This window comes from Peribacillus deserti (assembly GCF_002863585.1).
Lineage (GTDB): Bacteria > Bacillota > Bacilli > Bacillales > DSM-1321 > Paraperibacillus > Paraperibacillus deserti_A.
The window spans coordinates 1-57,671 of the sequence record NZ_PGUY01000029.1 but is presented as its reverse complement, the minus strand read 5'-3'; the positions used below and the strand labels follow the sequence as shown (position 1 = coordinate 57,671).

The window sequence follows — 57,671 nt, the reverse complement described above, 5'->3', positions numbered from 1 at the left end:
CCGGATGTATTACTGGCCAAGATGACACTCGAATCGCAAAGCGCATCTAGTTTCTTGTACCACTCCTGCTTAAGGGAAAGTGTTTCGGGTATTGCTTCAATGATAAAGGTAGCCCCAGCAATACAATCCTCGAGCGATTGTGTAAAACGAACCCTTTCCCGCAATGGTGCGATTTCTCCGACTTCTATCACTTGATAGCGGGCAAGAACCTGTATTTTCTCTTCCAGATCTTTCTTTGCTCTAACCAGGTCTGCCTGGCTATATCCCCACATATTTATGGTGAATCCTGCAAGCGCAGCTGATAGAGCAATAGAATGGCCCATTGTCCCACAGCCGATTACCGCGACTTGTTCTTCCATCTCGCTTTCAACCTCTTTTCTATTAGCTCTGTTAAACATGGCTGTTGATTGCAGCTAGCAGGCACTCGCTTTCCGCGGGGCGTTCCGGGAGCCTCCTCGGCATTTATGCCTGTGGGGTCTCCCTCGCCCCGCTTTTCCCGCAGGAGTCTCGCATATCCGTTCCAATCAACATCGTGCAAAAATTAACCTTAGCCTTTAACATAGCCTTTCTATTAAATGGCAGTCCAGCCGCCATCCACTTTTATTGTTTCACCAGTAATAAAATTCCCCATGTTAGAAGCAAGGAACAGTACCGCCCCCGTAACATCTGAAGGTTGTGCAAGCTCCCCCAGTGGAATCCTTCCTATTACATTCTCGTAAAATGTACGGTCCTCAAACATTGGTTTTGTCATCTCTGTTTCTATGAACGTCGGAGCTACTGCATTCACGTTGATATGATGTTCAGCCCATTCGACTGCGAGCGCTTTTGTCAGCTGTACTGCCCCGCCTTTGCTAGAACAGTAGGCAGCCCTGTCATAGAAACCGACAAAAGCCATTTGGGAAACGATGTTGATGATTTTCCCGCTGCCTTGAGGGATTAGATATCTGCCAGCCTGCTGGGAGCAAAAAAACAGGCCTTTTAGATTGGTATCCACAACCTGGTCCCAATCTTCTTCCGTAACTTCCACTGCGGGCTTAGCAATATTAATGCCTGCATTATTGACCAGGACATCCAATCCTCCCATATGCCTGGCTGCTTCATCGACCATTTTCCGCACACTTTCAACATCCTGCATATCAGAAGTGATGAATGTACAATCCTCCTGGTATTTCCGTAATTGAATGGCTGCTTCTTCAAGCGCGGACTGCTTCCGGCCTGTAATCACCACTTTAGATCCCAAACGTGCGAACGAAAGGGCGATATCCAGTCCAAGACCTTTGCTGCCGCCAGTGACTAGAATCCTTTTGCCTTTAAGGTCTGAAAAATAATCCATGTATCCATCCCCCTCAACAGAGAAAGGACACCATTACAGTGCCCTTCTCCTCATTTAAATTAAGCCTGTTATGGAGTAAACACCGATGATAAAGAATACAGCAAGGGTTTTTATAATAGTTATCGCAAAAATGTCGCGGTAAGACTGCTTATGTGTCAGGCCGCAGACTGCCAGCAGGGTAATAACGGCTCCATTATGCGGCAGGGAATCCATGCCTCCGGAAGCCATGGCTATGATGCGGTGCATGACTTCCATAGGAATGCCGGAGTTCATAGCAGCTTCGACATATTTATCACCCATGGCACTGAGAGCAATCCCCATGCCGCCTGAAGCAGAACCCGTGATACCGGCAAGGACGTTGGTAGTAACGGCCCCATTCACAAGCGGTGAGGTAAAGGTGTGGGAGATTCCGTCACGTACGATGCCAAAGCCGGGAAGGGACGAAATAATGCCCCCAAATCCATATTCTGAACCTGTATTCATAGCTGCAAGCAGCGCTCCGCCGATTCCAGCATTAAGGCTGGTTTTGAAATCCACAGCCACGCCCTTATAGTTATAAGCTATGGTTGCCAGGATACCAATGATCAGCGCAAGTTCAACGGACCATACACCAAGTACTGTAGACAGTTCCACTTTTCCAAATGCATCAAGGCCGATTTTAGTAAAATCAAATCCATTTGGGTACCATTTAGGAATCGAAACCGTGAAAAATTTATTCATTACACCCACAAGGATGAGCGGAACAAAAGCAATAATCTGACGGATCGGGCTATCTACTACTGAATTTAAGGATGGAGCAGGAGGGACTACTGCCTGTTCTGCTGCTGCCGCCACCTCATCGCCAAATCCAAAATATCCTTCCCCTGCTGCTGCAGCCTTGCGGCGGCGGGATTCAAGATAGAATAATCCAAGTCCAAATACAAAGATGGCACCAATGATCCCAAGGATAGGAGCAGCATAGATGTCAGTCTTGAAATAGGAAGTTGGAATAACGTTTTGGATCTGCGGTGACCCCGGCAGGGCATCCATTGTAAAAGAAAGCGCTCCCAAAGCAATCGTGCCTGGAATGAGACGCTTAGGAATATTTGCTTCCTGAAACAGCTTTGCTGCGAACGGATAGGCAGCAAAAGCAACGACGAACAAACTGACTCCGCTATAAGTTAAAATAGATGTCATAATGACGATGGCAAGGACGGCGCGTTTTGCACCTACTGCCCGAACGATGGTTTTTGCTATTGAGGCTGCCAATCCCGACGTCTCAACTACCTTGCCGAAGATAGCACCCAGTAAGAAAACCGGGAAATAAAGCTTAATGAATCCAACCATTTTTTCCATGAATATATTCGAAAAGAACGGCAGAACATGAGCTGGCTCTGTAAGCAATACTGCAAACAGGGCACAGATGGGAGCAAACAAAATAACTGAAAACCCCCTGTAAGCAACGAACATTAAAAGACCCAGTGAAAGTAAAATGATAACCAAATCCATATAGTTTCTCCTTATTTTACGCGTATTTACCTTCATTTTTACTGCAGGTCAGCCGTTAGGCGTGTTTTCAATAAAGCTCTGCTAAATTTGCCTGTTGATGTCCCCTGCAGGCACTTGCTTTCGCGGCCGGTCCGGGAACCTCCCCGGTGATTTTTCTCTCCATTGGGTTCCCCTCGACTCGCTGTGCCCGGGAGTCTTGTGACTCCCTATTCCTACATATCGTACATAATTAACAATGATCAGTAGTAAAGCCTTTATTCTAATGAATAACTCTTTTACGCCGCAATGCCTATTTCTAGTCAATCTTGAAACCACGATTACCTCACATCTAAACTTTTCCACAGAAGATATTTATCGCATGACGGGTGCTCAAAAATATTACGTCCTATTTTCAGTCATGACAGGCAAATTTTGAAGATGCAAAATCGGTCCTTTCTTTACTGAGGTACAGATTCTTTTTTATAACGGCGGACACGCAGCAGAGCCTGTTCGCGATGTCCGGCAAAGTTTTCAAGGTGGCAAAGACGCTCAGCATATTCACCGATCATGGCACTTGCTTCCTCTGTTCTGATTTCCTGGTAGGTACAGGTCTTAAGGAATTTGCCGACCCAAAGACCGCCAGTGTAGCGGGCTGCCCCTTTGGTAGGAAGTGTGTGGTTCGTACCGATTACTTTATCGCCATACGCTACATTGGTTTCAGGCCCTAAGAAAAGCGCCCCATAATTGGTCATGCTCTCAAGGAAGTAGCGTGGATTCTCGGTCAGGATTTCGACATGCTCATACGCCAGCTTGTCCGCTTCCACAACCGCTTCCTCCAGGCTGTCAACCAGAATAATCTGGCCATATTCCTGCCATGCAGCCCGTGCTACATCCGCTGTTTCAAGTGTTTGGAGCTGGCGGTCAATTTCCACTTCCGTTTCATCGGCAAGAGCTTTCGATGTCGTAATCAAGGCCGCTGGCGAAGTAGGACCGTGCTCTGCCTGTCCTAACAGGTCAGTTGCCACAATTTCGGCGTCCGAGGTTTCATCGGCAATAACGAGAACTTCTGTCGGCCCTGCAAGGAGATCGATGCCCACACGGCCGAACAGCTGTCGCTTTGCTTCAGCAACGAAAGCATTCCCAGGTCCGACCAGCATATCCACCGCTTCAATCGTTTCCGTCCCAATGGCCATGGCAGCCATAGCCTGAACACCGCCAAGCAGATAAATTTCATCTGCCCCAGCAAGTGCCATCGCTGCCACTGTAGCTGCAGGAACTTCGCCGTTAATCGGTGGCGTGCATGCGATTACCCGCTTGACGCCTGCCACCTTGGCAGTAAGTACGCTCATATGGGCGGATGCGACCATGGGATATCTTCCACCAGGGATATAGCAGCCCACACTGTTTACCGGTATATTTCGGTGCCCCAGAAATACGCCCGGCAGTGTTTCAACTTCAATATCGCGCAGGGCCGACTTCTGAGCTTCGGCAAAACCGCGGATTTGCTTTTGTGCAAATTTAATATCATTGATTGTTTCTTCAGGTACAGAGCTGATAATTTCTTTTATCTGCTCCCGTGAGAGCTTAAAGCTGTCCGGAGACCACTTATCAAATTTCTCTGAGTAGCTTCTTACTGCAGAGTCGCCATTGTTTTCTATATCTGTAATAATACTTTTTACCGTTTCAGAAACCTGTGCTGCCTGGACAGCCAGCTCTTCTTTGGTTTTTCCTGTCTTAAGAAATTTCGCCATGTGTCTCTCCCCTTTATAAAAATTTTTGCAAGCCGCGGACCGGATACCACCGCCCGAAGGTCCAGTTAATTGAAATTCTAGGTTTGAGCTGGCCGTTCTCTTGTAAGGACCTGTCCTTATTTTTGCCCGCATCCACGCTGCTATTGCTGCGTATCCTATTGTTTTTTCCTCGCAGTATGAAGCTGGTCATAGTCCAATGCTGTCACTGATGATTCCCAGTTTTCAATATTGCCAGATTAATATCTTGCAGTAAGCATTTTTTTACGTGTATAGAATTCAACTCCATCGCGTCCATTTGCATGAAGATCGCCATAAAACGATTTTTTATAGCCTGAGAATGGGAAGAATGCCATCGGTGCAGGAACCCCCATATTCACTCCCAGCATACCTGCATCAATGTCTTCACGGAATTGGCGGACAGCTTTTGCACTGTCTGTAAACAGGCAGGCACCGTTTGCAAATTCTGATTCATTCGCAATGTTAATAGCTTCAGTAAGAGTTTCCACACGCACAATTGAAAGTACAGGAGCAAAGATTTCATCCTGCCAGATTTTCATTCCCGGAGTTACTTTATCAAAAATGGTTGGGCCTACGAAGTAGCCTTCTCCAGATACAGCATCATCCTTGCGGCCGTCACGTACTAGGATTGCTCCTTCGGATTCACCAATCTCAATGTATTTTACTGTACGTTCCTTATGGGCATCACGAATGACTGGACCCAGGAAGTTGCCCTTTTCAAGTCCGCTGCCGATTTTCATGTCTTCACAGGCCTTGACTAAGCGGCTTACCAATTCGTCCGCGACATCACCTACTGCTACCACTACCGCACAAGCCATGCAGCGCTCGCCTGCAGATCCAAAGGCTGCCCCGATAATATTGGTCACTGTTAAGTCGAGGTCCGCATCCGGGAGCACGATGGAGTGGTTTTTGGCACCCGCTAGGGCCTGTACACGTTTTCCGTTTGCAGCGGCGGTTTTGTACACATACTCAGCAACCGGCTGGGAACCTACAAATGATACCGCTTTAATATCCTTGTGATCCAGAATCCCATTGACCACATCATGCGCGCCGTGAACGACATTCAAAACGCCATCTGGAAGGCCGGCTTCCTTAAATAGTTCAGCCAGGCGGTTTGCCAATAGCGGTGTGCGTTCCGACGATTTTAAAATGAATGTATTTCCGCAGGCGATGGCAAGCGGGAACATCCAGCATGGGACCATCATCGGGAAGTTAAATGGGGTGATTCCGCCCACAACTCCGATTGGATAACGGTACATTCCGGATTCAATTCCTGTTGCGATATCAGGAAGCTGGGTTCCCATCATCAGAGTTGGCGCACCTGCAGCAAACTCCACACACTCGATGCCCCTCTGTACTTCTCCGTATGCCTCTTCGTAATTTTTCCCGTTTTCAGTAGTAATCAGGGTTGCGAGCTCGTCCCAGTGATCAATTAAAAGCTGCTGATAGCGGAAAAGAATCCTTGCCCTTTTTGGAACTGCAACGTTTTTCCATGACTGGAATGCTTCCTTTGCTGCTTCAACCGCTTGATCAAGGTCCTCGCGGCTTGAAAGCGGAACATAGGCAAGCACTTTCCCTGTCGCGGGATTCGGTACAGCTTCGGTTTTATCTGATACTGAGGATACCCATTGCCCTCCAATAAAGTTCTTTAATGTTGTCGTTCCTACTGATACTGTCATGAATAGTTCCCCCTTTTGTAAAATTAGTTCGCAACCGTTTCTAAAACGGTAAAATCATAGGTAAAGCAATGATGATACAGCTCAATGATTTCTTCTAACTCTGGCACTCGTGGATTATTGCCCGGACTTCCGCTGGCAAGGGCATCCTTAGCCATCTTGGAAGCGACCTCTTCAAACTTCCCGCTGTCAAGGCCATAGGTTTTCATATTCGGTATATTAAGATCGGAGCAAAGCTTTTTAATTTCATTGACTGTAACGTCGGCAAGCTCATTATTTGTCAGCGCTTTCAAATCTGGCCGGATGATTTTACCGATATCTGCAAGGCGGTCTACTGCACTCTCTTTGGTAAATTCAAGTACAGCCGGCAGCAGCATGGCATTTGAGATACCATGCGGAACATGGAACAAGGCTCCAATCGGCCGGGACATCCCGTGGACCAGTGCAACTGATGCATTAGAGAAAGCCAGGCCAGCCTGCATTGAGGCTAATGCCATCTTTTCTCTCGCTTCCTTGTCTTGACCGTTTATGTAAGCCGCGCGAAGATTATGGACAATCAGCTCTATTGCTGATAGGGCCAGGTTATCTGTCATGGGCTGGGATAATCTCGAGATATAAGCTTCCACGGCATGGCATAAAGCGTCAACACCGGTTGCAGCTGTTACCTGCGGCGGTGAAGAATAAGTAAGAATAGGATCCACAATCGCCATTTCCGGAAGAAAGGCTGGATTCTTAATCATCATTTTAATATTCTCTTTCGTATTGGTTATGACGGTAACGTTCGTTACCTCAGAACCGGTTCCTGCTGTTGTGGGAATGGCAATTAACGGAATAGGCTTCTTTTCTACCCCTCTTTTTCCACCCATAAATTCACCGATGTAGCCGCCGTTTGTAGCGACAACGGCTACTGCTTTTGCTGCATCTATACAGCTGCCTCCGCCGATGGCAACGATTACATCACATGAATTTTCCATACATATCTGTAATGCCTCTTCAACATGCACGTCGGTTGGCTCGGAATTCACTTCCAAATACTCCACATGGAAAATTCCAGCTTGATCGAGCAGTTCCCGGCATTTTTTCACATTCCCGATTTTCTCCATAATCCGGTCGCTCACAATCAGCGCCTTACTACCAAGGATGGATACCTGTTCACCGAGCTTCGATAGTGATTCATTTCCGTAAAAAACTGCCCCCGGCATACGAAATTCTGCAAACCCTTTCAAAACTTTCGCCTCCTTTATCTGTACATTTTATATACATGCAAGAAGCGTGCCAAAGTGAAAAAAGCGATTTATAGCAGTTTTTTGAAGCCTTATCCGTCCGATATGCCATACACATGTCCGGAAGATGTCCGTTTATTCGTACACTAGTGTATGTTGTGCTTCTTTAATTTTTCATAAAGTGTCGACCTCTGAATCCCGAGTTTTCTCGCGGCAGCAGCTTTATTTCCGTTTGTTTCAATTAGAACTCTTACGATCAACTCTTTTTCTTGTTCAAGTGCAGAGGTTTTCATCCTTGTTAATGGAGCCGCTTCAACCTTCTCCTCCAGTACCTCTGCCGAAAGTGGATTCTCCACCCTCTTACTCATGATGCGGGCCGGCAATTCATCCAGAGTGATCATATTTGAATCAGAGAGACTTACCAGCATTTCAACTGTATTGACCAGCTCTCTTACATTTCCGGGCCAAGAATAAGAAATCAGGGCATTCATTGCTTCTTCTGAAAACCATTTTTCCTCTAGACCAAAACGCTCGCAAAATTGGTGCAGCTGATAATCCAGCAGGTGCGAAATATCTTCTTTCCTTTCTCTAAGCGGGGGGATTTCCAGTCGAATGATATTTAACCGGTAATACAGGTCCTCCCTGAAATCTCCTTCCCTAACCATTTCTTCAAGCCGGCGGTTGGTCGCAGCAACAATTCGCACATCCACCTGATGCTTAGCCAGCCCACCAACCCTCTCCACCTCGCGTTCCTGAAGTACGCGCAGGATTTTCGATTGCATCAGGGCCGGCATATCACCGATTTCGTCCAAAAAGAGAGTTCCTTTATGGGCAAGCTCAAACTTCCCTGGCTTGCCGCCCTTCTTCGCACCAGTAAATGCCCCCTCCTCATAACCGAATAATTCAGCCTCTAGCAAATGTTCAGGAATCGCAGCACAATTTACACTTATAAATGGCCCTTCGGCATAGGGGCTGAATGTGTGAATGGCATTAGCAAACATTTCTTTTCCTGTTCCGCTTTCCCCCGTAATCAATACAGTAGAGGGTGTACCTGCCGCCTTTCGGGCGATGCGTTTAACGTGCTGCAGTTCTTCGCTGTTCCCGATAATTTTCGTAAATCCGCCTTCTTGCTGCGATGCTGTATCTTGCGGCAGCCTATTTTGTGTAACCTGTCTGGTAAGCTCCTGCATCCTTCCGAGAATATTGTAGAGTTCGGTTACCCCTTGAAAAATCAGCATACCGATCGCCCCTACGACTTCTCCATCCCGCCTGATGGGAATGCGGTGAACCACCATATCCTGACCCTGAATCCGCTGTATGTACCCTTTTTCAGCCACACCGGTCTGTATAACATGATGAAGGCGGGTATTCTCGATAATAGAAGTAACGTGCTGTCCGATGGCCTCTTCTCTTTTTTTCCCAAGAAAACGGGCATACGCTTCATTAAACTCACAAATGATCCCTTTCGTATCAATCACGGCAATACCCTCATATGCCGTTTCGAGGATGGTATGAAGAATGGAAGTCGAATGGATCGTTTCCTGAAGCTCATCAATATGCGACGAATAGGAATGAAGAATATCGGTCCTTGTTAGAATTCCTGACAGCTTCCCATCCTCATTAATGACTGGAAGGCGGCCTACCGGAATTCGGGAAGCCGTTTCAATCGTCTCATTTTCTCCGATTGTCACTACCGACCCCTTCATAACCTCATAGACCGGTACATCAGGTGATATTCCCTCCACAAAACATCTCATCAGCCTGGATTTGGTAATCAGCCCAACCACTTTTCTTTCTTCATTTATTACAGGCAGCCCGTCTATCCGGTGCTGCTCAAGTATTTGGATTACTTCTCGCAAGGATTGATCAGGCAGTACCTTCTGCGGATTTGGTGTCATCCACTTCGATATTGGATCGGAACTTTTCATTTCTTTAAGTACTTTTGATGTTTGTTCGTAGTCTATCAACATTCATTCTTCGCCCCAATACTTAAAAAATAGAAGTTGATATTATTGTACACTAAAAAATTTTACAATTCCCTCTATTCAAAAAGAATGATAGAGTTCGGTCAGGCTGGTGGGTCACTGGCTGCGAAAAATTAGAGCCCTCCTACTCAAACAAGCTTGTCAGGAGAGCTCTTGATTCAATCAAATATCTTTTTGTCCCTGCTTAGATTTCACTTAGGTTAAAGCGGCTGCCACATTTCTTTATTATTTTGATGACTTTCCACGAAAAATTAAAAAAGAACGGATTTTCTTAGCAAATTACCATCATTTTAATAGATCTGCGTAAAAAACACCTTCATGACAATTACAATGAAGGTGTTTCAAATAAATATTCTGTTTAACCTAATCTTCCTGTAAAAAAACATACTCTCAATTACGAAGGATTCCACATAACTTCATACTGCTTCTATTATGTGATCCATTTCATCATTACCTGTCCATGTTACGAATGGCTTCTTCATTGGACCTATAATCTCTCTGCACCATGAATGATTGTGGCAGGAGAAGCCCTAGAAACTAGTAAACCGCATTCTCTCAATCTATAAAGATTTTCCCTGGATTTAATATTCCTTTAGGGTCTAGTACATCTTTGATTCCCTTCATAATGTCTAAGGCTTCACCATGCTCTTTTCGCTGATACCCTCTCTTACCAACACCTACACCATGTTCACCAGTACAAGAGCCTCCACGGTTTAAGGCATAATCTACTAAATGCGCATTAAGATTTTTAGCTTTTTCCATTTCTTTTGGATCATTTAGATCAATCATCAAAATAACATGGTAGTTCCCATCTCCAACATGGCCAACGATGGCTCCATCCATACCGGATTCATCAATGGCAGCGCGCGCATCCTGAATGGCCCCCACCAATTCGGAAATCGGTACACATACATCCGTTACCATCATTTTCTTTCCAGGTGATTTATGAACAAATGCATAGGCCAGATTATGGCGGACCTCCCACAGCTGTGAGCGTGCCTTGGAATCTGTTTCGAATAAAAACTCCTTACAACCGTTCTCCATTGCCAGCTTTTGTGCAAAATCCACATCGTACTTAAGCCCGGCATCACTTCCGTGAAATTCAATAAAAAGGGTAGGCTCCTCGGGATAGTCCGTGTTGTTATATAGATTCACTTGTTTAATGGATCGTGCATCTACCAGTTCCATTCGGGCAATCGGAATACCGGCAGATAATGTGCTAACCACTGCAGTAACTGCGTCTTCCACGGTCGGAAATACAGCACGTGCCGCTGTAATGACTTCCGGTATACCATACACACGTAAAATAAGCTCTGTAAATATACCCAGCGTACCTTCAGAACCCACAAATAAACCAGAAATATGATAACCGGAAGAAGACTTAGCAGTCATGCTTCCTGTATGAATAATGCGGCCATCCGCCAGAACAACTTCCAGATCACGTACTTGATCACGCATAATTCCATATCTGACAGAAGTGGTACCGCTTGCATTCGTCGCAGCCATACCTCCAAGGGTTGCGTCCGCCCCTGGGTCAACTGTAAAGAAAAGACCATGCTTTTTTAATACTTTATTTAACTGACTCCGGGTGACTCCCGGCTGTACCCGTACCAGAAAATCAGCAGGGCGTACCTCAAGCACAGAGTTCATCAGCTGAAAATCCAGCGAAATTCCGCCATGATAAGGAATGGCGTGTCCTTCTAAACTTGTTCCCAGGCCGAATGGAGTAACAGGGATTTGGTTTTCATTGGCAAATTTCATAATTTCACTAACTTCTTCCGTACTTTTCGGAAATACTACAACGTCCGGAAAATGGGGAGTATGGTACGATTCATCCTTACTATGCAGTTCCAATACGGTAGGATTGGCAGTGACCTGGTCCTCCGGAATGATAGTTTTCAATTGGCTTACTAAGTCATTTTGTATGATCTTCATCACGATTCCTCCCTTGCTGTAAAACACTTTTTTCTATAGATATACTAAAATCAGGTCTGCTTTGGTAAATCTCTACTTCCCTGCCTATTCTATTATCCATTCGATTCGAATTTTGTTGAATGAATGGTCCTCTCTGATCTAGTGGTTGTATGTTCTTTTTTAATGCTGAATACCAAGAGACTGGATATGATCAGCAATGCCGCTAAAAAAAATAGTCCTGCCTGCATTTTTCCAGTAGCATCTACCAGATAGCCCAGCGTATAAGGTCCAAGAAATCCTCCAAGGTTACCAACAGAATTTATGAACGCTATTCCGACAGCAGCTGCAGATTCAGTCAGAAAAAGTGCCGGCAATGACCAAAATGGACCTAAAAAGCTATAGATTCCGACTGTTCCTATTGTCAAAAAAATAAGGGAGGTTACGGGATCAGACGCCATTCCGCTCCCTATTAACCCGACTGCTCCAACAAGCGGCGGCAGCGCAATATGCAATTTCCTCTCACCCGTCTTGTCAGAGTGGCGCCCCCATAATACCACTGCAACCGCACCCGCAATATACGGAATCATTGTAATGAGCCCAACTTGAGTATTAGTAGTTCCAGCCTGAGAAAAGTCTTTTATTATCGTTGGCAGCCAAAATCCAATAGAGTATAATCCGGTTACCGTGGTAAGGTAAATGAGGGCCAGACGCAGTACTCTTGGATTTTTAAGGACTTCTTTTATTGAATGTTTTTCCGCTTTCGGTTTGGCTTTACGTTCCCTTTGCAGCTCCGCATTTAGCCAATCCTTTTCTTCCTGTGAGAGCCACTTCGCATGTTCAGGGCGATCAGTCAGGTAAAAATAGGTAATGATTCCAAAGATAACAGCAGGTATCCCTTCCAAAACGAACAACCAGCGCCAGCCTTCCATTCCAGCCCATGAGATATGATCCATAATCCAGGTTGAAACAGGGGCTCCAATGATATTGGATGCCGCCAAGCCTGTTATGAGAAGAGAAAAGGCCTTTGCCTGATCCTTTGACCGGAACCAATACGTTATGTATAAAATGATACCTGGAAAAAATCCAGCTTCAGCTACTCCCAGCAAAAATCTCAGGATATACATATGTGTTTCATTTTGGGCCCAGGCTGTTGCTACCACCACAACACCCCAGGTTATCATGATTCTTGCAATCCACTTACTTGCACCAACACGATGTAATAAAATATTGCTTGGAACTTCAAACAAAAAATAACCAAAGAAAAAGATACCGGAAATGAGCCCCATTGTAGAAGCTGTCAGGCCAAGGTCTTCATTCATATCAAGTGCTGCATATCCAATATTCACGCGATCCAAAAAAGAAATGATATAGAGGATAAAAATAAAAGGGATAATTCTTAATGAGACTTTTCGTACGACTCTCTTTTCCAATGATCCTGCAATATGGCCCACACTTTATCTCCCCTTTTTCGTTACCGCTTTCACTATTTAATTAGATTGTGCATCAAAGCCAGGATGCAGACCATCAGCTACTTAATCGATCTCACTTTCATCCCAATCACTTCTTTATCTCTTAATTCATTTATCTGAGTTTCATCAAAACCTAATTCTTGAAGTACTTCTATCGTATTGGCTCCCCTGCTGCCGCCAGCGTTTTTATATTCTGGCCTAAATACGGAAGACTTAAAGGGTGAAGCAATTTGTTTTTGGTATGTTCCATCCTTCTTCGGCACATCCACAATCATATTCCTTGCCTTTAATTGTGGATGATCGCTTGCTTCACTAAAGGTCAATACTGGTTCTACGCAAGCTTCCACATCTTTAAAAACAACCAGCCATTCGTCAAATGTTTTTTTCATAAACGCCTGTTTTACTTCTTGCTTAAAACCCCTGCTGATTTCGGGTATTGTACTTCCTGACTGTTGAAATACATGCGGAATTTCCAAAGCTTTACATAATGCTTTTCTGAACGGGGGTTCAAGACTTCCTACCGAAAAATAACGCCCATCCTTTGTTTCATAATAATCATAGAAAGTACCGCCATTGAGTTCAGTTCTTTCTGGCTTGGGCTCAATGCCAGCAGCCAAAAATCCCGGACCGAACATGGCATTTAAAGCAAAAGCTGCATCCGTCATGCTTAGATCGATGTACTGCCCTACACCAGATTGTTCACGATGGATAACAGCAGCTAAGATAGCAATAACACTATGGAGAGATCCGCCTGCCATATCAGCAATCTGTATTCCAGCAGGTACAGGTGGATGATTTTCACGAGCAGAGTACCCAGCCACTCCGGCTATAGACAGGTAGTTATTATCATGGCCTGCACGTGAGTGATAGGGACCTGTCTGCCCGTAGCCAGTCAGGGAACAATAAATGATTTTAGGATTTGCCTGTTTAAGTGATTCATAGCCAAGCCCAAGCCGCTCCATAACCCCTGGCCGAAATTGCTCCAGCACGATATCATATTCCTGCACAAGCTTCCTAACAACATCTGCCGACTCTGGCTTTTTTAAATCCAGGCTAATGGATTTCTTAGAACGGTTCAGATGTTGATGTACTGCTGAATCCTCTCCGTCGAATGGAGCCAGCTCCCTGATAAAATCCGGCAGGCTGGGTGATTCAACCCGCAGGATGTCAGCACCTAAATCAGCAAGCATCATTGTTGCGTATGGACCTGGTAATAACTTTGAAAAATCAAGAATTCTTAATGAACTCAGCAATTGGATCCTCTCCCGTTTCTAATCAAGAATATCAGGCAATAATAATGCTGGCTGCCTGCTTTCACCAAGAACCAGCAGGCAGGGGGAAAAAATGGATGTTTTCATCCTATTTTTATTTATTTCATCATTTAATTGACCTTCTTCTGTCCCTTCCAGTGCATCTCCCGCAGACGATATTTCTGAAGTTTACCAGTCGCAGTTTTGGGCAGTGATTCAACGAACTCGACGGCTTTGGGTGCTTTAAAGTGTGCCATTTTTGATCTGCAAAACGCGATAATCTCCTCTTCGGCCGCCTTTGCACCCGGCTGGAGCACAATGATGGCCTTAGGTACCTCTCCCCATTTTTCATCAGGAATGGCGATCACCGCAGTTTCAAGTACATCCGGATGTTTATATAAAACACCTTCCACTTCTGTAGAAGAAATATTTTCTCCCCCGGAAATAATCAAATCTTTAGCCCTGTCCTGTATTTCAATATACCCGTCAGGATGCACCACTGCCAGATCCCCCGTGTGAAACCATCCGTCTTTAATGGCAGCCGCCGTTGTGTCCGGATCCTTGTAGTACCCTTCCATGACAACATTACCGCGGGTTACAATCTCCCCTAATTCCTGCCCATTCCAAATGACTTCCTCCCCATCCGGGTGTATCACCTTTGTTTCCCCGTTAAAAGCGAGTTCGATTCCCTGCCTTGCCTTGATCGCAGCTTGTTCATCACCTGATTTCGAATCAAATTCCTTTTTCCATTCGCAATACAGAATGAAAGGTGAGGTTTCAGTAAGGCCGTACACATGCATCATGTTTAAGCCAAGGATTTCCTGGGCTTTATGTATCAGGGCAGCTGCTGGAGGTGCACCAGCTGTTGCCATCCGCGGATGTGTTTCCACTTGAATTTCCTTAGCTTTTGGCTCGTTAACGAGCATATTAACTACAGTTGGGGCTCCGCATAAGAGTGAAATTTTCTTATTTTGAAATAGTTCGAGAATAAGAGGAGGATCAACCTTTCGCAAGCACACATGCGTCCCTCCGACCGCCGTAAGCGCCCAGACACCGCCCCACCCGTTCGCGTGAAACATTGGCAGTGTATGCAGATATACATCTTCATGGTTAACATTCAAATGAAACATGAAATTGGCCGCATTCAGATAATTGCCCCGATGTGTCAGCATGACACCTTTCGGCTTTGATGTGGTTCCGCTGGTGTAATTCAATGTGAGGAGCTGGTTTTCATCTATTTCCACGACTGGCAGCGCGGCTTTCCCTGATGCATGCTCTATAAAGGACTCGTAGTCAACGCCTTTTAACGATGTTTCATGTCCCGTCACTGAAACAATAACAATCTGGTCCAGGGACAGATTGGCCTCAATCTCTTCAATCGGCCCTGTAAATTCTTCATCAACAATTAACATTTTCGAATCACTATGCTTAATAATGTACTCCAGGTCCTGTGCTGATAATCTGTAATTCATCGGTACCATGACAGCGCCAAGCTGACAAATGCCATAAAAACACTCCAGCATGTAATGAGTGTTGGGCAGCATGACCGCAACGTGATCGCCCTTCTGGATACCAGCATTATGAAGGGCAGCAGAGAGCCGATCCGTCCGATTTCCGAATTCCTTATAGGTAAATTCCTTCTCTCCGTCAATAACAGCTATTTTTTGCGGGTAGTATTTTACCGACCTGCGTTTCCAATCCAGTGGGGTTAATGGAGAAAACATGTTTGATACAGCTCCTTTTATGTAAAATTTAATGAATACCTCGATTTATAACCTGTGTAACGGACAGCAAAGCCTTGTTAAGAGAGGCTGGCCCCCCTCTAAAGACAACCCTGATAATTACATAATAATATAGTCCTCCTCACTATCAAAATAAAAAGTCGAAATTATTTTAATATTTTGATAAATGGGATCTAAAAAAACCTCATCAAGATACATCCTGATGAGGTTTGATTCATATATGTTCCAGCTGTGGAGTTTTTTCAAAGATTACAAATGAGATCAGCTAAATCCCAACACTGGATGAGGCACATATGGTTCTTCGAGTGCAGATATTTCCTCATCCGTTAATGAAATGGACAATGCAGACACAGCATCTTCCAGTTGATACATTTTGGTGGCTCCAATAATAGGGGCCGTCACCGGATCTTTTTGATGAACCCAGGCAAGTGCGATCTGCGCACGAGGTACTCCCCGATTCTCTGCTATTTCGGCTACTTTTTCCACGACTAAACGGTCTGCTTCGGCGGTAGCAGCATAGAGAGTCTTCCCAAATTCGTCCGTTTCAGAACGCGCCGTGGTTTCCTCCCAGTCACGGGTCAGCTTTCCTCTTGCAAGCGGACTCCAAGGAATCACGCCGATTTTCTCTTCTCTGCACAGCGGCAGCATCTCGCGCTCTTCTTCACGATATAGGAGATTCAAGTGGTTCTGCATGGAGATGAAGCGTGTCCAGCCGTTTTTCTCAGCCACATTCAATGCTTTCAGAAACTGCCAGGCATACATGGATGAAGCTCCAATATATCTGGCCTTCCCCGCCTTCACGACATCATGGAGTGCTTCCATCGTTTCTTCTATCGGTGTGTGATAATCCCAGCGGTGGATCTGGTAAAGATCTACATAATCTGTACCCAGCCTCTTCAGGCTGTTATCAATTTCACTCATAATCGCTTTCCGTGATAATCCAGCCCCGTTTGGCCCCTGGTGCATGCGGCCGTGAACCTTCGTAGCAAGGACAATTTCATCCCGGTTGGCATAATCCTTTAAGGCTCTGCCAACAATTTCTTCACTTGTCCCATCGGAATACACATTCGCCGTGTCAAAAAAATTGATGCCAAAATCGAGTGCCTTCTTAATAATAGGCCGGCTTTCCTCCTCATTAAGAACCCACTTATGACTTCCCCGCTCCGGAACTCCGAAGCTCATACACCCAAGACAAAGTCGGGAAACATCCATTCCGGTGTTGCCGAGTTTTCTATACTCCATCCACCTAGCACCTGCTTTCCTTTGTTTCTAAAACTAATAATTCCTATTTTAACCTTTCATAGAAAACTTTACCCTTTTTATGCTCGCGAGCAACAGCAGCGTTTAAATAAGAATAAAAAAAGATGACCGTAATCATCCTTTTTCGGAAATAAAAGGTATAAAAGTTTCTCTCCATTAGCTTTAAGTTGCTGATCCTATTTCAGTCGAAACTAAAAACTCCGTTAATTATTCTCAGCCATCCTCCCCAGAGGCCCGTTTTCATCAATCATATCCGTCAAATCATAGACTGAAATTGGAAACATGGGAAAACCGAAAACATATGGAGTGATGTCATATAATTGGAAATAGATGACCAGCGCTTTATCAGCGATATAAAAGTCTTGGTTTGGCTTGATTCCAGTGAATTTGTTAAGGAGCCAAATATTTCGCTCCTTGATTTGCCTGTCAATTAAGAGGGAGAGTCTTTTTACAAAGGGGCTTCCGATTTTAAACAGGTCCTTCAATTCGCATTGTTTCCCGCTTTTCAGGTCAAATGTTAACGATTTTATATAGGTCATGCCGTGGGCAGTATGGTAATGATACGTATAATTAGTGAGCGATAAACTTAGAACCTGCCGCTGGTTGTTTTTTATTTCGTAGGAGCCTATCATTTCGTCAACAGCTGCCGGCATATTTCCGGCTTGCCGATTGATCAGCTGCTGGGTCTGCTGGGCGATTGCCTTATTGATTGTCCTTTCCAATGTAAGGTTCTGCAAGCCGAAAACCTCTGGAAACACTACAGTCTTTTTTGGTCCGCTGCTTAATGTCACTGTTTTGATGTTCACGGGTAACCCTGTGGCCATTCGGATCATCCTCTAATTTTGTTACCCCCATTGTATTCTTTCAATACTTATAGGTGTGCCTGGCCGCCAAATTCTCGCTTGTTCCCTTGAAAATCTCCCAATGGACTTTCCAAATTACTAAACACTGAAGGATGGTACTTTTTACTAAAATTCAAAATATTCAATCTTCTTAATTGCTATTTACCATCCCAATTTTTAGACTGTACATGAAACGATCCAAATCTGGGAGGTTAGCTATGAAAAGAGTCTGGTCTGTTATTCTGGTTTTCACCCTAAGTTTCATTTTTACTTCAGAACCTTTTACAGCAGCTGCAAAGGCAGGTAATCCTAACAAAAAGCAGCAAGGTTATTCGCAAGTAGACTACGGGACCGATGGTATGGTGGCAACAGCTCACTACCTGGCTACCGAGGTGGGTGCAAATGTACTAAAGAAAGGCGGCAATGCTGTAGATGCAGCGATCGCCATTCAGTTTGCCTTGAATGTAGTTGAACCGATGATGTCTGGAATTGGCGGCGGCGGCTTCATGATGGTATACGACGCCAAAACAAAGAAAACAACGATCATTGACAGCAGGGAAAGAGCTCCCGGCGGTGCAAAGCCTGATATGTTCCTTAATCAGAATGGACAGCCCATCCCCTTCGATCAGCGAGTGATGAGCGGCACGTCTGTCGGTGTTCCTGGAACTCTGAAGGGTCTTGAGAAAGCACATGACCGCTGGGGAACAAAACCAATGGCACAGCTGATCAACCCTTCCATCCAGCTTGCCGAAAAAGGATTTTCAATTGATTCCGTCCTGGCTAAGTCGATTGCTGACAGCAAGGAGAAACTTTCAAGAACCGCTGCTAAAAAGGTCTTCCTTCGCGGCAGTGCTCCGTTAAAAGAAGGCGACAAACTGGTCCAGAAAGATTTAGCTAAAACGTTTAAGCTGATTCGCTCAAAAGGTTCCGATGTTTTTTATCAAGGTGAAATCGGGAAACAACTGGCTAAAACCGTTCAGGAAAAAGGCGGAGCGCTCAAGCTCAGTGATTTGAACAAGTACAGCGTGACCGTTGACCAGCCAATTTGGGGTGAATATAAAGGTTATAAGATCGCGAGTATGCCTCCCCCAAGTTCGGGCGGTGTATTCCTGCTGCAGATGCTGAAAATTCTCGACAGCTACCAGCTGTCACAATATGAAGTCCGCTCTTGGCAAAAGTATCACTTGCTTGCTGAAGCCATGCATTTGTCCTATGCAGATCGTGCCGCTTATGCAGGCGACCCGGAATTTGTAAATGTTCCCTTAAAGGGACTATTAGACCCGGACTACATTAAAGAACGCCAGGCACTAATCAGCATGGACCAAGCCGCGAAAACGGTGAAGGCCGGGGATCCATGGAAATATGAAAACGAATCCCCGGATTATTCGATAGTACCTCAGAAAGATGACAAAAAAATCGGGCAGACCACACATTTTACTGTGGCGGATAAATGGGGCAACACCGTTTCCTATACTACAACCATTGAACAGGTATTCGGCAGCGGAATCATGGTTCCTGGCTACGGCTTCATGCTGAATAATGAACTGACAGACTTTGATGCCGTTCCAGGCGGAGCAAATGGCGTTGAACCATACAAACGTCCGCTTAGCAGTATGACACCCACAATAGTCTTTGAGAATAATAAGCCTGTCCTTACCGTCGGTTCACCAGGCGGCCCAACCATTATCGCTTCCGTACTGCAGACGATTCTTCATTCCCTGGAATACGATATGGAATTAAAAGCAGCCGTCGAAGAACCAAGAATCTACACCAACAACCCAGGCAATTACCAAAGGGAAAAAGGCATCCCTGCCGAAACTCTTGATAAACTAAAACAACTGGGTCATTCCTTTGGAAGCACAGAAGCTGAAATCGGGAATGTGCAGAGTATCCTTATCGATCATAAAGAAGGACACTTCAAAGGAGTTGCTGACTCCAGCCGGAATGGTGCGTCGATCGGGATAGATGGCAAAGGCAGCAAAAAGGGTTCTAAATAACGAGAAAGAGGTGCCCGGTTGAATCCGGGCACCTCCTTTTAATAATTTCATTGTTTTAGACATAGTTTGGTAATCTGTTTTGATTTGGCCATGGCTTGCACTTGATACGCTTCGTAAATGTTGTGTTCGTTTTATAAATGTTGTGCTCGATTTTTTGGATATTCGGTATTTTACACAATAGATCGATTTCAAATTCTACACCCATACCAATCTGGATCTATGCCGGAAAGGTTTTCTCAGAACTTTTATTAACTGCCTCTGATTCTTTCTCTTCTTTTAATTTCTGTTTATCCCAGATTCTAAAAAACGGCAGATAGATAAAGAATGAAACCACAAGATTGACTAATTGAAGAAGAGCTCCAGAAACTTTACCTCCTGTTGCCAGGTATCCTCCTATTATAGGCGGCATGGTCCAAGGGACAGCAATTCCGGCCGGTTTCGCAACAAGGCCAGTCTTCATTGAAACATACGAGATGGTTACTGTCACAATGGGAGTCAGGATAAATGGTATCAGGAAAATTGGATTTAAAACGATGGGAGTACCGAATATAACGGGTTCATTAATATTGAATAGACTAGATGGCGCAGCTAATTTACCGAGCTGTTTCATCTGTTTGCTTCTTGCAAAGAAAAACATGGCCATTACAAGCGCCAGCGTTGTGCCAGAACCGCCCATATTCATAAAGATACTAAAGAACTGGGATGTAAAGATATTCGGCAGTTCTTCCCCTGCCTGGAAGGCAATTCGATTTGCATCCATATTGGCCAGCCAGATTGGTTCCATTACACTTCCCACAATATTGTCCCCATGTAATCCGCAGGCCCATAATAATACAATCAACAAGGATGCAATAAGGGTTCCTATATATGTACCGCCCAGCGCATGGAGAGGCTTTCCTAAGATTTCTTTTACAACAGTATGCAGGCTTTCAAATGAAGTCATTTCAATTCCTAATCGTGCAAGCCACACGATTAAAATAACCACTAAACCAGGTATCAAAGCGACAAAGGACCTGCTGACTGCCGGCGGAACGCCGGGAGGCATTTTAATAACAATATTTTTCTGAATAACAAAGCGGTAGATTTCTGTCGAAATTAAAGCAATCACCAGTGCTACGAACAAACCCTGGCTGCCTGTTAATGCAGTCGGGATAACCCCGGTAACCTCAATAGACTCTTTTGCACCTTCAGGCATAAAATCCACCACAAAAGGAGTTGCCAGTAAGTAAGCAGATAAAGAAATCGCTCCGGCAGAAAGTGCATCAACCTTGTAATTCTCAGCTAATCGATAGGCTATGCCAAAAGCAGCCAGCAGCGACATAATGTCAAATGTCGTTCCCACTGGATATAGCAATTTATCCAGCCACTTTTCACCAAATGTACGCGCCATGAACTCTTCGTATCCAGGTATAGGTAAAAATCCAATAATTAAAAATAATGACCCGATAATAATGAGCGGCATTGCAAGGATCAATCCGTCTCTTATTGCCTGCAGATGCCTCTGTGCCGCTATTTTACCTGCTAAGGTAAGTACTTTTTCTTCGATGAATGTATTTATTCCGCTCACTCCATTCCCCTCCCTCAACTTAGAACGCACCTGAACCATCTATTATTCATGTAGAATTTTTGCTCATAGTTCTTTATTCATCACCCCGCTCATACTAAATGACTGAATATTCTAATATCATTTATTTTACTTGCTTAACTATTACCTCAGCAAACAATTTTTTTCCGTAAGTAAACGGAAGTCCTTAAGTATAAAAACTGCTTTAACCCATAACTAGAAATATAGACGCCATTATATGGACCTAATTCCAAAGCATTCTTCAGTTTAAGAGAACTAAAAACCAATGAAAAATTTACTCACGGTACATCCGCAAAGAATCACTAATTCTAAGGACCTGGTTTTTGATTACCATATTTTTCCTGAGTTTGTCGAATGATTGGTTCCTTTGGTGCAAGGAGTCTAATCTCTGCAGCTCCAAATAAGTAGAGGATCTATTTTATGGAGGGAAAGTAATGAAGAAAACCAGTAAGAAAACTCTGCAGCTGACGGCTGCTGCCACTCTCGCTGCGGCTCTGCTGGAAGGAGGATAGTGGCTGGAGCGAAAGAAAACCTGCTCCCTAAACCGGCGGAAACAGGTTATCACCCGGCACATTCGGAAAATCTACTGATTAGTGCACCGTTTTGAGGGTACTGTGGATCAGTTATTAACAACTAAGGATGAGAAATAATTGAACGACCTTAACACGGTTCAGGCTGCCTCATTTGGCAGCCCTTTTGATTAAAAAAATAGCCAGAGAGAGGTTTTTTAGGCCAGACAAGGTGGTATATCTTCTTCATGGAGGCCGGAGAAGTTCACTCGTGACTGGAACGACTATGTCGCCTTCGCTTTTTTTCTGTAACTAAACCAATAATGGTATCCATAAAATTATCCTTCGAACACGACCCAGGAATAAAAGCACTCCATGAGATTTATCCCATGGATGCTTTACTCTCTTAATTCACCGCCAGAGCTCTCTTACCCATGGCATTATAGACACTGATAAATTTAGATTTGGATATCTTCACATCTTTTTTGCGGGCTTCGCTGTCATTGAAGTATACATAGTTAGCGTCAACTCCTGTTACGACAATACAATGAAGCGGTTTTGGTGCATTGATGGTTTTTCCTGCTGTAGTTTTCCAGGTTCGCTTGGAAGGCATTTCGTAATTGATCGTGAACCAGGCGAGCACCGGTTTTCCTTTTCTTATATAGGATTCTACTTCCGAGAAGCTTTTGCCAGTTAAATTAACTCCTCCGGACCGGTATTGATCGAGGACTCTCTTTAACGGGCCTGGATTAATCGTATACCCATTGCCAAACGGTGTACCAACAAATCCCACATTGGGGTCGCCCCATATTTTGATAGTTCCATCTGCATTCCGCAAAAGTTTTGTTTTATCATATGGCATCTTATTTGCCAATGTTGTTTTACTTACTTTCACACCGTAGTAGTTGAGTGCCATTGCAAGGGAAGTGGCTTCACATCCGCTTGGAAGTTCAGGGCGCTGGGCAATCAGCGGTACATTCAGCCTTTTGGCGGTACTTACGGAACCTGTTGTAACATACTGACCGCTTACATAGCCGGTTTTTCCATTAAAATTAATCCTGTACCAGCCGTTGCTTTCCTTCCTGATAACGTTAATAACAGCCCCATTTTTTAACGATCCGATACTGGCATACTTTGTACTTGGTCCAGTACGTACATTCAAGGAAGTGGCTTTCACCCGGTAAACGGGAGCTGCTGCGGCTGTTGTTTTTACATACTGACCGCTGACATACCCTGTCTTTCCTTTGTAGGAAATTTTGTACCACCCATTGCTTAATTTTTGAATGACATCAATCCGGCTTCCCCTTGGAAGAATGCCAATTCTTGCATAGTTAGTTCCAGCGCCTGAGCGGACATTTAAACTGGAGGCATTTACAGTATAAATAGGTGCTGCAGCTTCCACTTTTGCTGGTGCGATGGAAGAAGGCAGCTGAGGCAGCAGCAGGCTGCTCGAGAGGATGGTTGTCGCAATGATTCCTTTTGAGATTCCTTGTAAGAGGGTCTTTTTGTGCATTGTTTTGTCTCCTTCTGCTATTCTTGTAGTCTATTGTCGAAACTACTAAGCTACTTACAAAAATAGACGTAAACTGACACCGAGTCCACTCTGGTCCCATGGAAATAAAGGAATTGTATCTAAAGACATAAGTCGGAACAGGCATTTGGGCATAGTTCCTGAGGGGATCTAATCAAAAAGACTTATAAGGGGATGACAATGGTAAACAGGTAGGAATATTTGAAGCAGACTTAAAGCATGGATTCGCTCTTGAAATTGGGGGATCACTCTTTAAACTTGGTTTCACTCATTAATTTTGGATTTCGCTCTTAAATTTTGGGTTTCGCTCTTAAAACTCGAATTTCGCTCTTAAATTTTAAATTTCGCTCCTAAATATTGGATTTCGCTCTTAAGTTTTGAATTTCGCTCTTAAATTTTGAATTCCGTTCTAAAATCTCGAATCTTGCTCTTAAATTTTCAATAGCAGCCGACAAAAACAAACAAACTTCCGCAACATTAAAATGACTGAGGGTTTTTTTTGTCATATCCTGCGCTTTCCCGAGAAATAATTTTTATTTTCGGAAATACCTTCTGAAATCCTCGTAAGGTAATTAGATGAATAATCAAAAAATAATTTTAGGCACCCATACACAAATCATCTCATTTAACCTTAAGCTTAGTAATACAATCACTTTAAGTGAGTCTTTAATAAATACTTTTGGAATGACCACAGGGGAGGAAAAATGATGGAACATGTACTAAAGCAGTTTATTAACAAATGTGATTCTGCCATTCAACAGGAAGACTTCGATACTCTTTTGAATTATTATACAGATGATGCCATTTTGGTTGTTAAACCCGGAATGATTGCTCAAGGAAAAGAAGAAATTAAGAAAGCTTTTATTGCAATTGCAAAATATTTTACTAACAGTCTTGTTCCTGCACAGGGAGAAATGATTGTTTTAGAGGCAGGCGATACTGCGTTAGTTATGTCTGAAACCCTGCTCACCGCTGATAAGCAGGAAACCCAGTTTCCTATGGCAAGAAAGGCCACCTATGTGTTTAAGAAAACTCCACAAGGTGAATGGCTTTGTGCAATTGACAATTCGTATGGCACAGACTTAATCAGTAGCAGTCTTTGATACTCTCACGGTTTCTTAGGAACTACAGTATTATTTAATAATCTTTTATGGATATAGATAAATAAAAAGTTATTTTGAGATCCAGATATATCCCTGGCACTTCAATGTCTGTCAACAGTAGTTCCAACATTAATTTGGCATTCATAAGTGTTAGAGGAAGAATAATAGGCATTTTATTTAAAAAAACTGCTTTTTTTTAACAAAAGCCGAACCTCTTGAGAAACTTTTAAATAAAAGGGAGCTTCAGCAACTAGAAACATGTCTATTGGATAAGGTTTTCATCAAAAGTAACGTTAGTAGAAGGATGCCGGCATCGTTTATGCATACCTTTTTTAAAAATATGCTTATGTTCAGAAGGTTTACGCTTATGTTTTTAGGTTTTATGCTTATGTTTTGACTGTTTATGCTTATTTCAGTTCATCCAATGCTTATAGATAGTGGTTTATGCTTATCCAGCTGCCTATTTGCTTATCCAACAGCCTTTATGCGTTTCTAGCACCCTTAATGCTGATCCAGGTATTATGCTTTCCAGCACCCTCTTTACTTATCCAGGCTTAATGCGTCCAGCATACTCTATGTGTAACCAACAACAGCCTTTACATCCAATCCATATGATGAACCTAACGCTTAATCCCCAGCCTATATAATTTTTTGCCACAATAAAAATGAGTGGATTCAATCTAAACCAAGTGCACTTCTCCCCAAGCAATAAGCAAAAAAAAGGCCGCCAAAATTTCTTGGCAGCCTGAGCAGAGCGATGTTCTGAATACCTCTGCTTTTTATTCTATTTATTTCTTCAATGCATCATAATGTCTGACTACTTCCTGCGTAATGGCACTGTCCGTATCCAAACCGCTGACTTCCTTGAGCACGGAAGGAATATCGCTTTCGGAGATCATTTGCTGAAGCTTCACTGCCTCTTCATCCTGAGCGTTGTTAAAGAGCAAAGCAGAAGCGATGGCTCTTGCCAGATTTGTGTAAGAAAGGCCGGCTTTCTCTGCTTCAACCGCAGGCTTCACAAGACGGTCATTAGGGCCAAGCTTCCGTAATGGGGAACGGCCGACACGGGTTACATCATCGTTCAAGAAACGGTTTTTGAAGCGGTTGATGATCTTCTCAATGTAAGCTTGGTGCTCTTCTTCATTCAATCCATATTGATGAATCAGGTAAGCCCCTGTTTCACCTAGTGTTGCACGTACCTGCTTGACGATTTCTTCATCAGCCAGCGTCTGGTCGATCGTTTGTTTCCCGTTCATGTAGCCAAGGTAGGCAATAACGGCATGGCCTGTGTTTACAGTGAACAGCTTTCTTTCAATGAATGGCCCCAGATCCGGAACGATTTTCATTCCTTCGACATGCGGGATATCTTCCTTTGTTTCTACAACCCATTCGTAATATGGCTCAACAAGCACATCTAGTGAACCTTGATTGTCCTGAAGCGGAACGATACGGTCAACAGCAGAGTTGAAGAAGTATACTTTGTCTGCGATCGCTGCTTTTGTTTCTTCATCCAGGTTATCAAAAATGTACCCTTTCAACAGGTCTGTGGCAGAAATCTGGTTTTCGCATGCAATCACATATAGCTTTTCATCATTCTCTTTTACTCTTGCTGCCAGTCCTTTAGCGATCAGCGGTGCGATGCGCGGAAGGATGTTCGGGCCGATCGCGGTAGTGAGGTAGACCGCTCCTTTAATCGCTTCATGGACATCCTGTTCCTGTGATAGATTATTTAATCCAGATACATTCTCAACCGTAACGGCTTCCTTCTGCTCTGTTGCAAGCTTCACTTGATATTTCTGTTCTTCGTTCAGCTTTGTAATTATTGCGTCGGCAATATCAACAAAAGTTACGTGATAGCCAGACTGTGAGAACAATGCCCCGATAAATCCTCTTCCGATGTTTCCTGCTCCAAAATGAACTGCAGTTTTCATACTTATCATTCCTTTATCAAGTTATTGTGAATATAGTCTAAAAAGATGGTTTCTAATTTACTTCGGATGCTTTCCTCATTAGAAGATGAGAAAATCATGATGGATTCTGGATTTTCTATAAGACTTGTACTGACCAGGCTGATGATTTCCTGCTCCCGCCCGCTCAAAGTTTCAGGTGCAAGCATCAGCAAAAGATTCTTCAAGTGCATCCTTTTTCCATCCATCCCCATAATTTCAATGGGTTCAACCAGGTTAGCAATCTGAAACAGGAGGCTGTGGACGGATTCATGCCTCGTATGAAAAAGACCTATCCCTGTGCCGGGAATTCCAAGTCCGCCTTTTCGTTCTCTGCTTTTCAAGCCTTCCATGACGCCAGAAGCATCCGTCAGCAGTCCATCGCGTTCTGCCTGGAGGACCATCTCTGTCATGATTTCCTCATGGGCTTTATGTTCAGGGATACGATAAAACCGGAAATGTCCCAGGATGGAATCTATGCTGTTTTGAACATCCCTGATTTCCTGCATTATTTCAGCTATACCCTTCTTTGGCGTCTGTGATGCAGGTCTGTGCTCCAATGAGTTTTCATAGTAATGATTTTTCGTTAATTTCCTTACATTTCTCCGCAGATAGATTCTGATCGTTTTAATATCTTCTTCATTCAGCAGCGAACTCACCAAGATATAATCGACATCCATAAACGGCAGCCTTACGGTGGATATTATGATATCGTAATCTGTTAAATTTTCCTTCTGGCTGATTTCTTTTATCGACTTAATATCGATGGTCTGGATTTCACTGATCTCTCTTTTTACTCTGCTTGCAAGCATTTTCGATGTACCAATACCAGTCGGGCAGACCACAAGCGCACGGAGCGCCACCGCTTCCTCCCTTAAAACGAGTGCCGAGCCGAAATGGAGGACGATAAAGGCAATTTCATCATCAGGGAAAAAGTCGATGTCCTGAAATTGCTCTTCCACGCTATTTTTAACAGCCATAAATAAAACAGGATATTTCGTTTTAATTTCTTCGGTCAGAGGATTATACAGCCCCATCTTCTGCCTCAGCCGGAACAAAGAAGGCTCCATATGGGCAAGCAAACCTTGATAAAGGGAGAAATCCTTCGTCAAATCTGCATGAAGCTGGGAAGAAACATCCGCAATTAGTGCTTTTATAAGCCTGCCGAGAACCACGCTGTCATATGGGACCGTATCCGCTTCCTGCAGTTTCGAACCTTTCAGAACCTTAGAAAGATAGCTGATATCATTCCCTGTAAATGAAACGCCGAATACTTTGTGAAGCTCTTCGCAAATGGTGCTCAAAAGACTATACTCATCCGTTATTGCGCCTCTATGTCCATTGTCCTCTTCAATCACGAAGCCTGCTTCTGTCCTCTGCATCGTAATCGCGACCTGGATAATCAATCCTATATAATCACTGTCCGCCAGTCTCGAAGTGCCGCTGTTGATCGTTTGGCTGGCCAGTCTGTCGATTTCGAGCAGATAGCCGCCAGTGAAGTAATGCAGAATCTTTTCCTCTGAACTTTGCCCATGTTCGAGCAGGAATAGAGTCTCAATCAACTCTTCATTAAAATTTTTGAGAAAAAAGCCTGCAAGCGTATGTCGTTTATCCGTTTCGGATCCACGGATTTCGATTCCTACTCCTCTTTTTCTTGTAACGGATATGTTGTATTCTTCCATCCATTGGGTGATTTCATCAAGGTACGCTGTCAAGGTAGTTATACTGACACCCAGTTCAACCGCTAACGTTTGTAATTTATATGTATCTTCATGGAGCAAGGCTAATAACAGCAGCAGCTTTCTTTCCTGTGGTGTCTGATCAACCGGATGACTGCCCTTCAAATGCTGGATGAGCCGGAACACCTGCTCATTTTTCCCTTCAATAACAAGTCCTTCATCTGGATTCCTTGACAGCTGCAAATCGAATTCGGCAAGAATCTTTTCCACCGATTTCAAATCCCGCTGGATGGTCCTTGCACTTACCTGTAAATGTAAGGCAATGGATGCCGCCGTGTGTTTTCCAGAAGTCTTGATGATTAATTCGATAATTGATTTTTCCCTAGACGTGATTAACATAGCCTCAACCCATTCCGGATGAAATAAACCGTTAAAACAAAAAGGAATAGAAAAGCGCATGACCACGCTTTTCTATTCGCCTTATCTTATTTATTTTCATTGATAATATTCATTAATTCCCGTGCAGTCTTGGCGTTAACCATTCTTTCGATATTTTCCATATCTGAGCATGTTACCGCGATTCCAGACAGGATCTCAAGATGGGTCCCATCCTTGCCGGCGATCCCGAAGATTAAACGGGCTTTCTGTCCGTCAAAATCTACCCCGTTTGGAACCTGAAGTACCGTAAAGCCTGATTTAAGTACGGCTTTCTTCGCTTCTTCTGTTCCGTGGGGGATTGCCACATCATTACCCATATAAGTGGATGTCATTTCATCACGGGCAATCATCGCTTCAACGTAGCTTTCTTCAACATAGCCTGCATTCACAAGAGCACGTCCTGCAAAGCGGATCGCTTCCTCTTTTGTAGCAAACTCTTGGTTCATGAAGACATTTTCTTCACGAAGAAGATCGTTGTCTTCCTCAGCTGCATCAGAACCTGCACGCATTTTTTCATTGTCAGAAGGTTCCTTGCTGTCAAGGCTCGGTTCAATTGAATCCTCACGCACACCAGGGACATTTGCTTCAGCATCTTCAACGATGTCTTTCAGCTCGTCCTGATCTTTGTTCTGCAGACGGCCAATTAATGAATCATACTCAGGGCTTGATAAGAAATTATCAACTGAGATATGGTAGGCATTTGGCACTTTGTTTTTCGCTCTAGGAGTCAATTCTTCCTGAGTGATAACGATCTGCGCGTCAGATGGAAGGTTATTGATCGCCGTATTGGTAACGGATATGTCAAGACCTGCCGCTTTTACCTTCTTGCGAAGAAGAGAAGCACCCATGGCACTTGATCCCATTCCTGCATCACAGGCAAAGATGATTTTGTTTACGTTCTCAGGCATTGTTCCAGGGTTTCCGGCGAAAACATCAGCAACGCTGCTCTTCTTCCCTTTCATTTCCTGCATTTTTCTTGCTGCTTCTTCGATATTTTCATCGGTCTGTTTGCCTGTTTTAAGAACAAATGCAGAAACGATGAACGATACTACACCTGCCACAATCACTCCGGCAAAGTTTGCAATGAATGCACCCGCATTGTGTGGTGTTACAGCTGAAATAGCAATAATACTGCCAGGTGATGAAGGAGCGAATAATCCTCCGCCTAAAAGTACTAATGTAAATACACCGCTCATACCTCCTAAGATAACCGCTAAGAATAACATGGGCTTCATTAGGATATAAGGGAAATAAATTTCATGGATCCCGCCAAAGAAGTGGATGATCGCTGCACCCGGTGCGGAACGTCTGGCAGTTCCTTTACCGAAGATACAGTATGCAAGAAGCACACCAATTCCCGGTCCAGGGTTCGCTTCTAATAAGAAGAGAATGGATTGTCCATTTTGTTTAACCTGCTCAATACCGATAGGAGAAAGAACTCCGTGGTTGATCGCATTATTCAAGAACAATACTTTTGCAGGTTCAATAATGATGCTTGTCAGCGGCAGAAGCCCTGCGTCTACTAACCAGTCTACTCCGCCTACCAGCCAGCCGGTGAATGCATCAACTGCAGGACCTACAGCTAAGAAGGACAGAATAGCTAAAAGCCCTCCAAGGATACCTGCTGAGAAGTTGTTCACAAGCATTTCAAATCCGGCTTTAACTCTTCCTTCAATCGCCTGGTCAAATTTCTTAATTACATATCCGCCAAGCGGTCCCATCGCCATGGCACCAAGGAACATGGGTATATCAGCACCTGCGATTACACCCATAGTGGCAATCGCACCGACTACTCCTCCACGGTGGTCATGTATCAGCTTACCTCCTGTATAACCAATCAACAGCGGCAGCAGGTACGTAACCATCGGGCCGACCATTTTGGCAAGGCTTTCATTTGGCAAGAAGCCTGTTGGTATAAATAGTGCGGTAATTAAACCCCACGCGATAAATGCTGAGATGTTCGGCATTACCATCGAGCTTAGGAAGTTACCAAACTTCTGTACAGCTACTTTTATATTTGTTTGAGCCATAAATGCGCTTCCTTTCTCCGTTAATTCATTCACAACTATACGCTTCGATGAATACCCATTCAACAAAGACAAATTCTAAGTTTGTCGCACGGGATAAGACAAAGGTGTTTTTACTTTGTAATAGGAGAATAATGTCCATTTAGCACTTCTAATATAAGGACGTAATGATATCAAATAATATTTTAAGAACAGCTGGTAGCTTTAGCCGTATAAAAACCTCTTTTCGCGCCCGTAATCCACGCACAGCTTTTTATCTCCTATATGATCACTGCCTCAATCCTGTATACTATTTCCTTAAAAACTTGTTTCAAACTTCTTAATGATTATTAACAGAAAGATATTTTATTATTAAACGAAGTCCATTGATCCAACCAAGAAAAAAACAGCTGCGAAGGGGTAGCCGCTGCTGCTTTTTACATCGTCTTATCCCTTTTCCGTTTGCTTTAGAGTCTGCGGCGGTTCTTCCAGCCATCCGTGGCGAATCATAATAGAAGCACCCTCATGACTATATTCTGCGATATCCTTCATGAAAATACTTAATTTCGCAGGCAGGTCGTGTCTCAGACTAAAAGCGGTGCCAACTGAGTTGCCTCCTAAGGAGAAGCTTGAGAACAGGCTGACACAATACATCATCATTTTGTCAGAGAATGGGGATGCATTGGAGGTCGTAACATTACCGCCAGCGGTGGCAGGTACCTGGATATCGTTTTTGAGCAGAACTTCTCCCATTTCTTTAATGACGGCTTTGGCAATTTCTCCGCCCTTGTTAAAATATTTCCTCACTTCGTCTTCCTTTGCCGCCTGGGCAAATCCCAGAATCATTTTCATGCCAAGTGTATTGGTATCAATAGCACGGTATATGTGGGCGATCTCGAGTGTGTTCAAAGGCCTTTTCCTGCTAAGCGGATTAAAACCGCCAAGATAATTTCGATCTTTTACGAACTCTACCGTTTGTTCAGTGGATACATAGGGCGACCTTGGAAGCAGCCCTTTTTCCAGCAGGTATCTCGTGCAATCGTCATAACATTTCTGAGTGATGGTTGTAAGTTCCCGAAAAATCGCCATAATATCTTCACGGTAAGACATCGTAAGATTCAGTGTATGGATCGCCATACTAATTTCCTTAATAATACGTAAAAACATGATATCAAAACCATTCTCATATAATCGAGGCGCATCCTTAGAAACATCGTCTGAAGTATATCCAACCGGAAGCGGTACCCCCTCGCTCTGGAATAGATGTGATATCTTAGCGACGTATGGATGTATATCTTCATATAAACCTGTCATAATTCCCTTCGCTTCCGCATCATCCGCTTTTTCGATGAAGTATTCCAGCATTCGCATTACCATAGTCTTTTGCTGGTAAGTCATCCATAAAGCGCCGATTTCCGAAGATGAAATAGCTGGACTCTCAGGCATAGTTTTCCCTCCATTACTTGTATAGGGTAGTCAGATCCTCATTTATATAGTTAACTACAATCCATAAATCATTCGTTAAAGAGCTCGGGCTCCAAATCAATGGCGTAAATAAGGTACTGTAGCGAATCCTTTCATCACGCAATTGGGTTAAGGATAAACCTGTCGCTTATCCATTTCCCAGCTCTAGAATTCCTATTGAAACAATCATTCCAGTGCATTTTTTTCAATCAAAATAAAACAAGGGAACCCTATTATTTAGGTTCCCTTGCTCAATTAATGCCATCTAGATATAATCATGATTCCGAGTTTTTAACATAAACTACATGGTCTGTCCATTTATCAAATTCATAGATAAAACCTTTCCTTACACATTCAAACTCCATTCCGACACTTTCAGCTAAGCTGATTGAGGGGGTATTATCAAGGTTTATATGTGCTTCAATGCGGTGGAAATTCAAGTCATTAAAAGCGATTTGCAATGCTTCTTTGACGGCCTCTTTTCCGTATCCATTCTTCCAGTATTGATTATGTATAGTGTAACCTATTCTTCCCCATTGAAAATGATCTCTAAACAATGTAGAAAAATCGATCATTCCCAGGTGCCTGTTGTCTTCTTTTCTAAAAACACCAAAAATGTGTGCTTGATCATTCAATGCTAAATCCTGATGTTTTTCAACCAAATCAGCGAACCATTCTTCTGTACATTCCGTCATATCCATCCTGCCTTTATCGTGCCTGTGCTGGGATGGGCGCCTGCTTTCAAATTCATGAAGCCAATTTCTATAGTCATCCCTTTGCAAGGGTCTTATCATTAACCTTTCTGTTTCAGAACAAATCGTAAAATCTTTCAAATGTATACCTCTTAAAAATAGTTTAGTTTTCATTGCTGCAAGAAACTATTAGTTTAAAACGCATTTTTACCAATTAAAAACACTTCTTTGGAACATTAAATTAAATCCTTGGTTGCTTCATCGAACAAAAACTGATGGTTAACTATATGTCATAGTTTCCTTGAAATGATGGTCGTCTTATAAAGAACTTTATAATAATGAGTAAAAGGATAACAGAGACAGACTAATATAATAAAACCTCCGGCTAAAGCAATGGTATGCGTAACACCAAACAAAGCAGCAATCCATCCTCCAAGTAATAATCCGAACACTTGTGAAATACTTTGTATGGCTCCAATAATGGAAGCACCCCTTCCAATAACCTCTTCAGGAACAGTTTGGATAAACAAACTATTTAATGGTACATTAAGCAAGTTTGTCGTGATGCCTAAGAACATGCACCATACATAGATCGGAACGATATCATACATCCTGTAAAGTGTATTTAGCGGGAATATCAGAATACATAATGAGCCTAATACAAATAACGAAGATAATAGTACATTGCTGGTATTAAATTTTCTAATAATAAATGGAGCAGCACTTACCCCTATAATGCCTCCAATCCCAACAACAGTTTGAACAAAACCAAAATGCTCAACCGGAACTTTAAAAGTATGCAATAAGACAGACTGAATATTTGCATTCATGATACTTACGCCAATAAGTGTAAACACTAATAAGAAAATTAAAGCCATAAGCACATTAGAAGCTTGAACGGTACGTATCCCCTCTTTTAGAGATTCCTAATTTAATGAAAACCGATTTTCCACATCATTTTCCCTTGGAGAATTTCCAATGAGTTTTAGTTGAGTGATAAAACAAGCAGATAAAACATAGCAGCCGGCAGTGATCAGAAAAATAACATGATAATGTAGTACTGATAATAGAATACCGCATATAGCTGGCCCGACTAACATCATTGCCTGCATCGTACTTTGAGAAAGTCCAATTGCTTCAGGCATTCGTTTTTTATCCAAGATTTTAGGCAGTGATGATGTTCTCGCTGGCTCAAAGAAGATCCAACGCCCCCCAAGAAAAACTAAGATAAGCAACCCTGCAATAGACTGAGAAAATAAAATCACTATCAGAATGATTCCGGCACGATATAAATCAGAAATCACCATAATACGCTTCTTTGAATACTTATCTATGAACGGACCAATAAATGCAGATAGAAGTGTACCGGGCAAAACCCTGGCAAGCAGTACAAAACTAATAACCAAAGGATTGTCGGTCAGTTTTGAGATGAGAAATAAAATGAGCAGATACTGAAGACCGTCAGCTAACTCTGAAATAACTTGTGACAGCCACAGCCAATTGTAAGAAGGATTTCTTAATAAAGATCAAATCTTGACCACCCCTAATTTTTTCTTCTCCGACTATATGAATATATCTATTATAGAACAAAATATGAATGTATAGGTGAATATTGGATATTCGTTATAAAAAAACGTCCTTTAAGTGAGCCATTCGGTTATCTGATTGGGAATTTTCATTGTTAATCCTTAATTCTCTATCTATAATATTAGGAAAAATATGTTAAAATGTAAACGAAATTCCCTATAAGGGAATGTGAAGAATGTTCTTATATGGAATCTGAATAAGATTCCTAGAGAGTATTTTTATATCAAGGGGGCGGCGATATCTTGTTTGAATGGATGTTTCTTATTGGATTAATAATAGGTTTGGGATTTTATGCTCTTACTTATCTATTTGTAAAAGAAAACGTTAAGAAAGTAGTAATAGTCCTTATTATTGGAGTATTAACGATACTTGGAAGTATATTTGTAATCGGCGGCTTTGAGGGGATGCCCTTCGGAGTATTAGGTTTGGGTATTATAACTATTTCCATTTTGTTTTCTTTTTTTGGCAAAAGCTTATTATGGAAAAAAATCGTATATACCTTCCTTATTTTATTTGTTGCTTTATATGGAGCTTTTTCCTATTTCAATCAAGTAGATTACTGGATTATTAAAAAAGCACAACCTATTACTGGAGACCATCTAGATTCCTATTTCCAGCAGCTGCAGAATAACGCGGAAATCCAGGGCTATAAAACGTTTACTATCTTAGAAGGAAACAAAGGTGTTGTATTATCTCTTGGCAGTAAGATGGCAGGCAGCAATATTGAGGTTCTTGATGTAGAGGAGCAAGGTGATACAACTTTAATAAAAATAAGAACCTTCTATAATAGCTCCCCAGAAAAGAATCCAGTCATCGCAATAGGACTGAACCGATTGCAGCCAGAAATCGTGATTATGGATACAAACGGAACCACATATCAACAAGTGAAATAAAAATTCACTTCACAGAGCAGAGCGATTCTTACTGAATTGCTCTGCTTCGTTTTCCAGATTTCAGCCATTTGACATTTCTCAATTCTGAGATCTGTTTATTTTGACGGTTATCATACTCGGGAGTCCTATAGGCCAACTAACCGTAAAATCCACATGACTTACCGCCAATTCCCAGTGAATAATGAAATCCCAATAAAAAAGACCCATTGCCACCACAGGCAAACCACGCTGTCCCCTAGGAAGCTTTACATTTGCCTTCATCCAAATCCTTTTTAATATTAAAGTCGGAAAGAAAACCAGCCTGCTTTAATACGAAATTTCGTAGATCGGTTAGCACTTTGGTACTTTTTGATAGAAAAACCGCTATTTTTGATGCTGATGCAGCCATTTTGGTATTTTATTTTAATAAATGGGAGCTCCCATATCCTTTAAAACATCTATTTTTGAAGAGATTCAACTTTATCTAAAGGATGCGAAATGGTTTATGCTTATCTTTTTAGGCAATATGCTTAAGTTTATTGCGTTTACGCTTAAGTTTTTAGGTTTTATGCTTGGGTTTACAATGTTTATGCTGATCTGCCACCATCCAATGCTTATGTCGGATGCGTTATGCTTATCCTAAAACGTTTATGCTTATCTCAGGCCGAATATGCTGATCGCAGCCCGAAATTCTAATTAGCCAAGCTTCCCTTAGTGGTGCCTAAGGATATAAGGCCGCCGAGAATTTCTCGACAGCCCAAAGACCTGTTCGCCGCTCCGATTTTATATGTAGCTCAGCCCAGTAATCTATCATAAACCGCTCTTGCTACCGCAGCCTGATTCGTCCCGTGAATCAGGGCACGACCATCCTTGAATAAAACGATTCTGTAATTTTCGTATGTACACGACACCAGGTAAGGATTGACCTGGAGATGTTCGGCTGCTCCCTGTAAACGGAGCGAGATGTCTATAAGTGAGAACAGGCGCTCACTGCCCGGCCGAATACTCATTATATGTTTTTATAAAATCAAGAATATGGTTAGTTATGGATATCGAATCCTGTCTCATGATCTTTCCCCTTTTTTAACCAGTTTGGTAGGTTTACTAAGAGCAGCTGCAAGAAAACAGACATAAACGCACCTATTAAAATACTATTTGTCAGGAAGGTGCCCAACGTACCTTTTACATTGACAGCATAACTCGGCAGTGAAACGGCAAGCAGGATTGAAAGCCCGATGATCATATAATTACGCTCAGAATGTTCTACTTTTGCAAGAATGGATATTCCTGTGTAGATTAGCGTTGCCGCTGCCGGCAGGAAGATGCCGCCCACAACAGGATCAGGTGTTAAAGCAAGCAAGGCGCCCGCCTTTGGCACAAATCCAAGGACCAAGAAAATGACCCCTGCCGCCATGACTGGAAATCTGGAACCAACGCCAGTCAACCGCAGCAGCCCCACGTTCTGTGCATAGGCAGTCGTAGGAAAACCGCCAATGAGTGAAGATACGAATGATCCTGCAGATTCACCGGCAAAACCGTTGCGGATTCTTTTGGAATCTAATGGAGTTTTCAACATGGCTGATGACGCCTGGTATACTCCCATCGCTTCAATGACCGCCACAATATAAGCTGTGAAAAACGTCAGGAACGTACTCCATTCAAAGGTTAATCCGCCGTATGGCAGAAAATCCGGCAATCCGAACCATGCTTTGTCTCCAATAGCCGAAAAATTGGTTCTTCCAATCGCGAAAGCTATAATGTCTCCTATAATTAAGGCAATCAGGAAAGAAAAAGACTTCCAGATTCCTTTTCCAAAGAGCGATAAAATCAATACGATGGCTGAAGTCGTGACTGATAATACTAAGGTTGACGGGGCCGCAAACGTTTTGTCGCCTGGAGATCCTCCTAAAAATTCATGCAGCGTGAACCCGGATAGGGAAATCCCAACCAGAAAGATCACGGTGCCTGATATAGCAGGCGTAAACAAAGCCTTTAACCGGCCGATTACTCCGGTAATTGACAGTAGAAACACAATTGCCGCACTTAACAAAATTCCGCCGCTGGCGGCCGCCAAACCATTGGCTTTACCAGCAGAAATCATAATGGCATCAAAAGCAGCCGAAGGACCCTGGATGATTGGCAGCTTCACCAGCTTACCGGCCTGGATCAGAGTCACAATCCCCGCTGTAATAAAAATCGCATTTACGATATTGGCAGACTGCGATAAAGGCAGCCCAATCATGGCCGCCACAAAAATCGGATCGAGCCATACGTTAGATACAAACACATGCTGCAGCCCATATAAAAAGGCTTTAACCGGCGGCAGCTTTTCATCTATCCCAACAGCAATCTCCTGCTGGCTTTCATACATCTCTTTTTCTTCCATCTTCATAATCTCCTCGACAAGTATTCTCAGGGGGAATAAAAAATCCCCCAGCCTATAGACACTGAGGGATTCAAATACAAACAGGATGGGCCATAAAGCCTTCCCATGTATGTGAACACTTCCCTACGCTGGTGCTAGCCAGATCAGGTAGTAAGGGTTAAGACTCTAGCAGTCTAATCTCAGCCGGTGATCGGCTCCCCCAGTGTAAAATATGTATTTCCTTGTTATGTGCAGGGCAAAACATTGAGCTTCGAGCAATTATTTTCTTATCCGCAGCAATTATTTTCGTTCTACGCAGCAAAAATTTTGTTATCCGCTGCAATAAATTTTTTATCCGCGGCAATTATTCTGCTATCCGCTGCAATTATTCATACCCTTGGCATTACTTCAACTAAAACAACCACCCCCGCATTTTTTCCACGCAAAAAAGCCAGATCCATCTGCAAGGACCTGGCATAGCTAACTAGAAATAAAAAGAATATTTCTTGGTCTCCGCTACTTTCCTACGCTGGTACAAACCAGATCAGGTCCGAAGGGTTAAGAAACTTGCTCGTTTCTCTCTCAGCCCGGTATCAGGGCACCCCTAGTAGATTCATATGAACAATTGATTTAATAGTAGCTTCTATAAGGTCATTTGTAAAGCAAAAACGCAGTCTGCATTCAGTTTGATAGATCAGGCACGCCCAAATTCCCATTGGTTTTATTCATTAAGATCATTATTTAATGGAGAAATAATAACGAATACATAAACGCAAAGAGAAAAATAAAAGTAACTACCGGACCTAATACAACTTGATTATGGGTACTTTCTCCGCGTTTCAAATTCCTAAAAAATGTAGTGAAAATTTGAAAAGTAATAGCGCCCAATAGTGGAACAATCAATAACGACATTAGTAATTGCAATAGATGCCTCTCCTTTCTACACAAGAAATGAATTCATTTGTTTATTTACATATTCATTCATAATGTAGTGTATTCCTTGACTAAACGGATGAACAAAAAAAGTACTTCCCGCACAAATGGGAAGTACTTTTTTGCTCTAGTTAATCTATCATACAATATATGATTAAACCTTCACGGCACTAAGGCTTTGAAGCAGGATCCCGCTTTTGTTTACTGCCAAGATCGCTTCTTGCAGGATTTCTTTATCTTGAACCAATGCAATTCTCACATACCCTTCACCGCTCGGCCCAAAAGCACTTCCCGGCGTTACTAACACGCCTGACTTCTCAACCAGATCGGCAGCGAAATCGAATGACTTGTCATAGTGAGGCGGGATCTTGGCCCATACGAACATGGTCGCTTTTGGCTTATCCATCGTCCAGCCAATTTCATTAAATCCCTCACACAGTATATTTCTCCGCTCTTCGTAAGCCTTTCTCGTATCTTCCACACAGTGTTGGTCACCTGTAATCGCAGCAATGGCCGCCTGCTGAATCGGCAGAAACATTCCGTAATCCATGTTGGATTTTAATGCTTTTAACTGGGAAACAACCGCTGCATTTCCTACACAAAATCCGATTCTGGCACCAGCTAGTCCATATGTCTTTGATAAGGAATTAAACTCCACCCCGACATCCTTTGCTCCAGGGAAAGAGAGGAAGCTCTTACCCTTTTCGCCTTCATATACCAGTTCACTATAGGCATTATCATGAAGGACGATAATATTATATTTTCTCGCAAATGCGACCAGTTCTTCATAAAAAGAATCCGGTGCTGTGGCTGCAGTTGGATTATTCGGATACGACACCAACATTAGTTTTGCCTTGGCTGCAACTTCCTCTGGAATATCATCTAGACAAATTACATGGCCATTTTCTTTTCTCTGAGGCATATAATAAAGTTCCGCTCCTGCAAGTAATGGACCATGAAGGAAAGCAGGATAAGACGGGTCAGGCACCAGCACCAGATCTCCTTCATCAACAATGGATAAAGAAATATGGGCAAGTCCTTCCTGCGAACCTAATAACGAACAAATCTCAGTACCTGGATCTAAGTCGACTCCGTATCTATTTTGATACCAAAACCTAACCGCTTCTAGTAAAGATGTCTGGTCATTGATCGCATATATGTAATTTTTTTCATCAGCTGCGGCGGTACATAACGCCTCGGTGATATGTTTGGCAGGAGGAATATTGGGAGTGCCTATGCTTAAATCATAGACAGGCTCACCACGTTCTACTTTCGTTCTCCTGATTTCCACTAACTTGGAGAAAATGCTCTCTCCAAAGTGATCCATTCTTTTTGCAAACTTCATGTACGCAGCCTCCAATGTATAAACTTTTTTCAATGTAAAAAATTCTTTCATAACTCCTCATCTTATGTTCTTCAGTAAGAGCTGCCTAAAACAGCCATTGTCCTTGAGTACAATATTTAAAATGAAGTATTCCTACATTATGCTATTGCCAGCATCTATTTGTCAAAATAGTCAGAACAAAAAGTTTGTCAGGACCACCTTTCAATGAGCGATTAAAGAAACATCGTACGACTATAGAGATGAAGCCTGTTTACTTTCAAGTGTAAAATCAGCTGTAATCCGGCCGATTTCTTCTTTACGCATATTTAAAACGGGAGCAATTTCATATTTCTGCAGGTCTGCTTCTGCTTTTTCAATCCAAATTCCAAGCTGCTTCAGAACTCTTATGGCAGCTACAGAAACTGCCCGGCCATTTCCATCTTCGGCTTTAATGGCTATTCCAAATCCTGACTCACGGTCACCAAGGCATTGTACTCCTTCTGCCCCAGCTTTTGCGACTATACGACCCTCAAAGGCACGCATTACATCGGTATCAAACCGCTCTTCTCCGGCGATCATTTCCGGATGTGCGGTCATAGCTTCAGCAATTTGTTCCAGTGCCATAGCTTCCGGGCTGTTTCCAATTGAAGCAGGATTCGCAAGCCTTGCATATCCCAGCGCTGCATTTTTTAATGGAAGGCGATGAACAGGCACCCCGCAGCCATCTGAACCAATGTCGAGCTTCTCTTTCGGGTAACTGCAGATTGTTTCGATTACGTTTAAGATTCTCTGCTAATGTGGATGATTAACATCCCGGTAACTATGTATATTTTCGCCTAAATGAACAACTGCCGTAAGCATGCCGGCATGTTTCCCGGAACAATTGCTAAACACAGGGCTTAGAGAACCCCCATTATTAAGTAACTCCTCATAGCTTTTTATATGGTGGGGTATATGGGTTCCACATTGCAAGGCCTCTTCTGATAGGTTCAAGCGTTTTAAAATATCCATCACCCGTTCACGATGAATCGGTTCTCCGCTATGGGAAGCACAAATCAACGAAAGATCCTTTTTTTCAAAATGGAAGCGTTCCGCAGCACCGCTCTCGATGACAGGAACTGCCTGGAACGGTTTCATAGAAGAACGTGGAAATGTGAGAAATTCTGGATCTCCGTACGAATACAACAGCTCTCCCTCTGTATTCACGACAGCTATATGTACATCATGCGTGCTTTCCAGGTACTCTCCCCTGTTCACTTTAATTGGTTTATTGCTCATAGCCGCCACTCTCCCATGAAGTTAATCTATAAATCCAAACATATTATAACGTAAAAATTTAATAGATAACTACCAGTTGCAAGAACTTTCGAAATTTTTGATTCTTTTTACTTAAACTCTCTACAAGTCGGTTTTGGCCTCATTACCCGTATGAAGGACATTTCTGCAACTCTACTAGTCGGTTTTGACCTTCATCCCCCTTATGAAGGACTTTTCTTTAACTCTACTAGTCGGTTTTGACCTTCATCCCCCTTATGAAGGACTTTTCTCTAACTCTACTAGTCGGTTTTGGCCTTTATCACCCTTATGAAGGACATTTCTCCAACTCTACTAGTCGGTTTAGGCCTTCATCACCCGTATGAAGGACTTTTCTTTAACTCTACTAGACGGTTTTGGCCTTCATTACACGTATGAAGGACATTTCTCCAACTTTACTAGTCAGTTTTGGCCTTCATCACCCGTATGAAGGACTTTTCTTTAACTCTACTAGTCGGTTTTGGCCTTCATCACCCTTATTAAGGACATTTCTCCAACTTTACTAGTCAGTTTTGGCCTTCATCACCCTTATGAAGGACATTTTTCTAACATACTGACTTAGTTTTGTTTTTCATCAACCAAACGAAGGACATTTCCTAACTGAAGTATGGTTTTAGAATGTACTGTGGATTCGATCCCACCTCGTTATTCTCCCTGATTACATAGGAAAAGCAGCGGCACTCCGCTGCTTCTAAAATCTGGCTTATAAGATATTTTTACTAACTATATCTTTTAGCTTATAATACTCTGAACGCCGGTCTTTTAAATAAAACGGATATTCCGGCCTTTTTAATCAAGCCAAGATCGATTTCGATAACAAGTTCCTCTTCCTGATCCCCGGCTTTAGCCAGCATCTCCCCGAAAGGATTGGCCTCTGCACTTTCTCCGAAAAACAGCGTGGACTCTTCCTCGCCAATCTGGTTGGTTGTTGCGACAAAGACCTGGTTTTCAGCAGCCCTGCTCTGGATAAAGAGCTGCTGTACATGCTGGAACGGAGTCATATTCGCGGTAGGTGCCAGTATGATTTCAGCACCCTCCAATGCAAGCGAACGGGCTGATTCAGGGAACTCTGTATCGTAACAGATCATGATTCCGATTTTGCCGATATTGGTTTCCCATACAGGGAAATCGGATCCTGCCTCGAAATATTTTGATTCCTCGTCCCACTAACAACATTTTTGTCAGCGATTTTCACAAGGATTTGGACAACTTCAGCACTCAAGTAATGGTGTCTGTCCCACCATTATCAACAAAAGACTGACAGCAATATGTCAGCCTTATGTAAACCGTTTAATCCTGTTACTTCGTTCTTAAGCCAAACCCCTTTTTAAACAGCGGATTCGTTTTATCGTGAGTGTTAATTTGCTCCATATTTCTAGGCCAAGTAAAGGAAAGCTTTCCTGTAAACTGGTAGTCGCCGAACAATACATCGGCTACACCGCCGCCTTCACTCCCCGGAAGCCATGATGCAACGAGTGCATCCATGTCTTTCAGCTGTTCAGTCAGAATCATCGGGCGTCCTGACTGTAAAAGGACAACCATTGGGACTCCGGATGCTTTTACTTTGTTTAATAGATCGATATCTTCCTGAAGCAGTCCCAAGTCATCGCGGTCACCAAACATCTCTGCATATGGAGGCTCCCCGATTACGACTACCGCTACATCGTGGCCCTTGGCGCCTGTTCCATCTTCACTGAAGTCTACCTTTGTATTTTTCCCAGCTTTCTCTTTGATTCCTTCAAGGATGGTTGTACCCGGAATAAGATCCTTTTCGGGCTTCCCCATCCATTGAGGCGAACCGCCCTGCCAGCTGATGGTCCAGCCGCCGGCCTGGTAGCCCATATTGTCGGCTTTCTTGCCGGCTACGAATATTTTTGAGTTTTTCTTTTGAAGAGGTAAAATGTGATTTTTATTTTTTAATAGAACCTGAGATTTACGGACTGCTTCACGTGCGATGGCACGGTGTTCCGCACCTCCGACTCCTTTAGCGACTAAGTCCTGATCAGCATATGGCTTTTCGAAAAGCCCATTTTCAAACTTCACGCGTAAAATTCTTGTTACGGCATCATCAATGCGGCTTTCAGATACTTCGCCTTTTGCAACAAGTTCTTTTGTCGTAGTAATGAACTGTCTCCAGTCATTCGGGATCATAAATAAGTCTATGCCAGCGTTCACACTGCGCTTGATGGATTCTCTAAAATCATTAGGAGCGATCTGCTGCGGACCGTTATAGTCAGAGATAACAAAACCTGTGAAGCCCAGCTCCCCTTTTAATACTTCGGTGATCATGTGATAGTCACCATGGGTTTTAAGCCCGTTAATGCTGGAGTAGGTCACCATGACCGTCCTTGCTCCTGCTTTGATGGCTTCCTTGTACGGTTTAATATGCTTCTGAATTTCTTTTTCCGTATATTCCGTTACATTCCCCTGGTCATCTCCGCCTTCAGTCAGCCCATCACCGACAAAGTGCTTAATTGAAGCGGCAACATGTTTGCCTTTTAAGAAGTCAGGGTCATTCTTTTCACCCTGGAGGCCTTCAACCAGTGCCGAACCAAGCTTGCCGGTGTCCTTTGGATCTTCACTATAGCCTTCATAGGTTCGGCCCCAGCGGATATTCTGCGGAGCAGCAAGTACAGGTGCAAACGTGTAGGAAATGCCAGTCGCGCGGACTTCCTCGGCTGTCGCTTGTCCAATCCGCTTCATCAGCTTCAGGTCATTAGCTGCACCCAAGCCGATGTTATGAGGAAAAATAGTGGCTCCGTACACATTGTTATGCCCATGGACGGCATCAATACCATAGATAATAGGAATGCCTAACCGGGTCGATCTGGCACCTCTTTGGAAATCATCGACCATATTTGCCCAATCAGCCGGCTTATTTCCTGTTGTCGGCAGCGACCCGCCGCCGCTCAGGACAGAGCCGATTCCATACACTTTGATATCATTTGCAGTGACGGAATTTCGTTCTGGCTGCACCATTTGGCCGATTTTCTCATCAAGGGTCATTCTCGGCAATAAATCGTCCACTCTTTTTTCAACCGATAGTTTAGGATTCTTGTAAGGTGCTATCTTCTCTTTCCCGCGAGCATCAACAGTATTGGACGGTCCGCCTATACTTGTCCCAACCAGGGCAAGCAGCGTTAAACCAGTGAGAATCGAATGCTTTAAGCCTCTCTTAACCAACCTAATCTCCTCCTGTGCTTTTTTGTGTGAACCAAATCAACCTGTACAGCTTATGACTCCTGCCTCCTTTATGTAATTTGTTAGCGCTTACAAAGCGAGTATACTACATATAAATTTCGGGAACCTAATGACAGACACACCGGATTTTAAATTTGGTAAATACTTACTATGTTATTTATTGCCAAATAGGTATGAGGATGGAAAGGGTGTCATCCTTTATTCCTATAATGTAAAAAAGCGCGGACTTCCCTTTTTTAAGGCACTTCCAAAAATATCTAACAAGTTGCTTCTCCTTTCTCATAGGCAAAATCCGTTATACGCTGAAAAAACAGAGGTTGGAAAAAATCAGCCCTTATATACTGGATGAATTAAGACATTGAGACTCATGAGTGAGGCGCTCTTTTTTTGGGTGGGGACGTTATGCCACATATAAGTCAGATTCAACCACATAAATATAGGACTTAGCCACATAAAATCGGTTCTGGCCACATAAATCCTTGTGTTAGCCACATAAAAACCGGTTCTAGCCTCATAAATCCTCATGTTAGCCACATAAAACCCGGTATTGGTCGCATAAGTTCTCCAAGTAGCCACATAACACAGCTTCCAACGCCGACATAAAGCAGCTATTTGTTAACCGCTGGCTGAATTCCAAACTCAAACATGCTTGTGATCAGCTTAACACTGATTGGATTCATGTCGGCTTTGAACGGAGTGCTCATTCAGGTGACCATATCATACGCGGCGATGACGCTTCTTTTTACGACCGGTATATGTCTCGCGACCAGCAGCATGATAGGTCCTTCCCTAACGCAGCAGATTGTTGAGCCAGCGATAATAGACCGGGACCGGAGCTTCATGTAGACAGCAGCCGTGAGATCACCCCTATCTCCTAAGAACAACTAGTCCATACTCGGTTAACTGTCCCTATTGATTTCCATCCTTTATCTGCCGCCTACAAAGAACCGGCAAAAATGCCTATTAAGTAACAGTGAAATATTTTTCCATCAAAAGCGTTTACGCTATAATAAAAAGTATTCGTTTCACGAAATATTTTTAATGAGGTGAGTTTGCTGGCTACATTACATAAAAAACATTTCCCGCTTATTTTGACTGTAGCATTGGGTGTATTACTAAACCCATTAAACTCTTCCATGATTGCCGTCGCTCTTTCACGTATTCAAGAGGATTTTTCCCTTTCATTCACGGACGCGTCCTGGCTTATTTCCACGTATTATTTAGCCAGCGGCATCGGGCAGCCTGTTATGGGGAAGCTGGCGGATGCGTTCGGGGCTAAGCGGATGTATGTGATTGGCCTTCTGATGATTGTCGTCTCCTCGGTCGCTGCACCTTTTTCTCCTTCGTTCGGATGGCTGATCGGCATCCGGGTAATCCAGGCAATCGGCAGCTCAGCCCTCTTTCCTTCCGGGATGGCGATGATCCGCGCTTCCATTACGGAGAACCAGGCACAGGCATTGGGAGTACTTTCAATTTTCTCGTCTGTTTCTGCGGCTTTTGGTCCATCAATTGGCGGCTTTCTAGTTCACTTTGGAGATTGGCCGGCCATCTTCATTATCAACTTCCCAATCATCATCGCGGCCTTTGTTCTTGCCATTAAGGTTCTGCCGCAGCAGGGTCCTAAGGCAGAAAGGAAGAAAGCGAACATCGATTATCCGGGAATCGTGTTATTTTCATTGATGATTGTATTCTGGCTGCTCTTCCTTCTCGACTTGGAAAAAGGATTCAGCTTCATCAAACTTCTTTCCAGTATCGTATTTACCATTCTGTTTTATATCGTGGAGAAGAAACGGAACGAGCCTTTTGTGGATGTAATCGCGTTAAAGAAGAATACCAATATGAGCCTTGTATATGTACAGTTCATCCTTGTCAACATCGTCTTTTACTCGATCTTTTTTGGAATACCGCTTTACCTGCAGGACTTCCGGCATTTTGATTCCAACACGACAGGTCTTGTCATGCTTGCCGTCGCGGGATTCGGTGTCATTGTCTCACCTATTACCGGCCGGTGGATCGATCGAAGCGGCTCAAAACCTCCCCTCTTGGCGGGAGCCTTATCAATCATCATAGGTTCTCTGCTGCTGGTAACCATCCAGAACGATTCTTCTGTTCCTTGGCTGTTCTTTTGTTTATCAGTACTGGGGTTGAGTAACGGCTTTAACAATCTCGGTCTTCAGACAGCCCTTTATTCGTTCGTACCGCCTGCGGAAACGGGGGCAGCGTCCGGCCTTTTCATGACCTCCCGATACATTGGAACGATACTTTCTTCAAGTCTTTTGGGTATCCTGTTCGGTCAGCTTGTCACGACAGAGCATCTGCATAGTATGGCATGGACTAGCGTGATTATTGGAGGTCTTGTGCTGCTTTTGACGGCGCGGATGCCTGGCGGGAAAGTGCGGAGGAAGCTTCAGGGAGAAAGATAATAATAGACTGCACCTCTTTTAGATATATTTAATCTTTAATAAGCAAGACTTTTAGGAGGAGCAACTACCTGGGAAGAAAGAATTCGTGTAGGAGGGACAACCCTGGTTAGTCTCGCAGGAGAGTTGACAGGAGCCACTGGAGTATGGGCAGCTTGTAAATAATAGAAGGTGAGAGAAAAACTATGAATTTTTTTATTATGATGTTGTATCTATTGTGTGGTTTGTTAATACTCTCAGCTGGTATAGGTTGCTTCATAAACACCCTTAATTCTGTAAAAAATATTCACGAATCTACTATAGCTGCAAATGACATACTAAAAGAATTCGAGTTCGGTAATTTAATAAAAACATTATTAATTACCTTTGTCGTCGTATTTATGATTACCTTAATCTTTGAAATCAATGACAATTTTGTATTTAATGTAATGCTGCCATCTTTCTTTATAGCTGGTGCAGTTGAAAGTGCCAGATATCTTTTTAAAAGACAGCAAAATAACACAAACCATATGTAAGCAGGGCTGGGACGATTGTTTGTCCCAGTTTTTTTGTGTGTTTTGAATGGCCATTAGGAACAAAAAAAGGAAGAGAGTTTAATGCTCTCCACCACGTCCGTCAATATACCTGTAAGGCCCCCTAGATTCGTAATGTTGGAGGCTGCTTACCTAAATCTCTTTTGTAGTAACATCGGCTGCAAACCATGTGAGACATTCTATCTTTTAGTGAGTAACTTCCTGCTGCAGGGTTGTAATGATTTTTGTGCCGCTCCCACCAGCTGTCCTTTCGTAGTACCTTTAGATTTCCCCTTAACAGATTTGCCATTCTATCAATTTTCAATTCTGTTATGGTCTACCAGGAATGCGGCATTCAGAAGCATCTTCTCCCCGATGGGATCATGGGATTGATTAAGAAAAACCAGATTAATAAAGATTTGTACGCCGCTTCTTCCCTTATTGCGGCAGAAAATATAAAAGAATAACGTTTCTTCCCTTCTTCATAAACATTGCCGATCACAGAACCAACAATATTATCTGCAAAGGTGTAAATGCATAATCGAGAAACTACTAAAACAATACACGTTAACGTTAGAGTATCGCTTAAAAATATTCCACAATTCGTTCCAGTCTTTAACATCAATCGTTTGCACAACCGCGTTTCAGCACTAAAGTCTTTAAGCAAAAAAAATCACTTTAGTTCAAAATCAACAATAATACTGTCCTCCAAACCAATTTCCTTCAAGTAAGAAACAATCGCCTGATGTGCAGGATGCGGCCCGTAGTTTTCGAGTGAAGTCCTATCCTCAAATCGGACCGTCAACCCCATTTCATACCCCTGGCTTCGAGTCGAAAAATTCATGCCCTGCTGTATATCTACGATACCGGGGATTATTTGTTTCAACTCCAGGGTACGGCGGATTAACTCATCCTTTTGTGCCTGCGTTGTTTCCTGTGCGAATTTTAGCAATACAATATGTTCTACCATGATCAAACTCCTACTTTTCGATTCAATTTCTCACGGTCAAAGCCGGCAATCTGCTTGTATGTATGTGCGATATCCGCCAATTCCTGCTGGGAAATCACATCATCCAGAGAGACAAAACCGTTTGGTGCACGTTCCTCGACAATCTGCATAACCACTTCAGGGCCGTTTTTCCGGTTCGCCAACACAATGTTCGCTGTCGGTTCTCTCCTAGCATCCTCGTAAGCCCGTAATGAAACCTCGGGAGCCTGATGTTCTAAAATAGCTTCGCCTAATGCATCCGCATCCAGGATTGCCTGTGAAGCACCATTTGATCCGATTGGGTACATAGGGTGTGCCGCATCCCCAAGCAAGGTTACACGTTCAAAACTCCATTTCGGTAGCGGGTCGCGGTCCACCATCGGAAATTCAAAAACATCCGTTGTTTCCTCAATCAGCTTTGGTACATTCAGCCAGCCAAAATCCCAATTCGCAAATGCAGGTGCAAACTTTTCCTTATCGATTTTGCTGTTCCAATCAGAACGTGGAGGGACTTCGCCTGGAATAGACAGTTCTGCTATCCAGTTTACCAGGGAACTTCCTTTGCCTGCAGTTTCAGGACTAACAGGATATGCCACAAACTTTTGATCCTGATAGCCAGCCATGATCATCGATCGGCCGGTTAAAAATGGAGTGGATTCCGTGATTCCGCGCCATAAAATCCGGCCGCTGAACTTAGGCAGTCCTTCATCAGGATAAAAGTATTTGCGGCCAGCGGAGTGGATGCCATCAGCCGCCACCAGGATGTCTGCACCAAAGGATCCAAGACTCTCTCCCGTCTTACGGTTTTCAAACTGAGCCGTAACCATGCCCCCCATCATCTGAAAGGATTTCAAATGATGACCTGTTAACACAGAGTTCTCCCCCAAACGCTCTTTCACAGCTTCTAAGAGAAGCATCTGCAATCGGCCTCTGTGGATGGAATATTGCGGCCAATGGTAGCCCGCAGCGATTCCTCTTGGCTCCTGCCAGATTCGCTGTCCAAATTTATTCACATACATGAGCTCTGCAGTAGGAAGACCCATTCTTTCCAGGTCATCTGCTAACCCCAGTTCCGTCAATACCTTGACCGAATGGGGCAAAAGATTGATCCCCACACCAAATGGTTTAATCGTTTCTACACTTTCAAGGACACGAACGGAAACTCCCATTTGGTGGAGCTTCAATGCAGATACAAGACCGCCAATTCCTCCGCCCACAATTAAGGCTGTTTTTACTTTTGACATAAGCATCCTCCTGTTGTATTGCCTTGTATTGTTTTTTAACTTTTCTTAATTATTGCACAATAGTAGACTATATTAAATGAAAAAGTAGAAACGTTTTATTCAAAGATGAATTTAAAATGAAAAAAATGATTTAAAATTAAAAAAGAAAAAGAATGAATTGGTCAAGAACAAATCACTATCTTCTAACTCATTTCTTAAAGAAAAACATTAATTCTCTATTTAAATTAAGGAGGCATATTATGAGGGACGAAAGGGATAACAGGAACACTGTAAGAAAAAACTATAGCTGGAATAGGACTTTTTTTGGTACTCCAACGATAGGAGGGAATTATTGTAGTTTCAGCTATTATTTTGTATTTATTTTTTAAAATAGTAAGAACTTCTGCTTGAACGTATTTAAGCCGTCGAAAGGCTCCCCCTTCGATCAGCACCTTCCTTTTTTAGTTTAATTGTAGATTGAGTCTATATTTGCGGAAATTATTAGCTGGATTGAGGAACAATAACGGATTATGGCAATGATGAAAACCTTGAAATTACAATTGAAGCAGGCAAATTTATAGCCTATGTGTCCCAAACAGCCACGAAGTATCCATCGTTTCTTTTATATTGACTGTGACACGCTCCTGAGCATTGTACTTTTTCTTCCCAAAGACAGCCCGCACTCCAAGAACAAATCCACAAAATTCGGCCGAATATACTTGTTATCAAGGCTTTGACCACTGACACGCATCAAGAGCTCCTTGGCATCTTCCCACGTAGACAGGATCCGCTCCTCTATCCTTAAATCTACCACCTGAACCGAAAACGACAAACTACCACTTTCACGCTCTGCCATCAACTGCACTTCCTTTTCCATCCCTTTTAATCGAGCTATTAAGAAAAGGCTCACTCTCCCACATCCCTCCTGAGCATAACTAAATACTGTAACCGCCGGCTTCACACCCTCTACACCATGTTTTGGCTTCACATTGCCTTAGCCTACGGTCTGCTTTAACCTTTTATTTCTTTAGCTATGTTAAATAATAATGTTGATTTACGACCGAAAAAAACTACCTTCTGAACTTATTGGTCGTTTTTATTGAATTACTTTATTTAAGATTCTTAGTTTTTATATTTGTAATAAAATCTAAACATAATGCAATTACAAAAGATATACCTGTTACTACCAACAATGCTGAACTAACAATGCCAGTAAATAGCCAGCCTATTCTAATTCATACAAGCAACCAACCCAGTAAGCCTATTCTGCTTGTTTTAGGTCTAGTATTTTGGTTTAGTCCTACACTCCGACTAACTGCTATTCGTAAATGATCCAATAAGTACTGATCCGTGAAATGAATCAGTTCATATGGTAAGGCTCCTAGCCTTAAAAATTCCAAGCTGCTTTCCCTTCCCAACTCTTAAAGACTGTTAAAAACTCAGGGAAATACCGATCTAGCCAATTGTTAATTTGGCCTTGCACCGTTTGAAGGTCAACAGTTAGGAGATTACGTATTTTTTTGGCCACACGGAGTTCTGCATAAACACCTTGTGGAATGGTTGGTTCGGCTTATCTCCCATCCTTGTTCAGCTTACTTTGCGGCTGCATTTCCGGTTTGCGAAGGCTTAAATGATAATTTAATTACTGATACGGAAATCATGAAAATGAAGGAAACCCCGACCTAGTTCGTTGCAGCTAAAACGGATACTACATTGCCGGTAGCAATCAACACAGTTCCAACTTATGACCGCGTAATCAAAGCTGGGATTTACCAGAAAAAGCTGCGGCAGTTCCAATCCTGACATTTATGTTGAACAGGGCTGCCAGTAGATATAATAAAAACCCGAATGGGGGACACGTGTTAACCGTGGCCTTTATTCGGGTTTTAGCGGTAGATTATAACAAAAAGATCAGATAATCTGCCCTAGTCTCCGTATTCCCTCGATTATTTCTTTCTCATCGGCATAGCTGAAAGAAAGCCGGAGAAACTCGGTTCCATCCTTTTCATCCAAGAAAAAGTATTTCCCTGGTACATAAGAAACACCCTTGGCTAGAGCCTGTGACAATAAATGTGATGTATCGACACCTGGGACCCTGATCCATACAAAGTAACCACCTTCTGGTACATACCAGCTAACCGATTTTGGAAGAAATTGTTCCAGCGAACGGATTAATGCATCACATTTAGCCCGATACACATCTTTTAGCTGGTCTAGCCTTTTCTCAAGATCGACATTTTCTAAGTAAACAGCCATCGTGCTTTGAGAAAACGGATGGTCTAAATCTTTTTTAAACCATTCTAAAGCCTTAATGAATTCACTGCCTCCTGCTATCCATCCGATCCGCATTCCTGGCGCCACTACCTTGGATAATGATCCAACGTGGAGGACCCGTCCGCGGTTATCTAAAGATTTTAATGGAAGCGTACTTTTACCGAAGGCTAATTCCCCGTATGCATCATCCTCAAGAATAAGGAAATCAAACTCATTGGAGAGCTCCAATAAATGCTTCCGCCGCTCTATCGTCATAGTCGTCCCAGTTGGATTTTGAAAGGTTGGGATGGTATAAAAAAAACGCGGGAGGGTGAGATCTGTACGCTTCCTCTGGTTCAGTATTTCTTCTAAACGTTCTGGTTGGAGTCCCTCAGAATCCACAGGTATACTTATGATCTGATCCGTATAGTTTTGAAAAATCTCCAAAGCCTCCATATAGGTGGGAGATTCAACCGCGACGACCGCTTGATCATCAAGGAGAATACGGGCAATAAGATCGATCGCCTGGCAAGCTCCTGATGTAATCAAAAGCTGATCCTCCATCACTTCAATTCCACGCTCTGCCAGCCTTTTCTGGATTTGCTTCTTTAGTCCTTCAATGCGTGGACTCCCTAGATAATGGAGCGGTAAATCCTGCTCTTCATCAAGAAGCCTGACTGCTGCTCCCTTTATCTCCACAGCAGGAACGAGAGCAGGATCGGGATAGCCAGAACTCAAGCGAATGCAGCCATTTGGAAGATCTGGCATCCATGCACCAGGCGGATCATTCTTAAGTGCCGCTTTAATATGTTCAGAAAAAAAAGATTTTACATTCACGTGGATCATCACCTTTCATCAGTCGAACCCTTACCTGATATGCAAACTTTTGCAGAAACACTGCTTAAATGGATTTTAGACTCTCTTCTCTGATCAGAGACAACAATTCCTCTTTATATTTTGCAAATTCCGGAGCTCCTTTTACACTGTACTCTCTTGGCCGATCCAATACGATAGGGATTTTTTTCTTTAGGCGGCCAGGTCTTGCCGTCATCAAATAAACAGAATCTGCTAGAAAAATAGATTCATCTACATCGTGAGTAATAAAAAGGATCGTTTTTTTTGACTCTTCCCATGCCTTTAATAAAACTTCCTGCATAATGTTCCTTGTTTGAGCGTCCAATGCGCCAAATGGTTCATCCATTAATAGAATCTTCGGATCGTTAGCTAGGGCCCGGGCGATAGCAACACGTTGTTTCATACCTCCAGATAATTGGATTGGATAATGATTCTCAAAGTCTTCCAAGCCGATTAATTGAAGGTAATGCCTTGCCACATTGTCCCGTTCATTATGGGATGCTCCCTTTAATTTTAGACCGAAATTGATATTCTCCTTGACGGTCAACCATGGAAATAACGTATACGATTGAAACACCATGCCCCGATCAGGCCCTGGACCACTGATTTCCTGACCATCGAGCAGCACTTGTCCAGAAGTGGCTTCTTCCAGCCCTGCGACAATGCGAAGAACGGTTGATTTTCCGCATCCAGAGGGTCCTAAGATGGTTACAAACTCTCCTTCGTTTATTGCAAAGGAAGTTTTTTCTAAGGCTGTAGTCTCTCCACTTTTTGTTTTGAAAATTTTCCCGACATCTTTAATTTCTAGCTTTGGAGTACCCTTTTGAGGTGTATGTATGGCAGCATTTTCTGCTGTTGCTTTGACCATCTTATAAACCATCCTTTCTCATCCACGAAAACGAAGCCCGGTAAATGGCTTTAAAAACCATATCTGTAAAGAGTCCCAATAATCCGATGGTTATGATGCCGACAATAATTTTATCTGGCTCCAAGAAACGTGAGGCCTGCATGATCATATAGCCTAAACCACTTGAAGCTCCCACAATTTCGGCAACCACTAAATAAGTCCAGGCCCAGCCGAATGTGATGCGAAGTGTATCGACAATTCCAGGTAATGACGCAGGCAGGATCACCTTCGTAAATACGTGCAGCCTTTTCGCTCCTAATGTATAAGAGACCTCAATTAATTCATTTTGTACATTTTTCGTTACATCCATGATCATGAGGGTCAGCTGGAAGAAGGTCCCAAGGAAAATAACACTCATTTTCTCGGGTTCTCCAAGACCTATCCATAAAATTAATAGTGGAATGAAGGCTGAAGCAGGCATATAGCGGATAAATCCGATAATTGGTTCAAATGCACCTTCCATGATTCTTAAGGAGCCCATCAAAATTCCTAACGGGATGCCAATCAATGCGGCAGCCAGAAATCCGACCAGCACCCTCATAAAACTAATACCGATATTGGGTAGTAGATCTCCATGAAATAGTAATTCAACCGCAGTTCCTAATACTACCGTCGGCGTCGGTAAAAATATCGGATTCACCATTCCTCCATAGCTAAGGAATGACCAGATGCCTAAAAATAAAATAAACGTGAATAATCCTGCTAAGGAATAAAGCTTTTTTGGTATTTCTTTATTAGGCGTAAACAATTTTGTCAGCACTAAAATCACCCATTTCTCATTCTATTAAAAATAGCCTAACATATGAGGAATAAGCCCTTGCCATATGTCAGGCTCTAAAATTAAATAGAAAAGTTAAACATCAAAACCTGAAACAGCATGTCTATTTTTGAAAGCTTGGGTTTATAATGTCTTCCACTTTTGGTTCTTCTTTAATGATATTCTGTTCTTTGTAAAATTTGATCGCATAATCTGTTGATTCATAGATCGATCCTTTGCTGCTTTCTGACCCAAATAACTGTTGATTATCCTCTTTTGTATAAAATTTCAAGCCCTCTTCAGTTGCCACGAATTCTTTTTCATCAATTTTAAGGCCTTTAGCCATGATTTTATCCGCTTCTTCTTTATTCTCTTTCCAATAGTCCATCGCCTCGCCCATTGCCTTTACAAATGCTTTTACGTCATCCGGGCGGTCTTTAATTACTTCTTCTTTAAAACTGATGGTATCGACAATAATCCCTGGCAGGTCTTTTGTCGTCAATAAAACTTTTCCGTTTGCCTGTTCGCCTTTTGATAACCAGGGCTCCCACGTCACGGCTGCATCTACTTTGCCTGCAGCAAATGCTGCCCCGGCATCACCAGCAGACATTTGGACAACTTTCACGTCTTTTTCCATTAAGCCGCCTTGCTTTAATGCTGTTAATGCAAGCATATGGCTGGTAGAACCGACTTCGAATGCCATCGTCTTTCCTTTTAAGTCTTTTACATCTTTAATTGAATTTTTCACAAGAATTCCATCGCCGCCATAAGAATCATCCAACACCCAGACCACATTAACCGGAATCTTTGAGGCTGCAAGGGTGACTTGAACATCTAGGGCCGTGGCCATCCCATCAATTTTCCCGCTGGCCAAAGCTTGTTTACGCTCTGCTAATCCTTCTACAATGGAGAGGTCCACATCAATGCCATTCTTTTCGAAAAACCCCTTTTCCTTTGCTAAAAACAACGGCCCATACCCTGTCCATGTAGGCAAGGTAACTTTCAAAGGCTCAGACGACTTTTTAGTACTGCCAGATGATTGCTCTTTTCCACAAGCAGCCAATGCAAATACTAACAATAAGGAACACAATATAATCATCCACTTTTTCACAGTAATTTCCCCCTATATATCTATGTATTATTTACCTAGCAATAGTTCATTTCCAATTCTATCCGCCTGGCTTACTGCCGATATAACCATATCGGGTGTCACCTCAAATGGCATATTCGCCATATCTTCAATGGTAACGGTCATATTTCCCAGCTGCTTCCATTGATCATCCGTTAGTTTGTTGATCCCCATCTGCTTTAATGTATAAGGAAGACCGACTTCCTGGTAATAACGGATGACCGATTTTAATTTTTCATCGGCCACACCTTCCATACATAGCTGGGCTAAAATCCCAAAGGCGACAATTTCGCCGTGATAGGTTTGGTGAACTTCAGGAAAGATGGTCAAACCGGAGTAGATGGCATGTGCAGCCGCAGTCCGGCAGTCATCGCCGCCATAGCCGCTTACACTTCCGCTTACTAAAATAACCGCATCCACGATATCCTCAAATTCGCTTGTTAGTCTTTGAGTTTCTGAAGAGGTGACGGCTGCTTTCCCCTTTTGCAGTAATGTTTGGTATAGTTGACCCGCGATCGCTATTGCTGTCTGGTTCATAACATTAGGTTCTACTTTTTTTATTGAACATTTCGTTTCAAACCACTTTGCCAGTGTATCCCCAATGCCTGCAATTAAATAGCGAACGGGTGAATGCAATATTATATTAGAATCCACTAACACTAATTCAGGAGCTTTCGAATCCCGGCTGATCTCTATAAACTCACCTTCATCGCTGTATAGAATGGAAATCGGTGTAGCCGCCGCACAGGTAGCAGCAATGGTCGGAATTGCCACAAGTGGTTTATTCACGCGGTATGCTGCAGCTTTAACGGTATCAATGGCTTTGCCCCCGCCAGCTGCTATAAGGACATCATAGCTGAGGGAGCTTAATTTCTCTACAAGACTATTAATATGGCTAATAGAGGATTCATCACCATACCAAAAAGAATGCGTTAAAGTAATACCCTGAGCTGATAAACTCTTCCTTAAATTCCCCTCTACTATTTCTCTACTGGTGTTTCCTCCGATTAGCACTGCGGTCTTTCCGAGTTTCTTAATAAATAAACCGGCTTCGGATAATAATCCCGCTTTTCTAACATATTGAGCCGGGCCAGTTGTTACCTTCAAACAGAATCTCCCTTTCTAGCTATGTATAATTATTAATACTATCACATTAATATACTTGTTTGTCTTTTTTATGTCAATATAGTTTAAATATTCAAACATGTACAAAAAGAGAGTACCAAAAAAGATGGCCGATTAAAAATCGGACCATCTTTTTGTCGAAAGTTAAGACAGAACCGTTGCGCCCATTAGGTGAAGGGGTACGTTCTTATGCCATTCATTACGAGTTGAAAAAAACATATTCTAAAACCAATATTAACACTGGAGTTTCGTTAATATTTGAGTCCATCATCACTGGTTTTGGTAACTTGAATATTTGTTTTTCTTTTGTTTCATAATCCTGTAGGGACAACCCCTTTTAAACCTGGGATATTCATGGTAAAATTCATATGCACGCAACTTCATCCTTTACTTGTTTCTCGACAATTCAAGTATAAAAGAAATGGAAGTTTGCGTGTTTTTTTATGCCCGGAAATTTTCCCTCGACCCCAACAAATATTATAGAGCCAATTTATTTTGCTTTATTGAATTTCAACAATCTAAGACTACAGTATTCAAATAATGTAGGACATGTATTAGGGCCTTTTAAACGTAAATAAAGCTGCAGCAAAGGCTGGCAGCTTTTTTAATACGAGAAGCTATTTATTGCGGGGACAGGATTTGAACCTGCGACCTTCGGGTTATGAGCCCGACGAGCTACCAGACTGCTCCACCCCGCGACGATTAAAGTTAACTTAAAAATAAATGGTGGAGGATGACGGGATCGAACCGCCGACCCTCTGCTTGTAAGGCAGATGCTCTCCCAGCTGAGCTAATCCTCCGTATTAAGCCTGGCAGCGTCCTACTCTCACAGGGGGAGAGCCCCCAACTACCATCGGCGCAAAAGAGCTTAACTTCCGTGTTCGGGATGGGAACGGGTGTGGCCTCTTCGCCATAACTACCAGACAAATGGAAAGAACATCGTTCTTTCAAAACTAGATAACAGAAGGCTGATTTGTGTCTCGAGTATAAATCATAATAGGTTAAGTCCTCGATCGATTAGTATCT

The 57,671-nt window shown here is 42.9% G+C and carries 37 protein-coding genes, 2 tRNA genes, 1 rRNA gene, 4 pseudogenes and 2 riboswitches (1 of these 46 running past the window's edge); of the genes and pseudogenes, 4 read left to right on the top strand and 40 right to left on the bottom strand.

Annotated elements, in window-relative coordinates; translation table 11 throughout:
- From CUU66_RS09900 to CUU66_RS09840, 13 genes are all read right to left on the bottom strand, one after another.
- Positions 1 to 359: the 5' end (the start) of a 3-hydroxyacyl-CoA dehydrogenase family protein gene (locus tag CUU66_RS09900; RefSeq protein WP_101641606.1), read on the bottom strand. It extends 589 nt beyond the left edge of the window; 359 of the gene's 948 nt are visible here — the first part of the coding sequence; its start codon is at positions 357 to 359; the stop codon falls past the left edge of the window.
- Between the two features lie 212 nt (positions 360 to 571).
- Positions 572 to 1,333, bottom strand: coding sequence for an SDR family NAD(P)-dependent oxidoreductase (locus tag CUU66_RS09895; protein WP_101641603.1), 762 nt, complete (start codon positions 1,331 to 1,333; stop codon positions 572 to 574).
- A gap of 54 nt (positions 1,334 to 1,387) precedes the next feature.
- Positions 1,388 to 2,821 (bottom strand): GntP family permease, encoded by a 1,434-nt coding sequence (locus tag CUU66_RS09890; RefSeq protein ID WP_101641601.1) that lies wholly within the window; start codon positions 2,819 to 2,821, stop codon positions 1,388 to 1,390.
- A 437-nt stretch (positions 2,822 to 3,258) separates the two neighbouring features.
- Complete coding sequence (gene hisD, locus CUU66_RS09885; RefSeq protein ID WP_101641599.1) at positions 3,259 to 4,551, bottom strand: histidinol dehydrogenase; 1,293 nt, start codon at positions 4,549 to 4,551, stop codon at positions 3,259 to 3,261.
- A 236-nt stretch (positions 4,552 to 4,787) separates the two neighbouring features.
- Positions 4,788 to 6,248 carry a CoA-acylating methylmalonate-semialdehyde dehydrogenase gene (locus tag CUU66_RS09880; protein ID WP_101641597.1) on the bottom strand — a complete coding sequence of 487 codons (1,461 nt, stop codon included), beginning with the start codon at positions 6,246 to 6,248 and terminating at the stop codon, positions 4,788 to 4,790.
- Between the two features lie 23 nt (positions 6,249 to 6,271).
- Positions 6,272 to 7,447, bottom strand: a complete 1,176-nt coding sequence (locus CUU66_RS09875; RefSeq protein WP_101641626.1) for an iron-containing alcohol dehydrogenase — start codon at positions 7,445 to 7,447, stop codon at positions 6,272 to 6,274.
- Positions 7,448 to 7,614: 167 nt separating this feature from the next.
- Positions 7,615 to 9,438 (bottom strand): sigma-54-dependent Fis family transcriptional regulator, encoded by a 1,824-nt coding sequence (locus CUU66_RS09870; RefSeq protein WP_101641594.1) that lies wholly within the window; start codon positions 9,436 to 9,438, stop codon positions 7,615 to 7,617.
- A gap of 570 nt (positions 9,439 to 10,008) precedes the next feature.
- On the bottom strand, positions 10,009 to 11,388 hold the full coding sequence (locus tag CUU66_RS09865) for an FAD-binding oxidoreductase (RefSeq protein WP_101641592.1): 1,380 nt from the start codon (positions 11,386 to 11,388) through the stop codon (positions 10,009 to 10,011).
- Between the two features lie 92 nt (positions 11,389 to 11,480).
- Positions 11,481 to 12,818: an MFS transporter gene (locus CUU66_RS09860; RefSeq protein ID WP_101641590.1), complete on the bottom strand. Its 1,338-nt coding sequence runs from the start codon at positions 12,816 to 12,818 to the stop codon at positions 11,481 to 11,483.
- Between the two features lie 77 nt (positions 12,819 to 12,895).
- Entirely contained in the window at positions 12,896 to 14,089 is a 1,194-nt protein-coding gene (locus tag CUU66_RS09855; RefSeq protein ID WP_308302476.1) for a CaiB/BaiF CoA transferase family protein, read from the bottom strand.
- 128 nt (positions 14,090 to 14,217) lie between these two features.
- Complete coding sequence (locus tag CUU66_RS09850; protein ID WP_101641586.1) at positions 14,218 to 15,810, bottom strand: long-chain-fatty-acid--CoA ligase; 1,593 nt, start codon at positions 15,808 to 15,810, stop codon at positions 14,218 to 14,220.
- Positions 15,811 to 16,089: 279 nt separating this feature from the next.
- On the bottom strand, positions 16,090 to 17,070 hold the full coding sequence (locus CUU66_RS09845) for an aldo/keto reductase (protein WP_101641583.1): 981 nt from the start codon (positions 17,068 to 17,070) through the stop codon (positions 16,090 to 16,092).
- A 221-nt stretch (positions 17,071 to 17,291) separates the two neighbouring features.
- Positions 17,292 to 17,912 carry a DUF3298 and DUF4163 domain-containing protein gene (locus CUU66_RS09840; protein WP_101641580.1) on the bottom strand — a complete coding sequence of 207 codons (621 nt, stop codon included), beginning with the start codon at positions 17,910 to 17,912 and terminating at the stop codon, positions 17,292 to 17,294.
- 236 nt (positions 17,913 to 18,148) lie between these two features.
- Here CUU66_RS09840 and ggt point away from each other — a divergent pair, with 236 nt between their 5' ends.
- Positions 18,149 to 19,927 carry a gamma-glutamyltransferase gene (gene ggt, locus CUU66_RS09835; protein ID WP_101641578.1) on the top strand — a complete coding sequence of 593 codons (1,779 nt, stop codon included), beginning with the start codon at positions 18,149 to 18,151 and terminating at the stop codon, positions 19,925 to 19,927.
- A gap of 217 nt (positions 19,928 to 20,144) precedes the next feature.
- On the opposite strand, the gene celB is transcribed toward ggt, so the two are convergent.
- Together celB and CUU66_RS09825 are read right to left on the bottom strand one after the other, a co-directional pair.
- Complete coding sequence (celB, locus tag CUU66_RS09830) at positions 20,145 to 21,494, bottom strand: PTS cellobiose transporter subunit IIC (RefSeq protein ID WP_101641576.1); 1,350 nt, start codon at positions 21,492 to 21,494, stop codon at positions 20,145 to 20,147.
- A gap of 933 nt (positions 21,495 to 22,427) precedes the next feature.
- Positions 22,428 to 23,534 (bottom strand): SH3 domain-containing protein, encoded by a 1,107-nt coding sequence (locus CUU66_RS09825; RefSeq protein ID WP_101641574.1) that lies wholly within the window; start codon positions 23,532 to 23,534, stop codon positions 22,428 to 22,430.
- Positions 23,535 to 24,259: 725 nt separating this feature from the next.
- Between CUU66_RS09825 and CUU66_RS09820 the strand changes: the two genes are divergently transcribed.
- Entirely contained in the window at positions 24,260 to 24,655 is a 396-nt protein-coding gene (locus tag CUU66_RS09820; RefSeq protein WP_101641572.1) for a YybH family protein, read from the top strand.
- Positions 24,656 to 25,443: 788 nt separating this feature from the next.
- Here the strand turns inward: CUU66_RS09820 and CUU66_RS09815 are convergent.
- From CUU66_RS09815 to CUU66_RS09785, 7 genes and pseudogenes are all read right to left on the bottom strand, one after another.
- A complete protein-coding gene (locus tag CUU66_RS09815; RefSeq protein ID WP_101641570.1) occupies positions 25,444 to 26,586 on the bottom strand; it encodes a mannitol-1-phosphate 5-dehydrogenase in 1,143 nt (380 codons plus the stop codon).
- Between the two features lie 5 nt (positions 26,587 to 26,591).
- Entirely contained in the window at positions 26,592 to 28,679 is a 2,088-nt protein-coding gene (locus CUU66_RS09810) for a BglG family transcription antiterminator (protein ID WP_101641625.1), read from the bottom strand.
- An 86-nt stretch (positions 28,680 to 28,765) separates the two neighbouring features.
- Complete coding sequence (locus tag CUU66_RS09805) at positions 28,766 to 30,748, bottom strand: PTS mannitol transporter subunit IICBA (protein ID WP_101641560.1); 1,983 nt, start codon at positions 30,746 to 30,748, stop codon at positions 28,766 to 28,768.
- A gap of 423 nt (positions 30,749 to 31,171) precedes the next feature.
- Complete coding sequence (locus tag CUU66_RS09800) at positions 31,172 to 32,170, bottom strand: DUF3231 family protein (protein ID WP_101641558.1); 999 nt, start codon at positions 32,168 to 32,170, stop codon at positions 31,172 to 31,174.
- 293 nt (positions 32,171 to 32,463) lie between these two features.
- Positions 32,464 to 32,982: a GNAT family N-acetyltransferase gene (locus tag CUU66_RS09795; protein ID WP_257967948.1), complete on the bottom strand. Its 519-nt coding sequence runs from the start codon at positions 32,980 to 32,982 to the stop codon at positions 32,464 to 32,466.
- A gap of 188 nt (positions 32,983 to 33,170) precedes the next feature.
- Positions 33,171 to 33,758, bottom strand: a complete 588-nt coding sequence (locus CUU66_RS09790; protein ID WP_101641555.1) for an MFS transporter — start codon at positions 33,756 to 33,758, stop codon at positions 33,171 to 33,173.
- Between the two features lie 48 nt (positions 33,759 to 33,806).
- Positions 33,807 to 34,388 (bottom strand): annotated as a pseudogene (locus tag CUU66_RS09785) (MFS transporter); the annotation flags it as partial.
- Positions 34,389 to 34,709: 321 nt separating this feature from the next.
- On the opposite strand from CUU66_RS09785, the gene CUU66_RS09780 reads away from it, so the two are divergent.
- Positions 34,710 to 35,360 (top strand): YesK-like family protein, encoded by a 651-nt coding sequence (locus CUU66_RS09780; RefSeq protein ID WP_257967946.1) that lies wholly within the window; start codon positions 34,710 to 34,712, stop codon positions 35,358 to 35,360.
- Positions 35,361 to 36,133: 773 nt separating this feature from the next.
- Here CUU66_RS09780 and CUU66_RS23760 read toward each other — a convergent pair.
- The 6 genes and pseudogenes from CUU66_RS23760 to CUU66_RS09745 form a co-directional block, all read right to left on the bottom strand.
- Positions 36,134 to 36,349: a hypothetical protein gene (locus CUU66_RS23760; RefSeq protein ID WP_142383715.1), complete on the bottom strand. Its 216-nt coding sequence runs from the start codon at positions 36,347 to 36,349 to the stop codon at positions 36,134 to 36,136.
- Between the two features lie 29 nt (positions 36,350 to 36,378).
- Positions 36,379 to 37,725 carry a solute carrier family 23 protein gene (locus tag CUU66_RS09770; RefSeq protein ID WP_257967945.1) on the bottom strand — a complete coding sequence of 449 codons (1,347 nt, stop codon included), beginning with the start codon at positions 37,723 to 37,725 and terminating at the stop codon, positions 36,379 to 36,381.
- Positions 37,726 to 37,828: 103 nt separating this feature from the next.
- Positions 37,829 to 37,936, bottom strand: a riboswitch (TPP riboswitch).
- Positions 37,937 to 38,208: 272 nt separating this feature from the next.
- Positions 38,209 to 38,320: riboswitch (TPP riboswitch) on the bottom strand.
- Between the two features lie 471 nt (positions 38,321 to 38,791).
- Positions 38,792 to 39,982 (bottom strand): aminotransferase class I/II-fold pyridoxal phosphate-dependent enzyme, encoded by a 1,191-nt coding sequence (locus tag CUU66_RS09760; protein WP_101641623.1) that lies wholly within the window; start codon positions 39,980 to 39,982, stop codon positions 38,792 to 38,794.
- Between the two features lie 231 nt (positions 39,983 to 40,213).
- A pseudogene (locus CUU66_RS09755) lies at positions 40,214 to 41,239 on the bottom strand (asparaginase).
- Between the two features lie 773 nt (positions 41,240 to 42,012).
- Positions 42,013 to 42,420: pseudogene (locus CUU66_RS09750) on the bottom strand (nitrilase-related carbon-nitrogen hydrolase); the annotation flags it as partial.
- A 154-nt stretch (positions 42,421 to 42,574) separates the two neighbouring features.
- Positions 42,575 to 44,458: a glycoside hydrolase family 3 protein gene (locus tag CUU66_RS09745; RefSeq protein ID WP_101641538.1), complete on the bottom strand. Its 1,884-nt coding sequence runs from the start codon at positions 44,456 to 44,458 to the stop codon at positions 42,575 to 42,577.
- 1,070 nt (positions 44,459 to 45,528) lie between these two features.
- Between CUU66_RS09745 and CUU66_RS09735 the strand changes: the two genes are divergently transcribed.
- Entirely contained in the window at positions 45,529 to 46,899 is a 1,371-nt protein-coding gene (locus CUU66_RS09735) for an MFS transporter (RefSeq protein ID WP_257967944.1), read from the top strand.
- A gap of 1,182 nt (positions 46,900 to 48,081) precedes the next feature.
- Here CUU66_RS09735 and CUU66_RS09720 read toward each other — a convergent pair.
- The 12 genes and pseudogenes from CUU66_RS09720 to rrf form a co-directional block, all read right to left on the bottom strand.
- Positions 48,082 to 48,378, bottom strand: a complete 297-nt coding sequence (locus tag CUU66_RS09720; protein ID WP_101641533.1) for a Dabb family protein — start codon at positions 48,376 to 48,378, stop codon at positions 48,082 to 48,084.
- 2 nt (positions 48,379 to 48,380) lie between these two features.
- Positions 48,381 to 49,640: a flavin-dependent oxidoreductase gene (locus tag CUU66_RS09715; RefSeq protein WP_101641531.1), complete on the bottom strand. Its 1,260-nt coding sequence runs from the start codon at positions 49,638 to 49,640 to the stop codon at positions 48,381 to 48,383.
- 601 nt (positions 49,641 to 50,241) lie between these two features.
- Entirely contained in the window at positions 50,242 to 50,529 is a 288-nt protein-coding gene (locus CUU66_RS09710) for a hypothetical protein (protein ID WP_101641529.1), read from the bottom strand.
- A gap of 379 nt (positions 50,530 to 50,908) precedes the next feature.
- A pseudogene (locus tag CUU66_RS25540) lies at positions 50,909 to 51,216 on the bottom strand (IS110 family transposase); the annotation flags it as partial.
- Positions 51,217 to 51,530: 314 nt separating this feature from the next.
- Entirely contained in the window at positions 51,531 to 52,709 is a 1,179-nt protein-coding gene (locus CUU66_RS09695; protein WP_101641528.1) for an aminotransferase-like domain-containing protein, read from the bottom strand.
- 64 nt (positions 52,710 to 52,773) lie between these two features.
- Positions 52,774 to 53,595: an ABC transporter ATP-binding protein gene (locus tag CUU66_RS09690; protein WP_101641620.1), complete on the bottom strand. Its 822-nt coding sequence runs from the start codon at positions 53,593 to 53,595 to the stop codon at positions 52,774 to 52,776.
- 1 nt (position 53,596) lies between these two features.
- Positions 53,597 to 54,394, bottom strand: coding sequence for an ABC transporter permease (locus tag CUU66_RS09685; protein WP_101641619.1), 798 nt, complete (start codon positions 54,392 to 54,394; stop codon positions 53,597 to 53,599).
- 121 nt (positions 54,395 to 54,515) lie between these two features.
- A complete protein-coding gene (locus CUU66_RS09680) occupies positions 54,516 to 55,502 on the bottom strand; it encodes an ABC transporter substrate-binding protein (RefSeq protein WP_101641525.1) in 987 nt (328 codons plus the stop codon).
- A gap of 27 nt (positions 55,503 to 55,529) precedes the next feature.
- The gene (locus CUU66_RS09675) at positions 55,530 to 56,627 is read right to left on the bottom strand and encodes an iron-containing alcohol dehydrogenase family protein (RefSeq protein WP_101641523.1); all 1,098 of its coding nucleotides are present in this window, start codon (positions 56,625 to 56,627) and stop codon (positions 55,530 to 55,532) included.
- A 642-nt stretch (positions 56,628 to 57,269) separates the two neighbouring features.
- Positions 57,270 to 57,343: transfer RNA gene (locus CUU66_RS09670), tRNA-Met, on the bottom strand.
- A gap of 26 nt (positions 57,344 to 57,369) precedes the next feature.
- Positions 57,370 to 57,445: transfer RNA gene (locus CUU66_RS09665), tRNA-Val, on the bottom strand.
- Between the two features lie 7 nt (positions 57,446 to 57,452).
- A 5S ribosomal RNA gene (gene rrf / locus CUU66_RS09660) occupies positions 57,453 to 57,569 on the bottom strand.
- Positions 57,570 to 57,671 lie beyond the last annotated feature (102 nt).

What these genes read in the sequence shown, in the direction of transcription:
- CUU66_RS09840 (WP_101641580.1), bottom strand. Translation starts at nt 17,912, where the DNA reads ATGGCCACAGGGTTACCCGTGAACATCAAAACAGTGACATTAAGCAGC.
- CUU66_RS09800 (WP_101641558.1), bottom strand. Translation starts at nt 32,170, where the DNA reads ATGCCTGAGAGTCCAGCTATTTCATCTTCGGAAATCGGCGCTTTATGG.
- CUU66_RS09845 (WP_101641583.1), bottom strand. Translation starts at nt 17,070, where the DNA reads ATGGAGTATAGAAAACTCGGCAACACCGGAATGGATGTTTCCCGACTT.
- CUU66_RS09815 (WP_101641570.1), bottom strand. Translation starts at nt 26,586, where the DNA reads ATGAAAACTGCAGTTCATTTTGGAGCAGGAAACATCGGAAGAGGATTT.
- CUU66_RS09770 (WP_257967945.1), bottom strand. Translation starts at nt 37,725, where the DNA reads ATGGAAGAAAAAGAGATGTATGAAAGCCAGCAGGAGATTGCTGTTGGG.
- CUU66_RS09820 (WP_101641572.1), top strand. Translation starts at nt 24,260, where the DNA reads ATGGAACATGTACTAAAGCAGTTTATTAACAAATGTGATTCTGCCATT.
- CUU66_RS09720 (WP_101641533.1), bottom strand. Translation starts at nt 48,378, where the DNA reads ATGGTAGAACATATTGTATTGCTAAAATTCGCACAGGAAACAACGCAG.
- CUU66_RS09760 (WP_101641623.1), bottom strand. Translation starts at nt 39,982, where the DNA reads ATGAAGTTTGCAAAAAGAATGGATCACTTTGGAGAGAGCATTTTCTCC.
- CUU66_RS09810 (WP_101641625.1), bottom strand. Translation starts at nt 28,679, where the DNA reads ATGTTAATCACGTCTAGGGAAAAATCAATTATCGAATTAATCATCAAG.
- CUU66_RS09825 (WP_101641574.1), bottom strand. Translation starts at nt 23,534, where the DNA reads ATGCACAAAAAGACCCTCTTACAAGGAATCTCAAAAGGAATCATTGCG.
- CUU66_RS09895 (WP_101641603.1), bottom strand. Translation starts at nt 1,333, where the DNA reads ATGGATTATTTTTCAGACCTTAAAGGCAAAAGGATTCTAGTCACTGGC.
- ggt (WP_101641578.1), top strand. Translation starts at nt 18,149, where the DNA reads ATGAAAAGAGTCTGGTCTGTTATTCTGGTTTTCACCCTAAGTTTCATT.
- CUU66_RS09875 (WP_101641626.1), bottom strand. Translation starts at nt 7,447, where the DNA reads ATGCCGGGGGCAGTTTTTTACGGAAATGAATCACTATCGAAGCTCGGT.
- CUU66_RS09795 (WP_257967948.1), bottom strand. Translation starts at nt 32,982, where the DNA reads ATGATAAGACCCTTGCAAAGGGATGACTATAGAAATTGGCTTCATGAA.
- CUU66_RS09880 (WP_101641597.1), bottom strand. Translation starts at nt 6,248, where the DNA reads ATGACAGTATCAGTAGGAACGACAACATTAAAGAACTTTATTGGAGGG.
- CUU66_RS09715 (WP_101641531.1), bottom strand. Translation starts at nt 49,640, where the DNA reads ATGTCAAAAGTAAAAACAGCCTTAATTGTGGGCGGAGGAATTGGCGGT.
- CUU66_RS23760 (WP_142383715.1), bottom strand. Translation starts at nt 36,349, where the DNA reads ATGAGTATTCGGCCGGGCAGTGAGCGCCTGTTCTCACTTATAGACATC.
- CUU66_RS09805 (WP_101641560.1), bottom strand. Translation starts at nt 30,748, where the DNA reads ATGGCTCAAACAAATATAAAAGTAGCTGTACAGAAGTTTGGTAACTTC.
- CUU66_RS09870 (WP_101641594.1), bottom strand. Translation starts at nt 9,438, where the DNA reads ATGTTGATAGACTACGAACAAACATCAAAAGTACTTAAAGAAATGAAA.
- CUU66_RS09690 (WP_101641620.1), bottom strand. Translation starts at nt 53,595, where the DNA reads ATGGTCAAAGCAACAGCAGAAAATGCTGCCATACATACACCTCAAAAG.
- CUU66_RS09850 (WP_101641586.1), bottom strand. Translation starts at nt 15,810, where the DNA reads ATGTTTTCTCCATTAACCCCACTGGATTGGAAACGCAGGTCGGTAAAA.
- CUU66_RS09865 (WP_101641592.1), bottom strand. Translation starts at nt 11,388, where the DNA reads ATGAAGATCATACAAAATGACTTAGTAAGCCAATTGAAAACTATCATT.
- CUU66_RS09790 (WP_101641555.1), bottom strand. Translation starts at nt 33,758, where the DNA reads ATGGCTTTAATTTTCTTATTAGTGTTTACACTTATTGGCGTAAGTATC.
- hisD (WP_101641599.1), bottom strand. Translation starts at nt 4,551, where the DNA reads ATGGCGAAATTTCTTAAGACAGGAAAAACCAAAGAAGAGCTGGCTGTC.
- CUU66_RS09890 (WP_101641601.1), bottom strand. Translation starts at nt 2,821, where the DNA reads ATGGATTTGGTTATCATTTTACTTTCACTGGGTCTTTTAATGTTCGTT.